The organism is Kordiimonas sp. (genome assembly GCF_048264555.1).
In the GTDB taxonomy this organism is placed as follows: domain Bacteria; phylum Pseudomonadota; class Alphaproteobacteria; order Sphingomonadales; family Kordiimonadaceae; genus Kordiimonas.
On sequence record NZ_JBLXCX010000010.1, the window covers coordinates 1 to 55,291 of the forward strand.

58 protein-coding genes (1 of these 58 cut by a window edge) are annotated in these 55,291 nt (G+C 54.8%); 11 read left to right on the forward strand and 47 right to left on the reverse strand.

Annotated features, from left to right (window positions below; translation table 11 throughout):
* Nucleotides 1-405: 405 nt before the first annotated feature.
* The 5 genes from ACN0XZ_RS17955 to ACN0XZ_RS17975 are packed head-to-tail and all read right to left on the reverse strand — an operon-like array spanning nt 406 to nt 5,739.
* Nucleotides 406-2,085, reverse strand: a complete 1,680-nt coding sequence (locus tag ACN0XZ_RS17955) for a polysaccharide biosynthesis/export family protein (RefSeq protein WP_417459192.1) — start codon at nt 2,083-2,085, stop codon at nt 406-408.
* Nucleotides 2,078-3,205, reverse strand: a complete 1,128-nt coding sequence (locus tag ACN0XZ_RS17960; protein WP_417459193.1) for a hypothetical protein — start codon at nt 3,203-3,205, stop codon at nt 2,078-2,080. Before ACN0XZ_RS17960 ends, ACN0XZ_RS17955 begins: the two co-directional genes overlap by 8 nt.
* A gap of 22 nt (nt 3,206-3,227) precedes the next feature.
* Nucleotides 3,228-3,911, reverse strand: a complete 684-nt coding sequence (locus ACN0XZ_RS17965; RefSeq protein WP_417459194.1) for an ATP-binding cassette domain-containing protein — start codon at nt 3,909-3,911, stop codon at nt 3,228-3,230.
* A complete protein-coding gene (locus ACN0XZ_RS17970) occupies nt 3,908-4,720 on the reverse strand; it encodes an ABC transporter permease (protein WP_417459195.1) in 813 nt (270 codons plus the stop codon). Before ACN0XZ_RS17970 ends, ACN0XZ_RS17965 begins: the two co-directional genes overlap by 4 nt.
* 2 nt (nt 4,721-4,722) lie before the next feature.
* Complete coding sequence (locus ACN0XZ_RS17975; RefSeq protein WP_417459196.1) at nt 4,723-5,739, reverse strand: KpsF/GutQ family sugar-phosphate isomerase; 1,017 nt, start codon at nt 5,737-5,739, stop codon at nt 4,723-4,725.
* A gap of 577 nt (nt 5,740-6,316) precedes the next feature.
* Here ACN0XZ_RS17975 and ACN0XZ_RS17980 point away from each other — a divergent pair.
* A complete protein-coding gene (locus ACN0XZ_RS17980) occupies nt 6,317-7,600 on the forward strand; it encodes a capsule biosynthesis protein (RefSeq protein WP_417459197.1) in 1,284 nt (427 codons plus the stop codon).
* 64 nt (nt 7,601-7,664) lie between these two features.
* A complete protein-coding gene (locus ACN0XZ_RS17985; RefSeq protein WP_417459198.1) occupies nt 7,665-9,245 on the forward strand; it encodes a sulfatase-like hydrolase/transferase in 1,581 nt (526 codons plus the stop codon).
* A 2-nt stretch (nt 9,246-9,247) separates the two neighbouring features.
* Here ACN0XZ_RS17985 and ACN0XZ_RS17990 read toward each other — a convergent pair whose 3' ends face one another.
* The 5 genes from ACN0XZ_RS17990 to ACN0XZ_RS18010 all read right to left on the reverse strand — a co-directional run bounded on the left by ACN0XZ_RS17990 (nt 9,248) and on the right by ACN0XZ_RS18010 (nt 16,009).
* On the reverse strand, nt 9,248-10,144 hold the full coding sequence (locus ACN0XZ_RS17990; protein ID WP_417459199.1) for an alpha/beta hydrolase: 897 nt from the start codon (nt 10,142-10,144) through the stop codon (nt 9,248-9,250).
* Between the two features lie 185 nt (nt 10,145-10,329).
* Nucleotides 10,330-10,836 (reverse strand): DinB family protein, encoded by a 507-nt coding sequence (locus ACN0XZ_RS17995; protein ID WP_417459200.1) that lies wholly within the window; start codon nt 10,834-10,836, stop codon nt 10,330-10,332.
* An 87-nt stretch (nt 10,837-10,923) separates the two neighbouring features.
* A complete protein-coding gene (cysN, locus tag ACN0XZ_RS18000; RefSeq protein WP_417459201.1) occupies nt 10,924-12,855 on the reverse strand; it encodes a sulfate adenylyltransferase subunit CysN in 1,932 nt (643 codons plus the stop codon).
* The gene (gene cysD, locus ACN0XZ_RS18005; protein WP_417459202.1) at nt 12,855-13,760 is read right to left on the reverse strand and encodes a sulfate adenylyltransferase subunit CysD; all 906 of its coding nucleotides are present in this window, start codon (nt 13,758-13,760) and stop codon (nt 12,855-12,857) included. Before cysD ends, cysN begins: the two co-directional genes overlap by 1 nt.
* Nucleotides 13,761-13,966: 206 nt before the next feature.
* Nucleotides 13,967-16,009 carry a LicD family protein gene (locus ACN0XZ_RS18010; protein WP_417459203.1) on the reverse strand — a complete coding sequence of 681 codons (2,043 nt, stop codon included), beginning with the start codon at nt 16,007-16,009 and terminating at the stop codon, nt 13,967-13,969.
* Between the two features lie 247 nt (nt 16,010-16,256).
* On the opposite strand from ACN0XZ_RS18010, the gene ACN0XZ_RS18015 reads away from it, so the two are divergent.
* A complete protein-coding gene (locus ACN0XZ_RS18015; protein WP_417459204.1) occupies nt 16,257-16,673 on the forward strand; it encodes an adenylyltransferase/cytidyltransferase family protein in 417 nt (138 codons plus the stop codon).
* A gap of 9 nt (nt 16,674-16,682) precedes the next feature.
* On the opposite strand, the gene ACN0XZ_RS18020 is transcribed toward ACN0XZ_RS18015, so the two are convergent.
* The 12 genes from ACN0XZ_RS18020 to ACN0XZ_RS18075 form a co-directional block, all read right to left on the reverse strand.
* Nucleotides 16,683-18,632 (reverse strand): polysaccharide pyruvyl transferase family protein, encoded by a 1,950-nt coding sequence (locus tag ACN0XZ_RS18020; protein ID WP_417459205.1) that lies wholly within the window; start codon nt 18,630-18,632, stop codon nt 16,683-16,685.
* A gap of 143 nt (nt 18,633-18,775) precedes the next feature.
* Nucleotides 18,776-19,936 (reverse strand): tetratricopeptide repeat protein, encoded by a 1,161-nt coding sequence (locus ACN0XZ_RS18025; protein WP_417459206.1) that lies wholly within the window; start codon nt 19,934-19,936, stop codon nt 18,776-18,778.
* Nucleotides 19,937-19,976: 40 nt separating this feature from the next.
* On the reverse strand, nt 19,977-22,052 hold the full coding sequence (locus ACN0XZ_RS18030) for a capsular polysaccharide biosynthesis protein (RefSeq protein WP_417459207.1): 2,076 nt from the start codon (nt 22,050-22,052) through the stop codon (nt 19,977-19,979).
* The gene (kdsB, locus tag ACN0XZ_RS18035) at nt 22,049-22,798 is read right to left on the reverse strand and encodes a 3-deoxy-manno-octulosonate cytidylyltransferase (protein ID WP_417459208.1); all 750 of its coding nucleotides are present in this window, start codon (nt 22,796-22,798) and stop codon (nt 22,049-22,051) included. The genes ACN0XZ_RS18030 and kdsB overlap by 4 nt, the downstream gene beginning before the upstream one ends.
* A complete protein-coding gene (locus tag ACN0XZ_RS18040; protein WP_417459209.1) occupies nt 22,795-23,310 on the reverse strand; it encodes a KdsC family phosphatase in 516 nt (171 codons plus the stop codon). The genes kdsB and ACN0XZ_RS18040 overlap by 4 nt, the downstream gene beginning before the upstream one ends.
* A gap of 4 nt (nt 23,311-23,314) precedes the next feature.
* Complete coding sequence (kdsA, locus tag ACN0XZ_RS18045; RefSeq protein ID WP_417459210.1) at nt 23,315-24,157, reverse strand: 3-deoxy-8-phosphooctulonate synthase; 843 nt, start codon at nt 24,155-24,157, stop codon at nt 23,315-23,317.
* Between the two features lie 141 nt (nt 24,158-24,298).
* On the reverse strand, nt 24,299-25,126 hold the full coding sequence (locus ACN0XZ_RS18050; RefSeq protein ID WP_417459211.1) for a flagellin: 828 nt from the start codon (nt 25,124-25,126) through the stop codon (nt 24,299-24,301).
* Nucleotides 25,127-25,243: 117 nt separating this feature from the next.
* Nucleotides 25,244-25,999: a 4'-phosphopantetheinyl transferase family protein gene (locus ACN0XZ_RS18055; RefSeq protein ID WP_417459212.1), complete on the reverse strand. Its 756-nt coding sequence runs from the start codon at nt 25,997-25,999 to the stop codon at nt 25,244-25,246.
* Nucleotides 26,000-26,136: 137 nt separating this feature from the next.
* On the reverse strand, nt 26,137-28,554 hold the full coding sequence (locus ACN0XZ_RS18060; RefSeq protein ID WP_417459213.1) for a M10 family metallopeptidase: 2,418 nt from the start codon (nt 28,552-28,554) through the stop codon (nt 26,137-26,139).
* A gap of 292 nt (nt 28,555-28,846) precedes the next feature.
* Complete coding sequence (locus ACN0XZ_RS18065) at nt 28,847-29,920, reverse strand: calcium-binding protein (RefSeq protein ID WP_417459214.1); 1,074 nt, start codon at nt 29,918-29,920, stop codon at nt 28,847-28,849.
* Between the two features lie 284 nt (nt 29,921-30,204).
* Nucleotides 30,205-30,768: a DUF6438 domain-containing protein gene (locus ACN0XZ_RS18070; protein ID WP_417459215.1), complete on the reverse strand. Its 564-nt coding sequence runs from the start codon at nt 30,766-30,768 to the stop codon at nt 30,205-30,207.
* A gap of 81 nt (nt 30,769-30,849) precedes the next feature.
* Nucleotides 30,850-31,389: a PAS domain-containing protein gene (locus tag ACN0XZ_RS18075; RefSeq protein ID WP_417459216.1), complete on the reverse strand. Its 540-nt coding sequence runs from the start codon at nt 31,387-31,389 to the stop codon at nt 30,850-30,852.
* Between the two features lie 361 nt (nt 31,390-31,750).
* Here ACN0XZ_RS18075 and ACN0XZ_RS18080 point away from each other — a divergent pair, with 361 nt between their 5' ends.
* A complete protein-coding gene (locus ACN0XZ_RS18080; RefSeq protein ID WP_417459217.1) occupies nt 31,751-32,578 on the forward strand; it encodes a response regulator in 828 nt (275 codons plus the stop codon).
* Nucleotides 32,579-33,332: 754 nt separating this feature from the next.
* Here the strand turns inward: ACN0XZ_RS18080 and ACN0XZ_RS18085 are convergent.
* The 12 genes from ACN0XZ_RS18085 to ACN0XZ_RS18140 all read right to left on the reverse strand — a co-directional run bounded on the left by ACN0XZ_RS18085 (nt 33,333) and on the right by ACN0XZ_RS18140 (nt 42,216).
* Complete coding sequence (locus ACN0XZ_RS18085; protein ID WP_417459218.1) at nt 33,333-33,746, reverse strand: 3TM-type holin; 414 nt, start codon at nt 33,744-33,746, stop codon at nt 33,333-33,335.
* 51 nt (nt 33,747-33,797) lie between these two features.
* Nucleotides 33,798-34,298 (reverse strand): hypothetical protein, encoded by a 501-nt coding sequence (locus tag ACN0XZ_RS18090; protein ID WP_417459219.1) that lies wholly within the window; start codon nt 34,296-34,298, stop codon nt 33,798-33,800.
* A 49-nt stretch (nt 34,299-34,347) separates the two neighbouring features.
* Nucleotides 34,348-34,863: a D-Ala-D-Ala carboxypeptidase family metallohydrolase gene (locus ACN0XZ_RS18095; protein WP_417459220.1), complete on the reverse strand. Its 516-nt coding sequence runs from the start codon at nt 34,861-34,863 to the stop codon at nt 34,348-34,350.
* The gene (locus ACN0XZ_RS18100; RefSeq protein WP_417459221.1) at nt 34,860-35,099 is read right to left on the reverse strand and encodes a hypothetical protein; all 240 of its coding nucleotides are present in this window, start codon (nt 35,097-35,099) and stop codon (nt 34,860-34,862) included. Before ACN0XZ_RS18100 ends, ACN0XZ_RS18095 begins: the two co-directional genes overlap by 4 nt.
* Nucleotides 35,096-35,536, reverse strand: coding sequence for a hypothetical protein (locus ACN0XZ_RS18105; protein ID WP_417459222.1), 441 nt, complete (start codon nt 35,534-35,536; stop codon nt 35,096-35,098). Before ACN0XZ_RS18105 ends, ACN0XZ_RS18100 begins: the two co-directional genes overlap by 4 nt.
* A 20-nt stretch (nt 35,537-35,556) precedes the next feature.
* Entirely contained in the window at nt 35,557-36,138 is a 582-nt protein-coding gene (locus ACN0XZ_RS18110) for a hypothetical protein (protein ID WP_417459223.1), read from the reverse strand.
* The gene (locus ACN0XZ_RS18115) at nt 36,135-39,275 is read right to left on the reverse strand and encodes a phage tail protein (RefSeq protein ID WP_417459224.1); all 3,141 of its coding nucleotides are present in this window, start codon (nt 39,273-39,275) and stop codon (nt 36,135-36,137) included. Before ACN0XZ_RS18115 ends, ACN0XZ_RS18110 begins: the two co-directional genes overlap by 4 nt.
* Entirely contained in the window at nt 39,276-39,833 is a 558-nt protein-coding gene (locus tag ACN0XZ_RS18120; protein WP_417459225.1) for a hypothetical protein, read from the reverse strand. It abuts the gene before it with no gap.
* Nucleotides 39,833-40,315: a hypothetical protein gene (locus ACN0XZ_RS18125; RefSeq protein ID WP_417459226.1), complete on the reverse strand. Its 483-nt coding sequence runs from the start codon at nt 40,313-40,315 to the stop codon at nt 39,833-39,835. The genes ACN0XZ_RS18120 and ACN0XZ_RS18125 overlap by 1 nt, the downstream gene beginning before the upstream one ends.
* Nucleotides 40,316-40,330: 15 nt before the next feature.
* Complete coding sequence (locus ACN0XZ_RS18130) at nt 40,331-41,221, reverse strand: hypothetical protein (protein ID WP_417459227.1); 891 nt, start codon at nt 41,219-41,221, stop codon at nt 40,331-40,333.
* Nucleotides 41,222-41,441: 220 nt separating this feature from the next.
* Nucleotides 41,442-41,789, reverse strand: a complete 348-nt coding sequence (locus tag ACN0XZ_RS18135) for a GTA-gp10 family protein (protein ID WP_417459228.1) — start codon at nt 41,787-41,789, stop codon at nt 41,442-41,444.
* A 10-nt stretch (nt 41,790-41,799) separates the two neighbouring features.
* On the reverse strand, nt 41,800-42,216 hold the full coding sequence (locus ACN0XZ_RS18140) for a phage major tail protein, TP901-1 family (protein WP_417459229.1): 417 nt from the start codon (nt 42,214-42,216) through the stop codon (nt 41,800-41,802).
* Nucleotides 42,217-42,318: 102 nt separating this feature from the next.
* Here ACN0XZ_RS18140 and ACN0XZ_RS18145 point away from each other — a divergent pair, with 102 nt between their 5' ends.
* Nucleotides 42,319-42,648, forward strand: a complete 330-nt coding sequence (locus ACN0XZ_RS18145; protein WP_417459230.1) for a hypothetical protein — start codon at nt 42,319-42,321, stop codon at nt 42,646-42,648.
* Here ACN0XZ_RS18145 and ACN0XZ_RS18150 read toward each other — a convergent pair.
* From ACN0XZ_RS18150 to ACN0XZ_RS18195, 10 genes are all read right to left on the reverse strand, one after another.
* Complete coding sequence (locus ACN0XZ_RS18150) at nt 42,645-43,067, reverse strand: DUF3168 domain-containing protein (protein WP_417459231.1); 423 nt, start codon at nt 43,065-43,067, stop codon at nt 42,645-42,647. The two genes, ACN0XZ_RS18145 and ACN0XZ_RS18150, sit on opposite strands and share 4 nt — an antisense overlap.
* A gap of 18 nt (nt 43,068-43,085) precedes the next feature.
* On the reverse strand, nt 43,086-43,412 hold the full coding sequence (locus ACN0XZ_RS18155) for a hypothetical protein (RefSeq protein ID WP_417459232.1): 327 nt from the start codon (nt 43,410-43,412) through the stop codon (nt 43,086-43,088).
* On the reverse strand, nt 43,409-43,969 hold the full coding sequence (locus ACN0XZ_RS18160; protein ID WP_417459233.1) for a head-tail connector protein: 561 nt from the start codon (nt 43,967-43,969) through the stop codon (nt 43,409-43,411). Before ACN0XZ_RS18160 ends, ACN0XZ_RS18155 begins: the two co-directional genes overlap by 4 nt.
* Nucleotide 43,970: 1 nt before the next feature.
* A complete protein-coding gene (locus ACN0XZ_RS18165) occupies nt 43,971-44,252 on the reverse strand; it encodes a hypothetical protein (RefSeq protein WP_417459234.1) in 282 nt (93 codons plus the stop codon).
* Between the two features lie 33 nt (nt 44,253-44,285).
* Nucleotides 44,286-44,744 (reverse strand): hypothetical protein, encoded by a 459-nt coding sequence (locus tag ACN0XZ_RS18170; protein ID WP_417459235.1) that lies wholly within the window; start codon nt 44,742-44,744, stop codon nt 44,286-44,288.
* Nucleotides 44,744-44,965, reverse strand: a complete 222-nt coding sequence (locus tag ACN0XZ_RS18175; RefSeq protein ID WP_417459236.1) for a hypothetical protein — start codon at nt 44,963-44,965, stop codon at nt 44,744-44,746. Before ACN0XZ_RS18175 ends, ACN0XZ_RS18170 begins: the two co-directional genes overlap by 1 nt.
* 70 nt (nt 44,966-45,035) lie before the next feature.
* Nucleotides 45,036-45,218, reverse strand: coding sequence for a hypothetical protein (locus ACN0XZ_RS18180; protein ID WP_417459237.1), 183 nt, complete (start codon nt 45,216-45,218; stop codon nt 45,036-45,038).
* Between the two features lie 106 nt (nt 45,219-45,324).
* Nucleotides 45,325-48,276, reverse strand: coding sequence for a hypothetical protein (locus ACN0XZ_RS18185; protein WP_417459238.1), 2,952 nt, complete (start codon nt 48,274-48,276; stop codon nt 45,325-45,327).
* Between the two features lie 87 nt (nt 48,277-48,363).
* A complete protein-coding gene (locus tag ACN0XZ_RS18190; RefSeq protein WP_417459239.1) occupies nt 48,364-49,491 on the reverse strand; it encodes a phage major capsid protein in 1,128 nt (375 codons plus the stop codon).
* Between the two features lie 181 nt (nt 49,492-49,672).
* A complete protein-coding gene (locus tag ACN0XZ_RS18195; RefSeq protein ID WP_417459240.1) occupies nt 49,673-49,993 on the reverse strand; it encodes a ubiquitin-like domain-containing protein in 321 nt (106 codons plus the stop codon).
* A 165-nt stretch (nt 49,994-50,158) separates the two neighbouring features.
* Here ACN0XZ_RS18195 and ACN0XZ_RS18200 point away from each other — a divergent pair, with 165 nt between their 5' ends.
* Both ACN0XZ_RS18200 and ACN0XZ_RS18205 read left to right on the forward strand, forming a co-directional pair.
* Nucleotides 50,159-50,515, forward strand: coding sequence for a hypothetical protein (locus ACN0XZ_RS18200; RefSeq protein WP_417459241.1), 357 nt, complete (start codon nt 50,159-50,161; stop codon nt 50,513-50,515).
* A 32-nt stretch (nt 50,516-50,547) separates the two neighbouring features.
* Nucleotides 50,548-51,273 (forward strand): hypothetical protein, encoded by a 726-nt coding sequence (locus tag ACN0XZ_RS18205; RefSeq protein WP_417459242.1) that lies wholly within the window; start codon nt 50,548-50,550, stop codon nt 51,271-51,273.
* Here the strand turns inward: ACN0XZ_RS18205 and ACN0XZ_RS18210 are convergent.
* Entirely contained in the window at nt 51,260-51,922 is a 663-nt protein-coding gene (locus tag ACN0XZ_RS18210) for a hypothetical protein (RefSeq protein ID WP_417459243.1), read from the reverse strand. The two genes, ACN0XZ_RS18205 and ACN0XZ_RS18210, sit on opposite strands and share 14 nt — an antisense overlap.
* 137 nt (nt 51,923-52,059) lie before the next feature.
* Here ACN0XZ_RS18210 and ACN0XZ_RS18215 point away from each other — a divergent pair, with 137 nt between their 5' ends.
* Nucleotides 52,060-52,833, forward strand: coding sequence for a hypothetical protein (locus ACN0XZ_RS18215; RefSeq protein ID WP_417459244.1), 774 nt, complete (start codon nt 52,060-52,062; stop codon nt 52,831-52,833).
* Nucleotide 52,834: 1 nt separating this feature from the next.
* Here ACN0XZ_RS18215 and ACN0XZ_RS18220 read toward each other — a convergent pair whose 3' ends face one another.
* A complete protein-coding gene (locus ACN0XZ_RS18220; protein WP_417459245.1) occupies nt 52,835-53,359 on the reverse strand; it encodes a hypothetical protein in 525 nt (174 codons plus the stop codon).
* A 216-nt stretch (nt 53,360-53,575) separates the two neighbouring features.
* Between ACN0XZ_RS18220 and ACN0XZ_RS18225 the strand changes: the two genes are divergently transcribed.
* The 3 genes from ACN0XZ_RS18225 (at nt 53,576) to ACN0XZ_RS18235 (ending at nt 55,210) form a co-directional block, all read left to right on the forward strand.
* A complete protein-coding gene (locus tag ACN0XZ_RS18225; RefSeq protein WP_417459246.1) occupies nt 53,576-54,235 on the forward strand; it encodes a hypothetical protein in 660 nt (219 codons plus the stop codon).
* Nucleotides 54,236-54,245: 10 nt separating this feature from the next.
* Nucleotides 54,246-54,404 (forward strand): hypothetical protein, encoded by a 159-nt coding sequence (locus ACN0XZ_RS18230; protein WP_417459247.1) that lies wholly within the window; start codon nt 54,246-54,248, stop codon nt 54,402-54,404.
* 113 nt (nt 54,405-54,517) lie between these two features.
* Nucleotides 54,518-55,210: a hypothetical protein gene (locus ACN0XZ_RS18235; RefSeq protein WP_417459248.1), complete on the forward strand. Its 693-nt coding sequence runs from the start codon at nt 54,518-54,520 to the stop codon at nt 55,208-55,210.
* Nucleotides 55,211-55,216: 6 nt separating this feature from the next.
* Here the strand turns inward: ACN0XZ_RS18235 and ACN0XZ_RS18240 are convergent, their stop codons facing one another.
* Nucleotides 55,217-55,291 carry the 3' end of an HK97 family phage prohead protease gene (locus ACN0XZ_RS18240; protein WP_417459249.1) on the reverse strand. 1,014 nt of this gene lie beyond the right edge of the window, so only the last 75 of its 1,089 coding nucleotides appear in the window; its start codon lies beyond the right edge, outside the window — the gene reads right to left on this strand; its stop codon occupies nt 55,217-55,219.

Consider the following 55,291-nt stretch of genomic DNA (forward strand, 5'->3'; position numbering starts at 1 on the left):
CCGCACCACCTGATAGCTGGTCCGCGCCTTCATCACCGTAGTAAATGTCGTCGTCCAGTGTCCCGTTGATAACATCATCGCCGAGCGTACCGAACTGTGTATTCGTAGCCATAGTGTTCCTCCTAAAAGCCGTCGAGGTCGTTCCAATGAGGTGCGGCCCCACACCTCCCCACAGACACTCGCTAAACTATATTAGTTGCATGTTGTCAACCAGATACGCATCAAATCGTGCGATTTGGTGCTTCTGGTGGCAATTTAATCAAATCATTAGGTCCATATATACATCTTCAACCATAAATCACGCCATATCCACCATCTTATTTTGACAAGCGTGTTACAAAGGATACAGATTTCGCCAATCTTTCGCCTCATTCCGTAAAAAAACCGTAGCGAGCACGCGGCTGATCAAAGCCGCAATATCACACCAGCTGAAACCGCAATCTGATAGAGAAGCCCGGTAACGTCTTTTGCCAGTTGGAAATGTTTGGTTTGCACCCGTGGCAATACAAAGATCTCATCGCCTGCTTTCAGCTTGGTCCGGCGGCTGTCGAGATCGCCTTTATCGAGCTTATCGAACGTACCATCCCTATGCAGCACCAGCACGTTTGCGCTCCCCCGTGCCTGCACGAAGCCACCAGCTAGATCGATGTAATCTTGGGGCGTGCGCCGGTCTTCAAAGGCCATGGCGCTTGGGAAAAGCACATCGCCGTGCACCATCACGAGACTGCTCCTCCGTGGGATACGGATGATATCACCTGATTCCAAGAGAAGATCATGCTGGACCTTTGCTGTGCCACCTAGCGCCACCTGCCCTCTTGGTTCGATATCCTTCGCGCGCTCAACCCACTGCATAACCAGTTCAGCCTCGCGCTGCCGAAGTGACGCCTCTTCTTGTGTGTGTGAACGCGCCGTCAGCACACTGCTTTCAAGCGCCTGCAACTGCGCCAGCAGCATTTCTTTCTGCCGTGCTTTTACACTTTTCCTGAAAAGCTGGATCGCATCGCGTTCCGCGTCCGGCGAAAATTTGATCTGTTCCAGCAGCTCTGAAAGGCGCGCACCGTAAGGCAGGATATATTCCTGCCTGCTCAGGTGTTCTCCTTCAACACGTACTGCAATAGTGCCGGGCAGCTTGTCTGAGGTTGCCTCAACAACGTCCCCTGCCTCAACAAAGAGGCCGTCAACCGCGTCGAGGGAATAATAATCCACCTCTTCTTTGCGGCGATTATTCCTGTGCACCCGGATATGCGTTGCCTTGGATGTGGGGTGCGCGAGCGCGAGCACTTCCGCCATGCTCACCCGGTCGTGGTCGAACTCAAATACAAAGGGGTTTTGCACTAACCCCAGCACGCCAACCTGCGACTGCACGCTTTTCACCAGAAGCGTATCACCATCAAACAGCTGCATTGAGGGCAAACGACCCTCAAGAATGAATTCATAGAGGTTCACGCTCTGCACAACTTCGCCCTGGCGCAAAAGCTCAAGCCCGATATAGCTACCGCGCTTGGGGTCAATCCCGCCCGCGAGATCAAGGAACCGCAGGATGCTGTCGGAAGAATGGCCCGCATAAAGCCCGGGCTGCTTCACAAAACCGGTGACAAAAATCTTGACCGGTTCAGCATCTGCGAGTGACGCATATACGCCGACGTTGGTTTTAAACACGGTCTGGACCGCTTTGGTGACGCGCTCGTTCACATCTGCGTTTCGCACACCACGGAGCGGCACCGGGCCAACTTTGGGCAGAAAGATATTACCCTGATTGTCAACAACCACGGCGCCTTGAAACTCAAACCCTCCCCAAAGCTGGATAGTGATCTGATCTCCAGTTGAGATTTTATAGTTTGGGTTAAAGCCCGTGAACTGTTGCTGCGAAAACTCGCCGTCAAATATCCACTGACCAAAAACACGGTGATTGTCTGTCGTAACCGTCGCCTCTGAGCGCGCGGGCGTTGCTTCCTGGCTTACGGCCGTCATCTGCGCCTGCACAGCCAAAGCGCCAAAGACCAACAAACCTATCGCCAAAACGGCCTTCTTTGTCACAAGCAGCATCGTCCGTATCATTTCCGTTCCGTTCAACAGGTTAGACATCGCGGTGCTCCCTCACGGTCGCGACAACAAGTGCTGCAATACCGTACCCCAGCGTCAGCACTACAAAAATCGTCAGCAGAATATACCCTCGCCTTGGGAAGGAAGCTTCCTCAGGCATTGTTGGCGCCTGCACCACAACCAGGTGCTTGAGCTTCCGGTAGGCGTCCACCTTGGTTTTTTCAAGCGTAGCAAAAGCCACTTTGTAAATCTCGGTTGCGAACTTCAACTTCAGTTCCAGCTCCTGATAATCCAAGTTCACTTCGCCGATCGTTTTTTCATCCGGCGAGTTGAGCGAGAGTTTGCCTTGCTCAGATGCCAGTTGTTCCTCAATCGCCTCAATGCGTGCCCGTACAGCGACAACCTCCGCCGCATTTTCATTGAGGTAGCTCATGAGTACTTTTTCTTCTGCACGCAACCCTACGAGGCGTGACCTCAAGGAGGTCATCACCTGCTGGAAGGCTTGTCCTTCCGCCTTTGGGCTTAAAGTCTGGTACTTTGACTGAAACGCAAGCAGTTCGCGCTGGGCAAGCTGCACATCCTTTTTTGCGCGCTCGAGCTCGTGCTCAACGAACTTGATCTCCTGCACCGCAATATCCTGCCCTACCTTGTTGATAAAGGCCTCGCCTTCCACCAGCATCTCTTTTGTAAGCTCGAGGGAAAATTCACGCGAGAAACCCTGCGCGCGCACGCTCAGGATGCCGGAAAGTGGGTCCAACTCAAGCATGATGTGCTTGCGGTAATAGTCGAGGAAATCTTCTTCCGATGCCCCATGCCAAAGACCCGACAGAAAATCGGCCATGTCAGAGCTGTAATGCCCCCTGAGGTCAAGCCGCTCATCAAGGATCATCAGGAGATCATGCGAACGCAGATAATTCTGCAAAAGCGCCATATCGGAGGTTGACGAAGACGTCCCCGTCAGCATCGACAGAGCGTTAAACTCCCCGCCTGATTGCTCTTTTACTGACTTCACATACACCTTTGCTTCAGGTGCATATCTGTCAGACGCAACCAGCATGTAATAGAGAAAGCAGATGCCCCATATCACCAAGACCCAAAAATAGGGCCTTTGTGATTTCAGAAACCCGGCTATACCGCCAACGGATGGTGCCTTTAAATTCACGAACGTTCCCTGCGCCTGTCCCTTATTCAGCTTTTTCAGCCTTTTCAGGTGCGTTTGCATTAATTTCCTTGAACGCCTCGATAGCATCTTGGCGGTCATCGTACAATCTGCCCGTGCCATTATGAAGCACCAGCACGTGAGAGAAGGAATTTTTGATCTCGGCCGGATTTTTGGTCGCCAGCACGACGGTTGACTGCTCCCTCTTCTCGAGAAAGGCGTCTTTCATCTTCTTGCGCGTTTCAAATGTGAAAAACGTCGGCATGCCGTCCAGAAGCATAATATCGAATGAAAAACAGAGGCTAAGCGCGAAACCGATCGCCCGTTTTTCATCCTGCCTCAATGTGCCGGATGGGCGCCTGAGTTGCTGGTCAAAGCCTGTAAGTTCCCGCACCCGGTTTTCAACCGCATCGAAATCCCGCTCCCCCAGAACCCGACATAAAAAACGGATGTTCTGGTGCGCAGACATCATCTTCTCATAATGCATCTGCCCAAAGGGCCAGGATGTGGTGCCTTGGCGGCGAATAGTACCGCGCGTTGGATGCGACAGGCCCCCAATCATGTTGAGAAGGCTCGAGAGCCCTGACCCCCCGGCCCCCAGAATGGCGAAATCACCGCCACCAGGGAAGTGAAATGAAAGATCTCTGATCAGCACACGCCTTGACACCTTGGTGGCATATACCTTTGTGACATTCTCGGCTGTGATCATGGCGCAGATATCCGTCGCCAGCGCAACCGGTAGCTGGACATGGCTATGGCCCAAAGCCCAATCAACCACTTGGCGTAATACTCAAGGTCGAGCACCGGGCTTGTGTAGTGGGCAAACCACATTTCCCGGATCATTTCCATCGGGTGGACAAGAGGGTTATAAGCCATCCATGTCTGGTACGGCTCAGGGATGATCGTCATCGGGAAAAACACCGCCGACAGAAACAGAAGTGGCAGGTTGATAAGCCCGGTAATTTTGTCCATTTCCTTCGCGAACGAGCCAACAACGCAAAAAATAATCCCCATACCAAACCCAAAAGCCTGAATGAGGAACAGCCCGCATATAGTTTCCAAAATCCTGTCGGGGATGGGGTCGAACCCAAACCAGGCAAGGCCACAGCCAATCACAACAAGAGCCAGAAGGGCGGTTACAGTTGTGAGAAGAATGCGCGCCAGCATCATGTCAAACAGGCTGACCTGCCGGAACAGCACAAAGGGGTTCATCGCATTCGCGGCTTTTGAACACCCCTGAAGGGTTTGGGAGAACAGCACCTTAAAGGGCAGGAAGGAGGCGAGGATAAAGAGGGGTGGATCAATAAACCCAAACTCACCACGCCCCCGCGCGCCAAACACGATCATGAAAACCATGATCATCATGATGGGTTCAAGAAGCGCCCAAACTACACCTAGCTTATAGGCCCCGTATTTACGGTACATTTCACGGACAGACAGCGCATAAACAACGCCGGACTGCACCGCGAGAGCAGACCGGGCCTTAGACCCAAACCGGCGTCGCTCTCGCGTAGTCAATCTTAGTCTCCGTGTTTGTAGATACCTGCGTAACGGCCGTCCTTATCAACAGCGACGAGGAATTTAACCTCATCCGCCCGCATGGTGCTCTCCGCCTCATCAACAATAACGGACTTCTGAATAACGGAAAATTCTTTGCTCATACACTGGTGTGCGGCAACTTCGCGCACCCGGCGGGTAACACGCAACGCAACCCCGAGCTGGCCTTTGGTAACAACGCCAATTGGTTTGCGGTCGTCATCCACCACGACAGCCACACCAGCCGGGCCACCAGCCATTTCAGCAGCCAGCTCCAGCAGAACCATGCTTGGCGGTACCGTCGGCACGCTTGATGTGAGCATCACATCTTCCACCTTCATCAACAGGCGGCGCCCAAGGGACCCGCCCGGATGATAGCGCGCGAAATCTTTCGCATGGAAGTCACGCAGCGACATCAAGGAGATCGCCAGCGCGTCACCAATGGCAACGGTCACAACAATCGAGGTGGTTGGCACCAGATTGTTGGGGCACACTTCTTCCGCAATCGGAATTTCAAGCACAACATCAGAAGCACGCCCAAGTGTGGAAGACTTGGCGCCCGTAATGCTGATGATCTTGTTACCGAAAGTTTTAAGGGAAGGAAGGAGCTGAACAATTTCCTGCGTCTCGCCGGAATAGGAGATCAGGAGCAGCGTGTCATCCGCTGTCACCATGCCCAGGTCACCATGGGAGGCCTCGGCGGGGTGCAGGAAGAATGACGGGGTGCCGGTTGATGCGAGCGTCGCGGAAATCTTGCGCGCCACATGGCCGGATTTGCCCATACCAATCACAATCAGGTGGCCGCGCGTCTGCAGCGCTATCCGGATTGCTTCCTTGTAAGAGTTTTCATCATAGCTCTGCGACAACCGCTCGAGCGCTTGTCCCTGCTTCAGGAAACCAGAAGCTATGTTGTCCAAAGTATCGCTTAAGTCCGCCTTCACACTGTTCGGAAGGTCGAAAATATTCTCTTGAGCTTTACGCTCGTCCGCCGTGCTTTTCATTAAAAATCCCCAAAGCTACGTCGCTTATTATTGATTGCCGCACTCCAAACATCTGATTAAAAACAGAAATATGGCTTTTTTTTGCGGGTATCCAGAATCACCTGTGAAAATTCGCGGAAAGCTATCACAACCGATTCACATTCACAATAAACCTCTATGGTCCAAGATAAATTATCGATGTTCTGCAATTGATAGTCACGTTACCCCCTAGCTGGCCCCAACGTTATTCAAGTCACATGAATAAGCCCAAGTATGATAGGCCCATTTGGGCTATACCACATACCTATAATTTATTTTAGTGACCCATAGGCCTTTGAATTCTCTGTTTTATGACAACAAGTTACTTGAAACAGAATTGTCGGCATAAGGTTCATGCCGATAGCACATGGGCTACATAAAAACACCTTAACGAAACATGAACGGTTGCAGCCATGGTAAAGTGCTCACCTCTCTATACACCCATTTAGGCCTTATAGTTTAAAAAGAAATTGAACCCACAAAGGGGCTTTGCTACCCCATGGCATAACAAAATCGCACCCGAGCCGAGGGTTCGAATGAATGGGGAACGCTGTATATCATGGTTGATGAACCTTCTTCCGCGCAGACCCATACCGCTACCCCTCACCCGCGCGCCATTTTGTTCCTGCAAGGTCTCGCTACCCCTTTTTTTGCAACGCTCGCGCATATTTTGGCCGAGCAAGACCACCAGATTCACCGGGTACATTTCTGTGGGGGTGACCAGCTTTTCAGCGGGCCAGCTCACAAAAACATCCATCACCACGCCTATCAGGGCACACCTGATGGCCTACCCGCTTTTTACCAGGCACTGCTGTCGGGAAAACATATCGATACTGTTTTGTTGTTTGGTGACTGCCGGCCTGTGCACACCCACATGCGCTCGCTTGCGGAAGCACATGGCGCAAAGCTTTATGTGTTTGAAGAAGGATACATTCGCCCGGGCTGGGTAACGATGGAAGCAGGCGGCACCAACGGCTTCTCGCGCATGCCACACTCGATGAAAGGTATCGCCACACTTTTTGAGGACGCGCCACACAAATCGCGCTGCACCCTGCCTGCAGTCGCAACAGATATGCGCCGCAGGGCACTTATGGACATCGCAGCACACGGCGCCAATATGCTGCACAAGTTTCGCTTCCCTCATTACCGCACGCACCGCCCCGCAACCCTTGGTGAGGAAGCGGTTGGCTGGATCAAGCGGGGCTGGAGCACGCTGCGCCATGGCGGTGAAAACAAACGAACCATCAAACGCTTCGAGCTTGGAGACGAGCCCTATTTTCTCGCCCCCCTCCAACTCAATAGCGACTATCAAATTCGCGAACACTCCCGTTTCAGCGGCATGGTGGAATTTATCGAAGAGACGCTCACGTCCTTCGCGCATCACGCCCCAAAAGACAGTGCTCTCTTTTTTAAAAACCATCCGCTTGATAACGGCATGATCAACTATCGCGGCATTATCAGCCGCATGGCGGCGCAGCTTGGCATCGCGGCGCGGGTTGGTTTTGCCGCGGGCGGCAATCTCGACCTGCTGCTACGCAAAACACGCGGCGTTGTGCTGGTCAACAGCACCGTAGGCTTTAAGGCCCTGTCGCTTTATCGCCCTATGAAAGTGCTGGGCCGCGCGGTTTATGACATTGAAGGCCTGACAGACCCGCAACCGCTCGACAGCTTCTGGCAAAAGCCCTTGCTGCCACAACAAAGGCTTGCGGATGAATTCCTCACCGTTGTAGAGAACTATACGCAAGTCAGAGGGGATCTGTTTTCAAAAGCCGGTATTGCACTTGCTGCTCAGGAGGCGGCCAGGGTTATCACCGGGGAAAAACCTCGCTTGCCTCAAAATTGACCCGGCGCCCGGCCATAGTGGGCGCTTACAACAACACCAGCTTGGATAACCGGCGCTTGCGGCAATGTTTTTAACACTTCCCACATTTATGGGCTTTTTGGCTCTCGCTGTTATCCCTTTCCTGCTTGAACGGTTTATCGTGATCGGCTTCACCAAGCCGCAGGAAAAGCGCCATGCGCTTTATTACCTCGGCACGCCTATCACCTCGCTTTTGGTTTACATCAGTTTCGCCGCGCTTCTTGGCCACCCGATGATCGCCTTTGCGGGCTGGGTGCTGGTTTATGGTGGTTTTACCGTTGTGTCGAACCTGAAAAACGGCGTGCTGGGCGAACCGCTTGTGGCTCATGATCTGGAGACAGCGCGCCACCTTTTTATCTATCCCGAATTTTATGTGGATTATGTTGGCAGCACGCGCTTGCTCACTGTTGTTGGCAGCTTTGTCGGCACCATCCTGCTCAGCTATATTTTTGAGCCATCGTTCGCCAGCATGCAGTCCACCCTTCCCACATGGGCCGCATGGGCGCTGGGGCTAATCATGTGGATTTTAGCCATTGCGATCTCAGGCAAAATTCTGGGCAGTTTCCTGCACCCCGCCCGAGCCCGGCGCATTGGCTTTACGTTTGACATCAACACAGACGTAGCGCGCTTTGGCCATTTCCCGCTCATGCTGTTTTACGCCAGCATGTTGATGAACAAGGAGCGCAGCCCCGCCCTCAGCGTGAAGCATCAACCGCTTTCGCATCCAGGCACCAAGCCAGACATCATCGCCATGCAGGCGGAGAGCTATTTTGATATCGACCGGCTCTATCATCTGATCCCCGGCCATGCAGATCATAGCTGGCAGCCTCTCAATGCTTTGCGCGCTGCGGGGGCAGCAACGGGTGCGCTCACGGTGCCTGCTTGGGGCGCCTCTACGATGCAGAGCGAGTTTGCGTTCTTAAGTGGCACAGACAACGCCGCCCTTGGTATCGACCGCATCAACCCCTATCAGCGCGCGGCTTATACTGGTGTTGAAACACTTGCCACACGGCTGAGGGCTGCGGGCTATCACACCATTTGTGTGCATCCCGCCAAAAAAGAATTTTTCCGCCGCAGCACGGTGATCCCCAAAATGGGGTTTGAAGAATTTATTGGCATTGAGGCGTTTGAAGGCGCCGCACGTTTTGGCCCTTATGTAAGCGACAAGGCACTGGGCGATGAGATGGAAGCCATCATCACGCGCCACAAGGAAACGTCTGACAAGCCGCTCTTTCTTTTTGCCATCACGATCGAGAGCCACGGCCCATGGGATGCCGGGCGGCTTGCGAACTGGCTTGATGAAAAAGCGCTTGAGGAAGCAGACCCGAGCCGTGACCGCGCCTTCGCGCTTTTCCGCAAACATATGGATAATGTGCTCAACCTGTTTACGCGCCTGGGCCCAAACGCCAGCACCAAGAGAAGCGACCGCCCGCGCGTACTGGCACTATATGGCGACCACCAGCCCGCCTGCCATGAGCTATTCGCGAAGCATGGCTTTGAAGACCGCGCTGTGGATTATATCCTGTGGTCAAGCATGGGAGATATCCAAAACCCCGGCAAACTGGCGGTGCATGAGCTGGGCAGCACCACGCTCAGAGAAGCGGGCTTTGAGGGCTTGGAAAACTAGGATCAGCTTTGCAGCAGCCCGATGATCTCCTCCCGCGCGCGGCGAGTTTCGGGCATATCCAGCATCACCCAACAGTGGAACATATCCGCGACCTGTCGGAAGCTGTGTTTCACCTCGGCGTCCGCAAGCTTGCTTGCGAACAGGCGCGCGTCAGGCAGCAGAATATCCCGCGTGCCAATCATGATATGGCAGGGCGGCAACCCTTCAAGCGTGCCGAAGGTTGGGCTTACGCGCGGGTCACGCACATCCGCCTCACCCGCGTAACATTTCCCGGCCTCCTTCAGGCCAACAGGAGTGAGCCAAGGGTCAACCTTATCCAGTTCCGGAATAGTTTCATTCTCCATCGTCACATCAACCCAAGGGGAGACAAGTATAAGCTGGCGAATACTTGTGCTGCCCTTCGCCTTCACCTGCTCTGCCGCCATGGCAACCGCAAGGCCTGCGCCCGCGCTATCGCCAATCACATGCATGCGGAAGTCGCCAAGGTTTTCCTCAATCTCGGCATAGACCTTCTGCACAAAAGGTAGCGTGGTCTCAACCGTATGCTCTGGCGCGAGCGGGTATATCGGTATGGTAACCTGTGAGTGGGTGCGGGCGGCCAAATGTGCCGCAAATTCCCACTGCTGCGGCAAAATTTCCCCCACATAGGCCCCGCCGTGCAAATAAAACAGATGCTGGCGCATGGAGGTGCTTTTTTCCTTCATGGTAAAAACCGGGAAACCATCAACCTCACGTTCCGTAATGGTGAAATGCTCATATAGTTTTTTGGGTGGCTGATAGGTATCTGAGGCGCGGCGCTTCTTGAGGTCTTTATAGAAACCCTCAACCGTAGCGCGGTTGCGTTTCTTGCCCATGAGTTTCAGCATAAAAACCCAGTATTTACTCTTGAAGCTCGCCATATATCCCCCCAGACAAGTGCTCACAATATCGCTTCTGTGTGTTTGACCACACCACAGGAATGCTAATTAAGCAATTCTAACGCCAAGTTAACGGAAGGCGTATAAAATTGCGAAAGCACCTCACAAGCAGGCTTTCGCAGCCAATGGTCAGCCTGCCTGAATTTTAAAATTTTAGCGAAAACACATCAGTTCCCACGCATATCCCGCAGGTACACCGGCAGGTCGGTGGGAATAGGCTTTATTGGGATCTGGTTCAGCATATCACCCACAAAACCCCGGTGATACTGGGTGTGGGTAGCAAGGTGCAACAGCATCTCTGCCCGTGTCATCGCACCCTGCCCGCCATCAACAAAATCAAAGGTAATCATCTCATCTAGCGCGCCTTCATCCAGCCCTTTGGCGTATTCCACATACCAAGCGTCCAACGCCTTTTGCTTTTGCCAAAGCGCCGCAACCGGTGGGCAGACGGGAGTGTTGCGACCAGTATAGCCGTGTTTGCTGCCGGTTAAGTGAGCGCGGAAGATATCGTCGATCACATAAACATGGTTGAGGGTATAGGCGATGGAGCGAAAGTGGGTTTTGCGCGCCTTGGTGATCTCACCCTCTGGCGCGCTCAAGACAACCTCATAGGTGCGTGCGTTGGCCCAGGCGCGGTAGCACGTCATCATCACCACTGTCTCTTTCATGCTCATTCTTCTCTCCTCGCTTTATGTCAGACACAAAAAAAAGGCCGGGGTGAACCCCAGCCTTTTCATGTTTTGAATATCGCACCGGCACGCTTATATGCCGCCGCCGGTGGTAAAGCCCGGCGCGCTCAAGTAGCCGTTCTTCTCGAGATAATCGATGATCTTGTCCGCGCAGTCTTCCGCGCTCATTTCATCGGTCTTCACGTGAATATCCGGTGTGCTTGGCGCCTCATAGGGGCTGTCATACCCGGTGAAGTTTTTGATCTCACCCGCCTTGGCTTTCTTATAAAGGCCTTTGGGGTCACGCGATGCGCATACCTCAATCGGGGTATCGATAAACACTTCAACAAACTCGCCCTCTTCCACGAGGCCACGCACCATGTCGCGCTCCGCCCGGAACGGCGAAATAAAGCTCGTCATCACCATCAGGCCGGCGTCGATCATCAGTTTTGACACTTCACCCACACGGCGGATGTTTTCCACCCGGTCCACGTCAGTAAACCCGAGATCGTGGTTTAGGCCGTGGCGCACATTGTCACCGTCCAGCACATAGGTGTGGCGGCCGCGCGCGAACAGGCGCTTCTCAATGATATTCGCGATGGTGGATTTGCCGGAGCCGGAAAGGCCCGTAAACCACAGGATCGCCGGGCGCTGATGTTTCATCTCGGCCCGCGCCTGTTTGTTCACGTCAAGCGCCTGCCAATGGATGTTCGAAGCACGGCGAAGTGCAAAATCGATCATGCCCACACCAACGGTGGTGTTGGTCCGCCGGTCAATGATGATAAACGCACCGGTATCCCGGTTATCAGCGTATGGGTCAAACGCGATACGACGGTCAAGCGAGATGTTACAGATACCAATCTCATTGAGGTCAAGCTGCTTGGCCGCTGTATGCTCAAGCGTGTTCACATTGACCTTATATTTTAGGTCGGTCACCTGACCCGGCACAATCTTGTTCGCGGTTTTAAAGAGGTAAGGCCGGCCTGGCAGCATCTGCTCAGCCGCCATCCAGATGATTTTGGCTTCAAACTGGTCTGCCACTTCTGGCGGGAAGTCCTTGCCCGCGATCACATCCCCGCGGGAGATATCAATCTCATCTTCAAGCGTGATGGTCACGGCTTCGCCTGCCACGCCCTCATCCAGCTCACCGTCATAAGTGACAATGGATTTCACCCGGCTGACCTCTGCACTTGGCAGCACTTTAACCTCATCACCCGGCTTGATGGTGCCGCCTGCGATGGTGCCGGAGAAACCGCGGAAATCCAGGTTCGGGCGGTTCACCCACTGTACCGGCAACCGGAACGGCGCGTCCGCGCGCGCATCATCCACCTGCACGGTTTCAAGGTGGTGCATCAGCGTTGGGCCATCATACCAGCCCGTGTTCTCTGACTTGGTGAGGATATTGTCCCCCCGAAGTGCAGAAAGCGGAATGGGGGTGATATCCGTAAAGCCAAAGTCTTTCGCGAATTCCCGGTACTCGGCTTCAATATCGTTCAGCACCTGCTCGCTATAGTCCACAAGGTCCATCTTGTTTACTGCAAGCACGATATGCTTGATACCCAAGAGCGACGCGATGAAGCTGTGGCGGCGGGTTTGCGTAAGCACACCCTTGCGCGCGTCAATCAGCAGGATCGCGAGGTCAGCCGTTGAGGCACCCGTCGCCATATTGCGGGTATATTGCTCATGCCCCGGCGTATCAGCCACAATGAACTTGCGCTTGTCGGTTGAGAAGAAGCGGTAAGCCACATCGATGGTGATGCCCTGCTCACGCTCCGCCGCCAAGCCGTCCACCAGAAGCGCGAAGTCAATCTCCTGCCCCTGTGTGCCCATCTTCTTGCTGTCATTCTCAAGCGCGGAAAGCTGGTCTTCAAAGATCAGCTTGCTATCGTATAGAAGCCGCCCAATGAGGGTAGACTTGCCATCATCAACACTGCCGCAGGTAATGAACCGCAGCATGGATTTCTCTTCCTGCGCCTTCAGGTAGGCGGTGATGTCTTCAGCAATGAGGTCTGACTGGTGCGACATTAGAAGTACCCCTCTTGCTTTTTCTTCTCCATCGACGCGGCGCTGTCATGGTCAATCACCCGGCCCTGACGTTCGCTTGATTTGGTGAGCAGCATTTCCTGAATAACGTCCTCTAGCGTGTCGGCGCTTGATTCCACGGCACCTGTCAGCGGGTAACAACCCAGGGTGCGGAAACGAACCATCTTCATCTCAGGTTCTTCACCCGGGTTGAGCGGCATGCGGTCATCATCCACCATAATGAGCTGACCATCACGCTTCACCACCGGGCGTTCTTTCGCCAGATAAAGCGGCACGATGGGGATCTGCTCCAGGTGGATATATTGCCAGATATCAAGCTCGGTCCAGTTAGAGAGCGGGAATACACGGATGCTCTCCCCCTTCGCTTTGCGGGTGTTATAAAGGCTCCACAGTTCCGGGCGCTGGTTCTTCGGGTCCCACCGGTGCTGGGCGGAACGAAACGAGAAGATACGCTCCTTCGCGCGGGATTTTTCCTCATCCCGGCGGGCACCACCAAAGGCCGCATCGAAGCCGTGCCGGTCAAGCGCCTGCTTAAGGCCCTGCGTTTTCATCACATCGGTATGATAGGCGGAGCCGTGCGTGAACGGGCCCACGCCTTCGCGCACGCCGTCTTCATTGATGTGCACAATAAGCTCAAGGCCGAGGTCTTTGGTGAGCCGGTCCCGAAACTCGATCATCTCCCGGAACTTCCATGTGGTATCCACATGCATCACGGGAAAGGGCGGCAAGCTTGGGTAAAACGCTTTCATGGCAAGATGCAGCATCACGGCGCTATCCTTGCCGATGGAATAGAGCATCACCGGGTTTTCGGCTTCCGCCGCAACCTCACGCATGATCTGAATGCTCTCCGCTTCCAGACGTTTCAAATGAGTAAGCGTTTTTGTCATGAAATCCGCACCAAACTTATAATTTTCACCGCTGTGGTCCACAGGGTTTTAAAGATGGGGCGGGTTTAGCGCAAGCGGAAGACTAAAGGGAAATTATTTTTTCTATTTAGGCCGAAAAGCGCGCCTTAGTTAGAAATATTTTCCACACTAAGGCGCGTATTTTTAGAATTATGAGTTGTCAGGCCGGGTTTCGAGACAATCAGAACCTAAATTTCGAAGCTTGGCTCTGGTGTTCGCCATCCGGCGCCATAACGTGCCTCGGACACCGCTTCGGGGTCAAACGGCGCTTTAAACCGCTCGCCCTTAAACTCAATCTCACCAAGCGGCAGAAAGATATCCGCGCGCTCAGGCACCACCACCAGCCGGGTATGCGGCCAATAAATAGTGTCATCCTTCAACCCAAGCACAAAGATATCGATGGTGAGATCACCACGCTTGCAATGAATGAGCGGCGAGCGACGCGTGGGTGCAGAGCACGGCACACCATTCTCATTGAGAAAAGCGACAATTCTGTCACGCTCATCTACCAGCGTTTCCGGGTCGTCACATTCAAGTATGATTGCGGTATCCAGGTCATCGTCATGGGGGATGAAATCCTTCTCCCGGATCGCACCCAGCAGCGTGCCATATAGCAGGAAGGGTTCAAACCCCACCTTTTCCATACTGTCGCGAAACTCCACCAAATGTTTCATGATCTTGGCTTCATTACGCTCCCTGAGCGGTATGTTCATCCCGTGTTTGGTGAATAGCATGCGTCGGGAATGATTGATCTGACCAGCCACATCCTCAGACCCTTTCAACAGGGCCGAAAGGGCGGGACGGCTGTATTTGCCAACCATTTTCGCTGTGGGGCGGGCCGAAAACTTGCACCGGTAGAGCGTGTAAAGCTTGCCAATCAAACGGCCATAACCCTTGCTCAACTGGTTCCCGATCAGCATGTCAACCAACTGCCGCGCGCCCATCACGTGACGGAAGGTTGCACCATGGTCATAAACCGTGGTCCAGTTTTGCTTATCGTTACTGAGCGCTATCTGCAAAAACATGGTGCCCCCGCCCAGAAGCTGGCTGCGGTTCCAAAACTGAAGCCGGGCAACGGATGTTTCCTGCTCCAGGTCCACAATTTTTGTGGAAACCGGCCCCTGCAGGTTAAGCCCAAATGCTTCGGCATCCACAAATGCAGCCCGGTCGTGGTGGAATTTCATGGTTTTGCCGTCAAACGCCTGTGCCAGAACCTCGGCGTCATCACCGGTATATACCCTGAGACCACCAAGCCCCTTACAGCCCAGAGCGACGGTGCGAACACGAATGTGGCGTGCTGTCGTTGGTGTGATGCGCACATCCTTTGAGGTCTCCGGCGTGCCGCCAAAATCATGTACGTTAGAAATCGCGATATCGAGCGCATCCAGCAGTTTGCGCGCAATCTCGGTACGCTCACCCTTCACGCGCTCAATCAATCGCTTATCCCGCCCCGGCATAAAACGCTTGGCCAGCTTCCACTTGAATGCGCGCCATTTCCCTTTTGGCGGATTGGCCCGGCGGAAATGCTTAACGGCCCCCACATCTTTCAAAAGGCAACTGAGCTGTCCAAACGCCGCGGAAACCAGCCCCTCATATTCCGCTTGTCTCGCTTCATCGCAGTGGTCACGAAGGGCGTCGATATCATCAATCGCGCGCTGCAGTCGTCCATCAATAAAGGAACGAAGGTGAGAGTGCGGGTGATAGAGGTCATGCTGCACGCCATTTGCATCTTCCGCAAAAATACGCAGCGAGTTTGTACGGGTGATATTGCGGTCCATGCGATGATAAAAATACACATGGTTCACCTTCACCGTGCTAGGGAACTCCGCGCGCCACCAAGGCTGCGGCTCCCGTTTGCTGTGGATATTCGGGCCAAATACACCGCCCGTAACAGCCGCGTACGGGTCATTACGCTTTTCATGGCATGTGCTTTGGGTGCACACGGCATGCTCAGAGACATCCTGCAGTTTGGGTTCCCCCTCAACCCGTCCGATGAAACGAGCTGCAGCAAAATTCAGTATCTCAGGGTTTTCGCGGCACAACTGGAACGTGAATGCCCGATACTCGCCATCCACAGGCATGGATATCGGCGTAAGTGCAGAACCTAGTGAGACAATTTCACCCGGGAACACTTCCTTGAGCTTGGGCCGTTCGCGGCGCATGGCGAAATGAGTACACACCTCACGTGTATGTTGGAGGGTGTCAGAATAGTGTTTGCCCGGTTTATTCATACTGAAAATATACTCCGCCCCACTAAGCTATCGGCCTGCCGTTGCCTTACCGGAGAACCGAGAACGGTAGTCCGCTGTTGGCGTGATGAGGGGAATAACAGGCACGTGTCGCTTGGGTATTATTGCTTTTATCAAAAGTTCGATGTTACATTTTTATTTACACAAAATTGCATTTTCTTTACAAGTCCTGATAGAAATACCTTTTAAATGTACGGCACACAATAATTATCGGACCCTTTATTCTGCTATGAAACGCATCATCACATTTGGCACCTATGATCTTTTGCATGTAGGCCACATCCGGCTTCTCAAGCGCGCGGCCGCACTTGGTGATCATCTGACAGTGGGCATCTCGAGTGATGAGCTGAACATCAGCAAAAAAGGCCGTGGGCCCGTATACACAACCGCAGAACGGCTTGAGATTATCAGCGCGCTCGACTGTGTAGATGAAGTGTTTGTTGAGCATTCTCTTGAAGCCAAGGGCGACTATATCAAGGAACATCAGGCTGATGTGCTTGTGATGGGCGACGACTGGGCGGGCAAGTTTGATATGTTCAACACCCTTTGTGATGTTGTCTACCTGCCACGCACCGAAGGTATCTCAACCACCTATCTGATCAGCAGCATCTCTGACGTTGGCAAAAAGGTCGCAAAAGCCGGCTAATAGTTTGCCTTAGGCGGCTTCCTGCTGTTCCCCAACACGCTTCTTTGTGTTTTCAAGCTTCGCTCGCACTGCAGGCTCAGGCGCGAGCGACAGGCCCTCTTCTGCATGCCTCTCTGCTGCATCCAGTTCGCCTTTCTCAAGTGCCAGTTGCGCAAGCTGCAGCTCAATGGCGGGCGACGTGCCGTCTCGTTCCCTAAGCTTGAATAAAATACGTTGGGCTTTTTCGGTTTTGCCCAAGGCCTGCAGAATGCTCGCGAACAGCCGAACGTTTCTTGGCTTCCGGTTTCCCATTTCTCGAAAATAAACCACCGCAGCCGAGCGCGCCTCTTCATGTCGCTTTTTGCCGTGAAACAGATTGGCGAGACGGAAGTAAAAATCCGGGTCCGGTGCCATCCATATTTCCTTGGGCGCACCTAGGAACCGGTGCAGACATTGCGCGGCTGCATCCAACTGATCAGCAGCAATCAACCCGCGAATGATAAGCTCAAAAGGTGCAGCGGCCCCACCTGCCTTCTCAAAGATAGCGACTGCGGCGCTGATGCGCTCACCCGGTGTGACAGTGGCCGCAACCGGCTCCTGCGCATCCCTATGCAAGAAGGCCAGCAGCTTTGGCTTCGCTGATCGGTCCTCCGTCTGTGCGGTATCAGCTATATGGGCTCTAGCGGTCGCCACAATATCCTGCACCCAATCAGGCGTCGGGCTTTGCCGTGACAAAGCAGAAACCCCGATGTTATCAATCGGTGTCAGGCCAGCGTCCCGGCACCGCTCGTAATATTCCCTCAAACGTGAGGCATAACAGGCCTTAAACTCTTCGAGACGCTCGCGAGAGAGACGTTCCTGCACGAGGGATTCCAGATCTTCATTCATGATTTCATCAAGCGCACAGTTTGGAATGCGGTAATGCTCTGTCAACTCCCGCACCCGCAGGTCATTATACACAAACAGCGAGGGCCTTGACGCCTGCAAGGCAACCACGCCGCCATGGAACCGGTCACCAAAATAAAAATCATGCTCGGCTGCGAACTGGCGCCATGCCCGCGCATCCCGAAAGTGCCAACTGCCATCAAAGGCTGGCGGCACCGCCCCATGGGCCCGCACATAGTCGTTCAGCACCCTCTGGTCGCACTGGCCTGTGGCATCATCATACAGGCCTTTGATATCCTTCAGCTCGTGATAGCTATAGATATCATTCTGGAAAACATAGCTGGTGCGGTACCGGCCCGCGAGGGAGCGCAGGAAATCCACCCGCGCATCCTGAAAGCCAAACAGGTGCCGCAGCCCCATGTAACCCGCCGTCAGAACTCTTGCATCAGGCCCCACATTCCCCGGTTTGATGCTGAGGATATTCTCCGGATAAACATAAAGGCTTGGGCAACCGAGCGCGACAGCATTACCGCAGCCAATACGGTGCAGGAAAGCCTCGGTTTCGGCGCCGCGCACCCCAACGAGGCGTGCCTTTTTATCCAGCAGCTTCAGGAACTCCACCATGGCTGGTACCAGTGTGGTTTCATCCTCAACAGGCTCCTGCATGCCCATGCCAAACACATAAAGCGGTATGGGCATTTTATCGACGATCTCGCACAGCCGTTCCATATGCTCCTGTTGCGCTTCCGCGCGTCCGGGCGGCGGCGGTGCAATCATGTTGGCGAACGAGAAAATCACCGCGTCGAAATTGTCCCTCAGGAGCGCCTGATACCTCTCAACACTGCCTTTGCATTCCTTGTAGAACACATGCTCAATACCCGACATGCAGCTTTTTGCCCGCTTCACCTCGAAGCATTTGGCCACTGCTTCGTTATGGACGATGTTGCCCACGTTCAGCGTGGTTGCCTTAACGTCATTGTGCAGCCGCTCAATGGAGGTGAAGGCCCGCAGCGGCAGGGATGCTTTATATTTCAGCGCTGCACCATTGGGGGCTACACCAAAATTGCCGGGATGAAATAGAACACGCTGTACCATGAGGATATCTGCTTCTGGCCGGGAGTGCAGCGACACTTACATCCGGCCAGCCTTGATGCGCAATGTCGCGCCTGGCCACCCGTTGGGCGGTCAGTACAGGCTTAAGCTACTCATTCTGTATGACAGTTGCGTTGCAACACCCCTCAGGAAAGAAACGCCTTCACAAAAGCCTGTGCACCTTCATTACCGGCATCAAGGGACAGGGCATGTTGCACCGCGTCCCGCGCCTGAGGCATCAGGTCAAGCCGCTTCAGCGTATGGGCAAGCCCAACATATGCATCCACATAATTGGGGTTCAACTGGATTGCCTTTTCAAAACAGGCACGTGCAAGCCTTGGATGGTTGTGTGAGGCATAAACCACCGCCTTTTCCCGCTCAGACCGGGCAACACAAAGCCGCAACTTCATCCGGTCCGGCAATGGTGCCGCGCGCATAATAGGTGCATATTTAGGGTCGGTTTTCTTCCTAAAGGCGAGGTAGAGCTGCGCGGCCTCTATGAGGTCATTATGCTGGAAAAAGCCTGCCAGCTTTTTGTAGGCCGACTGTATGTGCCGTGGCTGATCATAATCCGCACGAAGGCGCGCCATGCTTTCCTTGAAAAGCGCATCATCATAGGCAAGCTCGCCATCACCACTGTCTGGCCCTTTGCCGTTCAGCACCATCTGGTGCAGCCGCTTGTCTATCGGGCTTTTTTCGTACACGTCCTCAGGCGTCAGGCCCTCAAGGTCAGCGCTGTTTTTGGACACCCGGTACCGCCCCTCTACCGGCGGGATATCCATCAACCGCGTGATGGGCGCAGAATGCTCTGTCAGCTTCTCGGTGGCACACAGGAAACGGAACTGGCGCAGGATATGTGCAAGCTTCTCTTCAGAAAATTCAGCCTGCTGCTCAGGGTGTAAGCGACGGAAGAACTTAAAAAGCTCCTTCGAGACACTATTGGCGCGCCATGTTTCAAAATATTCACGTGCCGACGCCGTTCGCCCCTCACCCCGAATAACACTCAGGTGATATTTATACTGCGATACAAAATGCGTGTATGGGTCACGAAGCACAGTGAACAGCGCCGCGTTATCATCGGGCAAGCAGGCAAGCACCCTGTGGTTCACATGATGACCAAACACAAAGCGGTACTGGCTGCGCTCCTCAGCGCTCAACTCCTCCCAAAGCGGCTGGCCTTCAAAAAAAAGCTTCTGCGCGGGGTGGTTCCCGTACCCGAAATACACATCCTCCCCCAAATGATTGAAGATATGGTGCATCACCGTCGTGCCGCCGGTTTTTGCAACATGGTATCCAACAATCAACATAGGGAAGCTTCCTCACTTGGGTGACTGACGGGCCTTGCCGTCAGCGGAACAATGCCTCGGCCAGATAGCGGGTTTTACGAACAAAGCCAAGAGCACCTGACGGTTTTTTACCGCCGCTTTCAGCGGCTTCTTTTGCGATAGCCGCCACAATAGCCTCCGCGCTGGTGCTCTGCCCCGACGGCCAATCGACATAACGGCCATAAACACAGAGAAGCGCATATACAAGGCCGTCAAGCGGCACGTCCCGCCCGCGGCGGGGTTCCGTGACAATCATGTCTGTTGTCAGGCCCCAACCCGCATAAAACGGCATGCCATATGTGGTGACATCCACACCGCGCAGCAACGCCTCGAACCCTGTGAGGCTGGTCATGGTGTGTACGCTATCCACCGCTTCCAGGCAGTCGATAATATCCGCATCCCTGATCGTTTCGTTAAAGCAACGATCCCAGACATCCTTGGGTACAGCGCCTTCGCGGTTGCCGCTCACCACGTCCGGGTGCGGTTTATAGACAATGTAAGCCTCTGGTTCGCTGGCCCGCACAGCCTCAAGAAGCGCCGCGTTCGTGCGTATAACGGGGGAGCCAAAGTTGATGGAGGCATCTGCCTCCACCTGCCCCGGCACAAGGATAACCTTACGCCCGTCAGCGCGTGCACGGAAATCCAGGCTGCCGCGTGAACCCACATTATATTTGCTCACCCTTGAGGCCAGAATGCTCTCTGTGAGCGCCGCACCCCGCGCCAGATCGGCCCGGTCGAACTCATGTGTTTTCAGGAAATATTCAAGGTCACTGGGCGCGGAGCCGTCATAATAGATGCCGCGCCTGTCGAGCACGAGCGAGCTTGGCCGCCTGAGGTCTGACCCAAGCCCAACGGAGCGCAGGAAACCATCCTCCATGCGCCAGATCGGCACGTCATCTGGCACACTTTCAAGCACATCATCAAACTTTCGGCCCCATGCCATGACGCTGTCGCCCAGCTGAAACTCAAAGGTCTTCAACGCATTCGGCTTAATGAAGGTGACCTCACCCGCCGCCACACCAAAAAACCGGTGTACAAACTTGCGTTTCCAGAATGAAAAACCAACGGCAACGGCCCGTTTGCCGCGCGGGCGGGCAAGCTGGCGTTCCGCCACCAACAGGTCGAGAATACGTTCCATCTCAACCCGTTCCCCGGTGAAGGGGTCAAGGTACCGGCTATAGACAATGAAGGCCGCAGCAAACAGTTCCTCGAGCGTGCGGTTGGCGATGCGGGCTTCGCAAAGCTGCCGGTCATGCGTGAGGCCCCAGCCTGCATAAAACGGCAAACCAAAACAGCTTACTTTCTTGCCCGCGATCAGCCCCTCAAGGCCCATCTGGGAAGTCACGACATATACATGATCAACCCGCTCGATCAGCCCCACCGGCGCCACATCTTCCGCCACAAAAATCACGCGGTCATAAGTGCGCTCAATGTCAAAATGCCCGCGCTTGGTACCCGCCAGCACATCCGGGTGTATCTTCACAATCACCAGGGCTGTCGGGTTTTCCTCAAGCGCTGTGTTCATCATCTCGATGAACATATCGTCCGACGCCATGCCATGCATGATGGATTTGTCGCCATAGGTCTGGTCAACCACCAGCACCTTGGGGCCCTTGAAGGCGGCGAGCTTTTCTTCAAGCTCAGCAGATATATCAAACGGCGCCTGATTATATTTCGAGATGCGCCAGCGCTTCATGCGCGCCATGGCTTCCCGCGCCCGCTTGAGCAGCTCATCTGTGATCCAGTCGTCACGGTTCAACAGGGCTTCAAGGTCGCTTGGTGTATGGGCATCATAATAGATGCCGCTCCTGTCAACCACGAGCGACAGCCGCCGTTTATCGACAGATGGGTGGCTCAGGTAACCCAGGAAACCATCTTCCAGCCGCCAGTACTCCAGCCCGTTTTTCTTGGCGTAGGCCCGCGCTTTCTCCGTATTGTCCTTCTGGCCCCAGCCGACAACCACGTCCCCCTCACGCGCGCCGGACAAACCTTTTTTGACAGGCCTTCCCAGCAGGCTTTCCATCATTGGGTCTGCGGCTATCCCGGCTGAGGACGTAAGCGCGCGGACGTCTTTATGCTGTTCGGTCTCACCCGTCATGCATTTGCTCCAACAAGCTTGCGCACGGCGTTCAGGTCCGCCTCAGTGTCCACCCCATGTGGCGGTGCTTCCGATATCTCTGCCACACGAATGGTGAGGCCGTGATGCAGCGCACGCAGCTGTTCAAGCGCTTCCACCTCCTCCACCTCTGCGGGCGGCAAAGCAGTCAATGTTTTCAGGGTGCTCACCTTGTAGGCATAGATACCGATATGGCGCTGATACGCGTATTTTGTCACATCAGGCACATCCACGCCCCGCATATGCGGGATAACGCTGCGGGAGAAATACCGTGCATATCCAAAGGCGTCAGACACCACTTTCACGATGTTGGGGTTCAGCACATCTTCAGTCACCATGATGCGGGTGCTGGCTGTGGCCATGTCAGCCTTCTGGTCTGCAGCCAGCCCTTCCCCCACAAGCGCGATCAGCGCGGGCGGTATCAGGGGTTCATCACCCTGCACATTCACCACAATCTCATCGTCCGCCCAGCCAAGGGTGCTTGCCACCTCAGCGATACGGTCCGTGCCGGAGGGGTGGTCAGCACTGGTCATCACGCCCTGCCCGCCAAATGCCTGAACGGCGTCCAGGATGCGCTCATCATCCGCCGCGATATACACGTCCGCCATGGGGGTTGCTTCACACGCACGAGCCCACACATGGGCGATCATGGGCTTGCCGGCAATGTCCGCGAGCGGCTTGCCCGGCAAGCGGGTAGAAGCATACCGCGCGGGGATGACAATTTTCATTGCACCAACACCTTGGTCTCACCTTCAGCGGCAGCACGAAGGCTTGAGCCCAATTGGCCCGCCAGATGTTCGCACGCCTCGCGTACGGCGCCCATACCGCCTGCGCGGCTTGTTACAAAATGCGCGAGGGCTTTCACATCCTCAACCGCATTCGCGGGCGCGATAGCATAGCCAGATGCCGCCATGGCACCCATGTCGATCAGGTCGTCCCCCATAAAGGCAACATCGGTGAGGGGGATATCCAGCTCTGAACATAATTCCGCAAGCGCTTTGACCTTATCCGCGCACCGGAGCCTGCGGTGTGTGATGCCGAGGTCATCGAGCCGCCGCTCAAGCGGGCCGCTTGTACGGCCAGAAATAACGGCAAGTTCCACCCCCAGCTTGTGCAACAGCTTGAGGCCGAGCCCGTCATGCGCGTGGAAGGCTTTGCTCTCTTCACCGTGAGCGGTGTAATAAAGCCGCCCATCGGTCAGCACACCGTCTACATCCAGCACAAAAAGGCGGGTTGCCATCACCTTACTCCGTCACCAGCGGCGGAAAACTTTTCGCGAGGTCATCAATCGCTTTCATCTGCACAAGATAGCCTTCAAGCTTATCCAGTGGAAGGGCGCACGGCCCATCACACAGCGCTTCATCCGGGTTTGGGTGCGCCTCAATGAAAAGGCCCGCAATGCCAAGCGCCATGCCAGCACGTGCGAGGGCTGCTGCCTGTTCGCGCCTGCCGCCAGCGCTATCGGTTTGCCCACCAGGGCGCTGCAGGGCGTGGGTGGCGTCAAACACCACAGGGGCCATGGTTTTCATCAGGTCCATGCCCAGCATATCCACAATCAGGTTATTGTAGCCGAAGCTGCTGCCGCGCTCACACAGCATCACATCTGTGTTGCCGCTTTCCGCGAATTTTTTGATGATATGACGCATTTCCTCGGGCGCAAGGAATTGCGGTTTTTTCACATTGATAACAGCATTCGTTGCAGCCATGGCCCGCACGAGGTCGGTCTGACGCGCGAGAAAAGCGGGAAGCTGGATCACATCTGCAACCTCAGCCGCAGGTGCGGCCTGGTCTGGCTCATGCACATCGGTGATGATCGGCACATCAAATTTGGATTTGATATCCGCGAGCAGGCGCAAGCCCTTCTCTAGCCCGGGTCCACGGAAGCTGTGCACGCTGGAGCGGTTGGCTTTATCAAACGACGCCTTGAACACATAAGGAATGCCGAGCTTTGAGGTCACCTCCACAAAGTGGCTCGCCACCTCAAACGCCAGCGCCTCACTTTCCAGCACATTCATGCCACCAAACAGAACAAACGGAGCCTCGTTCGCGACCCGGATATTTGTGCCGATAGAGACAGAACGAACCATGCTTTCCCCCAGAAGTCTTATAGGAAATCTTTGAAATAGTGATAGCCATGGCTACCCCGCGCGGGGCTAAAGCGCAAGGTGGTTTTGCGCTTCAAATGCATTCCAGCGCGCGAACAAAAGCCGCGCCGTGGCGCTTGTGCATTACCTGAAGAGGGAAAGGATGGAAGATGGACTTTGGTTTGCGATTGAAAGCGCCTGAAGCCCGAGCTGCTGTTTCACCTGCAAAGCCTGCAGGTTTGCGGCTTCTTTGGCGAGGTCTGCATCCACAAGATTGCCGATACCAACCTCAATAGTGTCAGAAAGCTTGGCCACAAAAGATTTCTGGATTGCGATACGTTTTGCGCCCGCCCCAAATTTGGAAAGCACCGCATTCACATTATCGATCGCCGCCGTAAGCTGATCGACCGCCACAGAGGCCAGCGCCTGGGTTCCGATTGCCTGCGTGGCACTGATGGACACATTGGCACCACCAAGGGAAAGGTCCTGCGCGGCGATTGCGAGGTTTTTACCGCCGTTTGGATCGGTGATTGCGCTGATGGCACGGCCATCCGCCTTCACGGCATTGACCCCGTTAAATTCAGCGTTTTCGATAATCGATGATATCTGGTCCCGAAGCTGGGCAAAATCCTGGCTGAGCGCCGTGCGGCTCGCCGTATCAAGGCCGCTATCCTTGGCGGCTACAGCCTTCTCTTTCATCTCGATCAAGAGGTCAGACACAGCTTCAGCCGCAGCGATCGCCACATCAAGGCTTGAGCTTGCCCGCGCGAGAGAGCCTTTCACGGCACCAAGGCCGCTTACATCCGCGCGCAGGTTCTGGGCAATCGCGAAGGTCGCCGCGTCATCCTTGGCGGATGATACTTTAAGGCCTGTGTTGATACGGGTCTGCACCTCACCAAGCATCTTGTTGGTTTTATGCAGGTTCTGAAGCGCAACAAAAGCGCCCGCGTTGGTGTTTACCGAATAAGACATTCTGCCTTCTCTCAGCCCCGTGGCCCTATACCCTGAGAAAGAGTATACCACAGAAGCGAAACACACCAGAAGCGCGAAAAAGTCGCGGCTTTTCTTGCCTGACAGGCGTTTAGGCCCTTACGCGCTTTCCGCTTTATTCTCAAGCGGGTCAGGCCGCCGTTCCATCGGCTGGATATCACAGTCCAGATCAATGGTGACGTCCTCTGCAGCAACAAGCGCGATCATCAGCTGGTGCTCGGGTACAAAATGAAAGTAAATCATGGCATTTTCACGGCCCTTCGGGGTGGGAGCCGCAAGTTTTGGCGGGCGGGCGGTTAAGTCCACCTGAATATTGCGCAGGTAAGGCATCAGCTTGCCGTCTTCCATCTTCACAAAAGCCTCGCGGATAGACCACAGGGTGAAAAACAGCATACGGCCAATCTCGTCCGACATATTGGATAGAAGCGCCCAATCTTCCGGCGGGAAGCGGCGTTCCGCCACCCGGCGCCAATCCACCACCGGGTCAAGCTGCTGGATATCAATGCCAATTGGTGCGCTTTCAGACACCACGACAGCCGCAATGCCCTCCTCCGCCGCACCGGTGTGGGAAACAGAAAAAAACGGCGGCTCGTCATCCGAAAAACCTTCAATGCGCACACGGCCCGCGCCTTCCTGCACAAGCGGAATGGCGCCGGGCAACAGCCCCATATATTCACCAAGGGACGCCCTCAGCATACGCCGGGCGGTAACAAATGCGGGGCGAGCACCTTCATGCATCTTGGCCAGACGTTCATGCTCGGCTTCTGACAGGTCTTCCTGGCCTGTAAGTGCGGGGTCAGCCGCTCTTATTTTCAAGGTTACCGTCTCGCGCAATTTGTCTTGCTCGTCAGCCATTGATATCCGCTCTAATAACGCCCAAATCAGATTCTGCCATATAAAACAGGCAATTCCAACGTTTCAAGACCACCACGCAAACAAAAACGCCCCACACCATGTGCGAAGCGTTTTACTGGCTCAGCCATTATCTGCGGCTAGAACGTATAATCGACTGTTGCGAGATTTGCGGTTGTGAGGCCGATGAGGAAAATGCTGTTACCACCACCGGTGTCGATCATCACACCAGCTTCACCACTCACTGTTGTGTTGGTGGCAGCAGCCTGCACACTCGCCGCTGAAGTGAAGTTGGTGTTGGTGCCGCTCAGGTCCAAGAGGTCGTTGCTGGTACTGAAGTCAGTGACAACATCATCACCATGCCCTGAGGTGAAGATCAACTCATCACTACCGCTACCGGTGTCGATCACATCGTCCCCTGTGCCGCCTGTGATGGTATCATCACCGGCCCCACCCCAAAGCTCGTCACTGCCGGAGCCACCATCGATCACATCATCTTCCGTGCCGCCGAAGATAATGTCATCCCCCGCGTCACCCGAGACACTGTCATCACCGGTGCTGCCGTAGATGCTGTCATTGCCTGAGCCGCCAGAGAGTGTGTCCCGTGCGTCAGAGGCTGCACCCTTGCCGCCATAAACCCGGTCGTTGCCGCCGAAGCCGTACACAGCGTCATCTCCCGGCCCACCACGAACTGTATCTGCGCCGCCACCGCCATAGACAAAGTCGTCTTCGGAGCCACCCCACTGGAAGTTATCGCCATCGCTTGCAGACGTAACAATCTCACCCAGCTCAACAATACCGTCCCCGTCATCATCCCATGACGAACCGATCACGGTATCGTTGCCACTGGAGCCGTACATCACATCGGCCCCGTTCTGGCCCACGGTGTTTGACGAGAAGAAAGAAGCATCAGCCCCGTCACCAATCAGAAGATCAGCCCCGTCACCGCCACCGATATAGTCGTCACCGTCATCACCGCGCACGGTATCATCACCGTCACCGCCCGCGTAGATACGGTCATTCCCTGATCCGGCTTCAGCGATATCGTCGCCGTCATTACCGCGCAGGAAATCATCCCCCGTGCCGCCATAAAGGGTGTCATCCCCTTCGTTACCACGCAGCGTATCATCACCTGAGCCACCGCTTAGCGTGTCTTCACCTGCCTGCCCCCGCATGTTGTCATTGCCTGCACCGCCCATGAGAACGTTGGCCGCAGCATTACCTGTGATGCGGTCACTACCCGACCCGCCAATGGCATTCTCGATCGTGATCTCAGGTGGCGTGAACACTGTGTCTACTTTTGTGGAGTTCGGGCCGCCATCCCTGAAAAGGGTTATGGTGGTGCCCACATCGCTCCAACTGCCTGGGGTCAGGTCGAGATCAAGCCCCGTGGTTTGGGAGGATGCGTCATACGTATCCGTGCCGCCCGTATCCCATATGGTTTCATAATACTGGGTGCCCGCGCTGAAGGTGTAGGTAGTGTTGCCGGTCGCGCTTTCAGCCTCGCCATAAAGGTGCTGAAGCGCGAGAATATCAAGATACATATAGCTCGTGGGGTAGAAGCTGGCACCCGCGATCGCTTCATCTTCAACCGAGACATTATAGGCCATCACGGTGTATTCGAGTCCGTCATATTCTGACGATAGAATAACCCCCGAGCCGTCTTCATCGAACGGGTGCTTGAGCCCAACGGCATGTCCCAGTTCATGGGTCAGCACAAGGTGGAAGTATGAGCCCCGACCGCCAGTGCCCTGATTTTCACTTACGATCCAGATATCACCTGCCGTCACTGTTGCATAAGGCGTAAACGCATAGGCTGCCGTATCTTCGTCAGGCAGGTCTGTCCAAGCAATGCGGATAGTGCCAGCGGAGGTGGCGTTATCGTCAACCTCTTCAAATGTTACGGCGGCAAAACCCTCAATACCGGAGAGCACATCACGGAAGAGGTTTTCTTCCGTCGTCGTTAGGAAGCTGATGCCATTCCATGGCTCGCCATCGCCATCTTCAGGGCCATACCCGCCATTTGTGGATGTGGACCATTCGCTTAAGGAATTGGGGAAGCTGTATGTTATGGTGGTTGTCGCTGCTCCCAGAACATTCTGGTAACGGAACAAATCCAGAAGGCTATCCACCCGGTCATCACCGGTGATATCAACCTGATCCACAACAGCATTGGTTGTGGGTGTCGGGTCTTCCGCTTCATATTCTGCAAGCGACATGCGGAAGGTGCCGGTCTCCGTCTCCCAGCCACCAGCGGAGACATAATAGGTGCCGGTTGTCGTCGGCGTAAACACAAGCTGGCTGTTGCGGCTGCCAGCGCCGTCATCGTCAAATCGGTTCAGGGAGGTTCCGCTCGCGTCATAAAGCCCCTTGATGAAAGGGTCGACAAGCGTGCCGTGCCCTATGGTGGAGCCTGTCATCTGAATGGCGTAGGTTACCCCCGCCTCAAGCGTTACCGCAATCCAGTCTTCGTCGCCCGCCGTTTCGATCTCACCGTTATAGGTACCACCGAACGCCAGCGTTGCTGTTGTGCTTGTATTATTGGGAACATCAACCAAAACCAGACCCTCACCCTTTGGTATTGCGCCACAGCCCATAAGGCCGCGCCATCACAACTCATCATTGAATAGCAGCCAGCCAGCCTGTCAACCGCCTAATGAGAATTCACTGTACCTCCGCCACCTTCACCTTATCGTTGCCCACTTAAAAAAGCGTTGCATTTCCATATAGTTTTTAACAAAAACACGCCTTTTCCTGGGCAATAAAAACAAAAAAAGCGCCGCCCGAAGGCGGCGATATAGTTGCTCTTAAGGGGGACAAACCTGCCTCAGATAAACAGGGAGTATGATCTTAGTAGATCACGTCCAGGTCATGCAGGTCATCCCAGGATATTCCCGTCAGGAATATGCTATCGCTCGCTGTTGTTTCGATCATCACGCCCCATGTGCCGCCCACATAAGCGTCATATGAATAATATTCGAGGTCATCGAGATCGGCGATATCGTCAACACCTGTGAGCACAAGGGTGTCCTCGCCGATATAGAAGTCCTCAACAATATCGTCGCCGTCACCATCAGCGAAGATGAAATAGTCTTCACCATATCCGCCGTAAATCACGTCATTGCCGGAACCGCCGATCAGGTCATCATCTCCATCGTCACCCCATAGGGTATCGCGGCCAGCACCGCCATAGATCAGGTCATCGCCCGCATTACCGGCAGCCACATCATTGCCTGAGCCGCCATAGATCGTATCGTGGCCATAGCCGCCAAAAAGGTCATCCCAGCCAGAGCCACCGCCCATGCGGTCATTACCGTTGCCGCCGTATATATCATCATCACCAGAGCCGCCCCAGGCCGCATCATCACCGCTGCCACCGTCAACTGTGTCGTCACCGCTTCCGCCGAACAGACGATCATCGCCGCCCCAGCCGAAAAGGTCATCATCACCGGAACCGCCGCCGATGGTATCGCGGAAGTTACCGCCCACAGCAACATCATCGCCGGAGCCGCCCCAAATTTCATTCTCAGGCGCAAAGGTAAGGCCGTTTTGGATTGTCACTTCCGCAGAGACAGCTTCACCAACATCATACCGGCCGTTATCGTTAACCAGCCCGTCATCCCAGCCGCCACCGATCAGGGTATCATTACCCCAACCACCAATCAGGGTATCCCGGCCTTCATATTCTGGTCCATCCGGTACGATGGCGACAAAGAAATTGTCATCGCCGTACCAGTCGATGTCATAATAATATCCATCATCCATGCCGCCACCGATGATGAAATCGTCACCGCCTGCGCCTTTCAGGAGGTCATCACCGCTACCGCCGACAAGGAAATCATCACTCCATGAACCCCGGAAATAGCTGTGCTCGCCAGAGCCGTTAAAAACTATCCTGCCATCTACTTCATTATAAAAAGCCATTTGGGTGTCCCCCGGTTTGGTTCGCTATCGTATCATCGTTCTATTATGGAGGGGCATCTCAAGGCTCGCCCCCTTGTGTCACCCGTTATAAGAGAGCTTGCCTGAACCAAAAATGAACATGGGCATAAGGTTTTTGTTATAATCCAAAATGAAAAAGCCCCCGGAGTTTGGGGGCTTCTCAACTGGTTTTTAACACTATTTCCTCGCGGGCCATGACCGGCCTCTTGTCACCAGACGGTCACAGGCCAGGAAAGGTTCACGGTGCGCCGGATTATTTTGCCGGATTATTGTGAACGGCGCTTGTCGCGCATGGCGGCGCGCTCAGAATCTGTGCCGATAAACTCGTCTACATCCATCACACGCCTAAGCTCATCCACGAGCCGTTCCAGCTTCCTGCGATCATCAAGGCCGCGGCACCCTGTGTACCACTGCACGGTTTTATCAAGCTCTGCCGTGTGCACTTCAATCGTCACCGTCGGGTGGTCGGTCGCGGGCATCTTGCAGGACATACGGTCATACGCGCCAGAAAGCTCACCGAACTTCTGCATCTTCAGGGTTTCAACAACCTCGAGAAACTGCCCCACGCTGCGCTGCGCCAGATGCTGCCCGCTGAGTTTCGAGAACCGGTTGCCATGAAAGGTAACACGGCCGTCGCCCCTGATGGTCAGGTCATAAACCGGGCAAGCGCCAAAACATGGCCCCTCGCTCAGCTTCACATAATGCATGGGGCTGGGGTCACGGGTGACATCTGCCACATCATCCGAACCACCACCGTCTGACGTGCAGGCCACCAGCATCATTGCGGCAATAGGGGCGGAAACTATCTTGGTGAAATGTGAAAAACGCATGGCATATCCTTCCGCGCCCTATTTAACATGAGCGCGGGGTAAACCAATGCATAGTTTCATAAATTTTGTGTGCGTCGACGGTTAGGCCACGCGCTCAGCGCTGATAGCAGGCACCCCGTACCCAACGTCAACATAATAGCTGAAATGCATTTCACCGCCCACAATTGACGTTGTATCGCCAAGAAGGCCGTACATATGACGGCTTTCCGCAAAATCGGTGATGGACACCAGTTGCCGCCCCTGTTTTGAGGTCACCGGCAGGTAAAGCGTTTCATGCTTCAGCTTGTTGCCGGATGATTTCTCAAGCGTGCGACTAACGTGAATTCCCGCAGGCTGATTAAGGGCCGCAAGCGCTTCTTCGCAAGAGAGATTCGCGCCAAACTTGAGGCTCATGGTGCCACTTGATGCGCCTACCACATTGCGGCCCCATATGTGATCAATCGCGGTGCCTGACTGCACCACAACCAGCTCACCGTTTTCACCCGCGCGCAGCGCCATAAATCGCGACGTAAGCGCCCCAAGCCGCGACAAGGTAAAGTCGTTGCGGTCAGGCAAACTATCCGATGTATTAAATTCTTCCCAGATCGCGGCCAGCCGCGATGCGCCTCCCCCAAGGCTCATTTCCAACTTCAAACTCAAACTCCATACACATGCTTAACCAGCCTGCCGGACCCCCGTACGGCGCTGCGCGGCATAACCCGCAGCATCGCTGATTTGCGCGCATATTATATTTCTGGACCCATGAGTCCAGAGACAGATAAAATTTTATCTAATTTTGAGAGTCTGTTTACCATGCAGGGGCTCAGCTAACTCTTCAGCCCAATTCTTAAATAAACCTTCGCCCAAGGCGGCGACCATAACCGGGCATTAACTTTTTAACGGCATGATGCGGCGAAATGGCACCTAGAAGCATCAAGAAAACAGTGCCAGACTATTGATCCAAAATATCGGTTAAGTGTTTTCAGTTTCATGAGGATGCCAAATGGCACAAACCGCCCAACAAGATATTCCCGAGAGTGCAGAGGCAACAGGCCCACATATTCTGGTTGTGGAAGATAACCCGGTGATGGCCAGCATTCTGAGCAAGCTACTTGGCCGGTTTGAGGCAAGGTTTGATGTTGTGGCTAATGGCCTTGAGGCGATCGATGCCGCAAAGGAAGCCGAGTACGACCTCATTTTCATGGATATCCTGATGCCAACCCTCGGCGGTGTACGGTCAACCAAGGCTATCCGCAAACTCTCTGCCCACTATGAAAATATTCCGATCATCGCGGTCACCGCGCGGGTTTCTGAACGGGCAGAGGAAGAATATCTCTCTGAGGGCATGTCCGGCATGATCAAGAAGCCGATCAACCGGGTGAACCTGTCTGAAGCCCTGAGGGATCACCTAGGCCTAGAAGAACACATCCCGACACCTGCGACTGACGACACCAGCGCGGTGCATGACACGGACGACCTTGACGCCCTGAACTGGGAAGTTTTCAACGAATACCGCACCCTTCTGAGCGGCAGTTTTATGGGTTTCCTCAAGGACTATCTAACCGCCGGGCCCAATATGCTGTCTGATATCGGGGATGCCATCACTGCTGATGATGCGCCCCGCATCCAGTTCCTCGCGCACAAGCTCAAATCAACCGCGCAGGTGTTTGGCGCGGAAAGCGTGGCAGACCTCGCCGCCCAGCTTGAAATTATGGGGAAAAACAACGCAACAGCCCCCGCGCCGCAGATATTTCATGAGCTTCATATCGCTTATGAGCGCACACAGCGCGCCCTGCGGAAAAAATATATCCTGATGCAGAATATGGGCTAACCGGCAACCACCGCCAACTTAACCGTTAGCTGCATGTTAACTACCTTTGATAACCCTTCTTTTACGGCCCAGCCTTACACTGAGCGTATAAGAACATAATATTCACCACACCTTGGGTGGGGCCAGCATAACCGGTGATTGGCGTTACCTGGTCCTGATGGCCACCCCACCCGGCTTTTCACCAGCTTGCAAAACCTTCAAAAGCGGCTTTTGACCCACGATTGGGACGCTATATCCGCAGCCCACTGATTTATATAGGGCCCGGGGCGGACCACATAGACGAGAATGACCAAGCATAAAACCAGAAGCTTGATACGGGCGCTGCGCCAGATAAGGCCCAGCAATGTCAGCAAGAAAAACGGCAGCAGCAACAAAGCCATAAGAAACGACCGCACCACATATTCTTCACGTGAAGGGTAATGCATACCAACACACTCCCTATCACGCCCCCAACAGTAGATGCTTTCATCAAAATAGTTGCTGACACCCTCATGCATTGCCGCAGCTATCAAGAGCAATAGCAGGATACACAACACGAAGACGAGGCCGTTCAAAAGTTTTCGCCATATGGGACTGGCAAAAAACCCAAACATCCGCATGCTCCCGATGTCTCATTTGATCCTGTTCATTGATCCTCAGCCTGAACCCGATTTATGTCAAAATCTGGGTTTCGTACGGCCTACATGATGTTACTCCGTTCTCTCTAATAATGCCTGCACCAATAATCCGGTGATCGGTTTAGGAATATCGACCATCACTCCCTCCATTTCTCGCGGCTAACGCCCTTGAGTTTTTCAACCGTGCGCAAACCGCCAAGGCCCAGCATGGACAGAAGCACTGTCATCAGGGTTTCTGTGCCCGCCAGTTGTGGCGGCGCGGGGATGTGGGGAAAGAAGGCGAGCCGGAGCCAGTTAAACACATCATGCCCCATAAAATGCCAACCCAGCGCCATACCGCAAACCCAGCCCACAAACGGCCGCCACCCGGCAACAAAAATGCTGGTGTGCCGGGCTTCAGCCTTATTGATCTCCATCTGAGCAAGGCCCGCGCGCAGCACTTCAAGCTCGAGGTCATGCTCAAAGCGGCGGCGCTCGTTCTTATCAGGGATAAGGCGCTCAAGCGGTGCCTTCACCACATCAAGAATAGTACTTATCAGCGGCAGCCCCATAGCAGGCTCCTTTCAAAAACGGGTATGTTTTCAGGGAAATAAAGCGGCCCGTCAGGCCCAGTTTGAAGGGGCAGGGTTTGGGCCATATGTGTGGAAATCTGCCAGGTATTTCTCGGTCGTTGCTTTACCCAGCGCCGTGTTCCAGTAGCGTTTGGCATAGTCCGCGAGCGCCATATCGTCGCGCACGTCAGGGAGCGCCTCCGCCACACGGGCGTATATCATGCGCGCCGCGGCGCATGCATAGGCATCATCTGCCTCAAGGGCCTCAAGCCGCGTCATGCCACCAGGCAGGTAGGCATCCAGTTGCGCCTGCCGCCCCGGGCGGTAGGACAGATAGTTCCTGTACAGATCATCAAGCGTGTTCGGCTCTATCTGGAAGTAAGAAAGCGCCGGGCCACTCAGTTGCACCCGGTAACAAAAGCCCATGCTTTCATGGCAGGCGGTCATCATCAGGAGTTTTTCCGCCGAAGGGCTATTCATGCCAAGGCCCACCAGCACCGGCATGATCACACCACCAAGGAACTGATTGGCATCTGTTTGTGGTGTTGGCATTGTTTTCCCCTAGCAGGCTTCTTATACCACAATCCGTGCTTGATTGCGCCTATGCCGCGATTGAGGCGATAAGGCCATCGCTGAGTGTGCGCGTGCCGCCTTTTGTATACGCCGTTTGTACGATGCCCCGATTGGGGCCAAGGCGCTTGTGGCTGATGTGAAGCCAGGCTTGCAAGGCCCCTGTGGGCAGCACCCTGCGTTCAAGCACCAGCCTGTCAAATGGCAGGTCATCCATCGCGGCAATCATCAGCGCCGCATCCTCAACCACCACACCGGGCAGGAGAAAATCCACCCCTTCCCCAAACAAATTGGGTGCATCATATGCGCCGCCCAAAAGCCGGTTCAGGGTAACGGACCGGTAGCCTGACAAAAGGGTCAGGTGCCGGCCGGTGCGGGAGATGATAACCTCCAGCACCTGTGCTGACAGCGCCTTAAGGTTGGCAACAACGCTCACATCACGCGGCAGGTTATAAAGGCCGTACCGGTCCGCCACGCGGCTGGTTGTAAAATCACACAGCCGAAAGCTGGGCGAAATTTCCATCTTTGGGTGAATGCCTATGGTCATGAAAGCCACCCGAGTTTGTCTGCGATCAGGAACACCAGAAGCGCCCCAAGCTTGGTGAGCGCGAGCAGCAAAAGCCGCACCACAAGGCCCCAGCGGCGGCCGCACTCCTCCTCGTGCCGCTCGATACGGTCAAGCGCCAGAGTTGCTTTGAGAAGTGCCGCCTGCGCGGTTTCAGACCCATCCGGCATCTTTACGCTGGCGGCCTGATACTCCCGTTTTGAAGCGAGGCTGGTCATACCGGCCACCCGAAGCGAGCGGCGCACAGAAGCCCCATGAAAATGGCGCCAAGCACACCATAAAAGCGTTTTCGCTCAATCGCGTGCCACCGCCAGAAAACAAAGGCCTGCAGGGGCGGCAGGGCGAAGATGCTGTCCCAATCCGAACTGGCGCGTTCCGCCCCAAGCCCGAGGAAGAGACCGGTGAGGAACGCGCACCACATGGCCATAAAACACGTGAGCATCAGCGCAAAAAGCGCATCGCCGCCTACGGTGGCAAAAATACCAAGCGGCACAAGCACAACAAGCTGGAGTGCAAAAACAAGCCCCGCCCGCTTAAATGTAGGGTGAGCATAAAAAAAGCGGCCAACCGCCGCTTTGAGAGAGGAGAAAGGCATGGCAGCAGCACGCATCAATGTGCCCACCGCCGCGTGAAACACGGGCAGGAAAAATTTCATCATGGTTCCTATATCTGAGGTTAGGGTGTGAGCGCGGGCCAGCTTGCCCCAGCCATCGCTGCATCAATGGCTATATGGTCAGGAGCGGCATCAATGGCCTGTTTGGTGGCAAGGCGCACAGCTTCAATTTCTGCCGCAATGGCTTTCCATTCATCTGCCTTGGCAACAACGGCGGCGGCAACCTCTTCAAGGGCATCGCCTGTTATACCAACCTCTGCGGCAAGAAGGGGATACCGGGCTGGGTCTGGCACGGGGTCGGTAGCGCACGCCCGGGCTTCAATCTCTTTCGCGAGATAAACCATCTCCTGCCCGTAACCGTGGCTTCCCACCCAGGAGCGCAGCTTGGCTGCTTTCCAGTCAATATGTGCTTTTGCCTCCCGCCGCTTCACGTTCATATCAACAGGCGGGGTGTAAGGGGTCACCACAGCGGGTGTCTGGGTCACGTCCACCATATGGGTGTCCGGCGACACAAGCGCCTCCCACGCCAGAGCATCACACCCTTCAGGCGGCTGCGCAATCGCGGCTGCTTCATCAGACATAAAACGCACACCATCGGGCGGTATCGAACCGGTGGCACTATCGTAGAATACAAGTTGTTTCATCGGCTGTTCTCAATCAGGGAAAATATGGCGGGTTCAAACGTTACCGAGCCGCTGCCATCGGTGATGGAGATTTTTAGCCCTACCGCCGCCGTATCGAGGGCCTCCGCCAAAGGATCAGGTCCGTCCGGCTGGTAGTAGAAAATCATTGGCCTTGGCTCAAACTGGTTACTCACAAAGAAACTGATCGTCTCGAGCGTGAGTTCGGCATCATCGGATAACCTACGCCGATAAAATTCGGCCGAGACCTGCTCCACCGTGCCAGAATTGCATTTGGCGCGGGGGTTCCACAGCAGTTGCATGCGCTGCCCACCAGTATGCGGGCGGTCCACAGTGCCGGATATCTTCCAGGTTTCAGTATTGGTGATTGTCTTGGTGCCACTATTGCCCCCTGAATACCAGGAAGCGCTGTTCAGCGCGATTTCTGCCTGTGTGACCTCATTCAGCGTCGCTAAAACGCCCATGCTGTCGGTCGCAGCCTTGGCTTCATTCAGCTTTGTGTTTGCTGTCGCATCAAGGTCCGCGAGCGTGCTGTCGCTCGTGATGTCCGTCACATCACGTTTGCCGATCACAATGCCTTCAATCTCGATCTGCAGGTTGGCTTTATTGGCTATATCAAACCGTATGCGTTTGATGGTGCTAGCGCGCCAATCGTCACCACCGGCTGTCAGCTCGTGCATATCGAAATACAGCACCTTGGTTTTACCCGGCTCAAACGTCACGCTGCTGCCATAACTTTTGTAGTGCGATGCGTCATAACCGTGCCCGGCTGTGGTGTAATAGATTTGCGGGTTGGCGGTGAACGTGGTGGCACCTGAGTTCGCAAGCACCACCCGCACCACTGAATATTGCCTGCCGTTTGCGTTCAGGTTGTTGGGCGACTGCATCTTGGGGTCGGTGGACGAATTACCGGTGAAATAAAGAAGCCCGCCTGAGGCTGAAATACTGCCTGAGCCGTCAGGCACGCTCCAGCCCTGCACGGTGTTATCTGCAAAACCCCAACGCAGCCCCTGCACCGAGACCACATGATATGTCTCGCCTGATACACCCTGTGGGCCTTGCGGCCCTTCCGGGCCCGGGTCACCTTGCGGGCCTTCCGGCCCTGCGGCCGCAAGCAGCGTCCAGAAGGCTGTGTTATCCGGCTCCACCCCCACAGCGCCGCTCAGGCTTTTGAATACATAGCTGCTGCCCTGATAGGTCACCACATCGCCGCGGCTGTAGGTGGTGAAATCATCATAAGCGCCGCGAAACTCGTTCCGTGTTGCGCCGTCCTCAATTTCATCAAGCTTGGACGGTGTGGCGGGCAGTTCAATGGTTTGCACCGCCTCTTCCGATTCCTGCCCGCGCTGGGTCCAGTAAGTGACCCGCACATCATAACTTAAACCGTCCACAAGGCTTGCGATGCGGGTGCTGAGGGTATCGCGCGGCAGATACTGCTGGCCGCTATAGGTGGCCTCACCCGCCTTGCGCCACTTGAGCTCATACCGGTCGATACCGATGGTCTCAATGGGTGCATCCCACCCAACATCAAGCCCGCTGATAACGCTGCCGTCCGCCTTGGCTTCATGGAAGCTGACAAGCTGCAGGTCTTCAAGCGCAGGCGGGTCCAGCCACAGGTCTGGCAAATCGCCGAGACTGTTGAGCGGTTCCTGCTCGGGCGTACCGCCCTCATAGACCGAGCTTTCATAAAGCAGGAGGTCAACACTCACCTCCAGAAATGCGGTCACAGAAACCTTTTCAACGATATATTTTTTGCCGTCAAAACCGCGTTCGGGGTAATCAATCGCGATCACGTCACCGGGTTCAAGCAGCATGGCTTTGCGTGCAAGCTTCAACCCTTCAATGCGGTGCGATACACGGCTTTTGCGCACCAAAAACTCCGCATACTCGCGGGCGCGGTAATAGTCCGTGATGGTCGCAAGCTTCACGTTGGTATGATTTTCCTTGCCTTGGTCCTGCGTCAGATAGCTCGCGTACTCAGGGCTATCCAGCTTGGGCCACGAAACCGCATCTTCTTCATAATCCTTGTTGGCGTTGGGGAACTCAACCGTCACCCGGGTGAGCATTCCGTCTCGTGCGCCGTGAAACGCCTTCCAGCCGCCAGTAATGTCACCCGCATCAATGGTCATGACCGGTGTTTCCACCACGTCCTCAATCACCAGCCGGTGTTTGCCGTTTGACCACGGCATGGACCAGCCAAACCCTTCAAGCAGGGTTTTGAGGTTTTTGATCACGCCCTTCTTGGGGTCAAGCACCGCATCCGCCAGCCACCGCTTTTGGGTCGTGGCCACCTGCTCATCCCGGTAGCCGGGAAAGGTGCTGGCGGGGTTCACGAACACAAACTCACCGGCATGGCGGTCCCAATACCGGCGGGGTGTGGGATCGGTATTGGTTATCACCGCCGGGATGGTGACCATCTCGTCGCATTTATTTGCGGCGGTGATGAAACTATCCATATCAATCTCATCTTCGCTTGCATGAAAGCCATATGGCGCCATGAGATAGTTGAGGATGACAAGCGCCCGATTGTTGGAGTATTGCCATGAGCTGGGGTCGCTGAAACTTTGCCCACCCTGCCGGGGGTCATAAAGCCTGAGGCCGCGCACCAGCGCCTTCACCTCAGGCTCCGCCGTGAACTGGGGTTTCTTTTCCGAATTGAAAAAACGGACCCAACTGTAAGCCACACCACGCCCACGGTGCGCTGATGTCCACACGTCTGACGCGGCAGAAAGCGCGGTCATTGCTGTCTGGCTTTCGCTGCCGTATTTGCTGAGCGCGCGGAAATAGGGCTTCTTCTTGAAGCGCTTCACGCCCTGCAGGTCGCCATCGATCCAGAAACGGTCAATCCCGGTTATCTCGCCCTGCCCCCATACATCAATCCGGTGCAGCCAGTCATAGTCCTTGCGCACTTCCTCGTCGTCAGACGAGTCCGGCAGGTAAGTATGGTCATACTGGCTCAAACTACCCGGCGGCGCATTATGGCGGGAGACAGTTTTATAAACCTTCACCGGCGTGACGCGCTGCCTGCCATAGATGATGGGCAAGCCTGCAACCGCAGATGCCTTTGATATCTTGATGCCCTGCGAGGCAGGTTTGGTGGGTAAGCCGAGAAGGCCGCCCAGAAATGAAAACAGGCCCATTTAAGCTTCCCCTCCCCACCCGATGTTGGATTTTTCCACATGCGCAAATTCAAAGAATTTATCGCCCGCGTAGCGGTCTTCCTGCGCGTCTGTGCTTGTGAGCCTGCCGGAGGTTTGGCTTGGTTTTGACCATGGGCTTGTGATCTGGATCTCAACCGAGGCGGTATCTTCCCCCTCATCTTCAGACCATGCGTGAACGGCCCCTTTATAGAGCCTGATCGCCTCATCACCGACCACGTCACCGTCCGCGCCGATCAGTATGAGCGATATCACGCACGGAATGCCCGTAAGTGCCACAAGGCGCAGTTGGTCAGCCAGCGTACGTTCCGCCCCCGATAACCGCATGGTATAGCTCTGGAGCTTGATATCCCGCTCCCGTACGATGGGTTGCAGGCTCAGGATATTGCCGAGGGAATGATAGGTATCACCCCCTACCACAAGATCAGTGCCGTGTGTGGTCCAGCGCCAGATGCCGCTGTCCATATCAATCAGCCACGCGAAGTCGATATGGTCACCCTCAAGGGCGGCCATAAGGGTTGAAGAGACATCCAGCATCATCAAACCCTTTCTATAAGGTCAAGCTCAAGCCTGATCAGGCCATCGGTGCCGAGGGTGATTTCCTGCACGTCGCGCGTTAAGGAGCATCTCATCTCCACCCCGCTCGTGAGCAATGTGCCCCCGCTCTGGCGCGCGGCGGGTATTACCTGCACGCTCGGCAATGTTTGCGTGATGATGTGCACCTTGCTGTCGTTGTCGAACATGGCGAAGTTACCGACCTTTAACCCGGCCTGGCCGGTGAGCTGGTCAAGCGGCACACGAAAGGTGCCGGACCGCCCGCGCTGATACTGAAGGAAGGCAATGAGCGCGCCTGCGTCCTTGCGGTGCATAGGGTGGTAAACCAGTGTCATTTCAAAAAACTGGCCACCATAGGCATTGGTTAAAATGCGGCCGCTCATGGCCTGGGTTGATTTGGTGCGTTGGTGCGGCCTGACCTTCACCGAAGCGGGCGCCGGGAAGGCCGGTAAAATATCTAAACTCATGAGGCTGGGGCTTTCTTATCGGCCGAAGGGCGCTTCCATGGCGTAATCTGCAAAGATGCCGCGGATCATGCTTTCAAGCGCACCGCGATTGCTGTGAACAGCATCGGGCTGCACATCGCCATTAAGCGTGAGGTTGATGTTGGGCGAGATCACCGGCGCGTGGGTTTGGTTGGTGACGGCACCCACACCACCCCGCCCGTTTTGCACATTCAGGAAGCTTGAGAGGTCAGCGTTCAAACGCCTGTCCACCACCCGCTCCCCTTTCTCAAGAAGGTAGGTGCCGGTTGACGGTATTTTATCAAGCCCATCGTGTGCCTGACCTTTCACCGCAGCCAGTTGCGCCGCGCCGGTGGCCGTGGCAAATGCAATGGCTGGCACATTGAGCGGAAAGGGCGCGGACGCCACAGCCTTCGAGATAGCCATGGCCGTATCTTTCACCACCTCGGCAATAGCAAACGCCTTCCGGATTTTGGAGAGCGCCTTGGAGCTTTTGATCGCATTGCCCACAATGCCCGCCCATGCTTTTGCATTGGCTTTTTCCCGGTCTTCTTCGCCTTTGATGGCTTCATCTGTCACAGAGCTTTGGGCAGCGCTTATTTTCGAGGTATCTGCCTCTGCGCCGGTAGTAAGCGATGCCTCACCTTCAGCCTTACCGGTGGTTTTATTCTCGCCCGTACCGGGGAAGATTTTACCAAAAAGCCCGCCAAACTCACCGCCAAGATCACCCGCAAGCGCCTTGAGAAAACTACCGATATCGCTTGTAGCTTTCAGTTCCCCCGAAACACCAGAGGTCGCAGCGGCAATCGTCTTGCTCGCTTTATTGATGGTGTTCATGGTGTCATTGAGGTCTTTCCGAAGGGTCTCCCCGACATCTACCTCAATCTTTGGTGCCTGTATTTGCATCACCTATACCTTTCTGCCAGTTCAAGGAACCGGGCGCGGTTCATCGGTTTTTCTGCCCTGGGTGCATCGGGGTTAATGCCGTGTGCGCGTTGCCAGCCCCGCATATGGATGCGCAGCTCCGGCAGCGTGGTTTTCATCACTCTATGCGGCCCCAGGCCCATCATGGTGCCTACCTCAAGAAGCTTGTGCCACTCGATCGCATCGTCTTCCTGCCCCCGACCTTTTAGCTGCTGCTCTCGCTCGGGGGCTTCGGCTTTCCCGGCTCTTGCGGCGCGAGGGTGGCTTCAAGGCAGCGGGAGATGGCGGTCGCGGCCTCACCAAGGCCCGCTTTCAGAAGCGCTTGGCCCGCACGTTTGCGGGCGGCTTCATCTGTGAAATCGCCACCTGTCATCGCGAGGTAAAGCGCCGCCATATCGCTCAGGCGAAACTGCTGTAAGCGCTCCGTCAGAAACGGGATCAGCCCCATACCAAAATGGTCTTCAAGGTCCATCATGGTGCCAATATCAAGCCGTAGGCGCACGGTGCGCGCACCTACTTGCAAGCTGGTTTCACCAGCAATCTTGCGGGCCATGCTGGGTGCCTTAGGCAAAGGTAATCGGGCCAGCGGATTCAAAGGTCATGCTGTAGCTTACCTCGCCCTCATCCGCCCCTGTGAGCTCAAGGCTCCCGATCGCAAACTTGCCGCCATAGGTGCCGTGGCCGGGCACAATAACGCGGCATTCCGGGTGTGTGGCCGCAAGCATATGGCCGTGGCAAAGTGCAAAAGCCGCATCAGACATAAACACGCCGCTTGCTGAACTGGTGAATGACCGAACACCACCACCTTCAAGCATCTCCTTGAAGCCGCCGCTGTCTTTGGAGGTAATATCAACGCCCTGGTTGCTGATTTTCATGTCATTGCTGGTGAAACCACCCACGAGGATGAAATTCTCGTCTTCAAACGCGGCGCTGCCGTCGTGAATTTTCAAAAGCAGTTCTTTGCCAAGCTGTGCTGTCATCGCATGGTTCCTTTAGCTGATGCGTTGCTGTTAAGTTTTTTTCGCGCGCCTGACCGGGCTGGTTTTGCTATAAAACCAGCTTGGGCACGGGAGAGTGTTGGGATGGAAAAACGGATAAGACTGATAGGTGTGGCGGTCTGCTTCGCGGCCATCACCAGCTTGAGCGGCACAGCGGCACCTGCGCCGGAGGCAACCGACAAGATCGCCATCACCGCCCGGTGCATTGACCAGATGAAAGCCTACCGCCAGGCCATTGGCTTTATTGCGGATCGGCTAGAGAAAAGCCCGCCTGCCCTCACCTACATGAGTGAGAACGGTAGTGAACTGACGCTCCAGAACCGCATCCACCGCACCATGCAGTATGAGCGGCGCGTGCTGGAAGCGGGCATGCAAGCTCGAGAGCGCACTTGCGCAAAAGCGCTGGTAAGCTAAAGCGCCACAGCATCCTCATAAGCCTTGATGCGGTAAGAAAGCCGGCCACGGTAAAGCATGCGCTCAGGGGTGATCTGCCGCACGATATTGGCCCCCACAAACGTCAGGGTACCGAAGCTGATATCGAGCACATCGGGGGTAAAGCTTTTCATCACCCGCTCCACCTCCGCCATCAGTTCCTTCACTTCCATCTGCCCGTGGTCTTCTGACCACAGCATGATATCAAATGATATCTGGCTGCAGTCGCGATCCTTAAGCGCCATGCCGTCTGCCCGGGTTTCACCGAATGTCAGATACGGCAAAGCGCTGCCGGTTGGCACCTCATCATAAATGCCTGCCAGAAGGGCCATTAGCGTGCTGTCATTTGTCAGGTGCGCATAAAGCGCTTCCTGCACTTTGTGGCAAACCAGTGCGGTCATGCTCGTTATCCTTATGGGTTATCGAATGGAAACGCCGTCAAACACCATGGTGCGGCGGTCCACACCTTCAAGCCGGAAGCCTTCAAGCCTGTATCGCACACCCTGCCACTCAGCAAACCGTGCGGCCTGAAAGGCGCCTTTATAGGCTGTGCGGAAGGTTGCCTTGCCACCAAGTGCGCGGGCTTCTGCGCGCTCGGTCACATTCAGGGTTTCGGCTTCAACTTCGGCCCACACATCAGCGATAATGGGGGTGGTGCGGTTTATGCGTCCGCCTGCACCCAAGGTGGAAGCTTCCCCCATCAGGGTAATACGGTGCCGCCGGGCGCCCAGGCTTCCGCCCGTCATAGCCGTACCTGCCGATAGGTAGAAACGAGCGCAGCCGCACCACTGGCTTTAAGGGCATTGGCGCCCTCGCCCATATCGCCGCGGTGAGTATAGAGATAAGTGACAAGCTGCAGGAGCGCTTGCCGTATCACAAGCGGCACGTCATTCCAGCTTTCGCCAAACCCGGCGCGGGCGGTAATCCTGATCTGATCCGGCCCTTCTGTGCTTGGGCCTGACAGGGAAACCTCAGGCGCGAGGCCGGGCCTGAAAGAAACAGCACTTAAAGGCACCGTTTGCCAGCTACCGTCCGCATCTTTCACGTCCACCGCGTCAAGGCTCATCACGGGCCGAATGGGTAACCGCTGAGGGGTATCTCGCGTGCCCCCACCATCAAGGAAGATATGCACGTCGCGCGCTATAAACGCGGCAGAGAGGTGAGCCTCCAGGCAGGCCGTAGCCGTTGCAACCATGGCCCCAAGGCCTGCGTCATCTTCACCGCCGTCAAGGCGCAGGTGATCTTTCACTTCATCAAGAAGAATGGCATCGCTTACGGGCGGGTTTATCACTTCAAATCGCATATCAGCGCTCCATCACATAAAGGCTGAGGCTGCGCTCACCCGTGCGGCCAGCATCGGTTTCAATGGTGCAGGTGAGCCGGTAACGAGCCCCTCGCACACCGCCCGAGACATGAACGCCGCGCACGCTGCCTGCCTCAACCACCGTGCCCAGGGTTGGTGCATCACTGCCTGCAGGCTCAACCGCCCAGGTCGTGCTTGTTATCTGTTCACTGCCGGTGAGCCAGGCGGCCCAGTCGAAGCTATAGTCCACCGTTGCGGACGGATCTTTGGCATGCACCGCCATGTGCGGGCCTCCTTTCATATGTGGGGATATGGATCAGGCAGCGCTTAGCGCTGTTATTTCAAACCAGCCGCTTGCGGGCGGGGTGAGGGAGAAGCACGCGCGCTGGCTTTCCACAGCACCACCACCGGGTGCGAGGTCAACAACGCCTATAAGACTGCTTGCGGCACCAAGCGCGGTCGCCACACCTTCAACCAGCACCATATAGCGCACTGGCGGCAGGTTTACCGGCTCGCCCCAGTTGAGGGCGTCGGTCATGAACTGTGCGGCGCCCGGTGCAGCCACAACGCGCACACCTGTGACCTGCAGGCGGGTATAGTCGCCGCCTGTCACTTCATGCGGCGAGATATCAGCCAACACGGTATGGCCGGCTTGATCTGGTACGTATGTACCGTTAAGCAAAAGTGCTGTGAGCCGCAGCGCAGGGAGGCGCAAGCTGCCAGCTGCGAAGCGGTGCAACGCTGTATCATAAAGGGTAAGGGGGCCTGTGATCATCAAACTATCTCCTGCCGGATATCAGCGACCACCACCGCGCTCACCGCAGGTTTTGCGTTCTCAATCTGGCGCACCTTGGCAAGGCCAGTCACTGCTTCCGCATCCATGTTGGCATTGCCAGCGATAACGAAGGTTTTTGCTGGGGCGCCCGAGGCGTCAACCGCCTTGATATAGTCACCCGAGAGGGGAGAGGCCGCGATGGCCGATGAAGCAAGCATCATGACTGCGCTCCTGATAGCAAAATTTGATAGTGGGTGCGGCGACCAACCAGCCGCCGCACCCCGTGAGATGTTAAACGTCAGCGTCGGTGGTTTCTGCGATGGCCTCGGCCGTATCTGCTTGCGCGATCGTGCTCAGCACGTTGAATACCTCAACATAAGCTGGCATCTCCGCGCCGGTTAGCTGGGCACGCTGCAAAAACTGAAGGGTAGCGGCGGCATGTTTGGGGGTGAGGGCCTGTTGGTCCTGTTTCATGAGTATATCCTCTGCAATAGACGGTTAAAAAAAGCGCGCCTGCACATTTGGCCAGGCGACGCTTTCTGGGAGAGTGACGACAGTTCTTTGCGAAGAGTGTGCGCCCTTAGGCCGCAGCACCCAAAGCGTCCACCCACTGGCTGCCGTCAGACCAGATGGGCTTCCCTAAAGTGGTATCAAACATGGTGGCACCTGCGCCAACAGTGGCCGCAGACGGGCGATTGCCGCTGGTCTCCGCAAGGCCCTTGATGACGCCGCTGGCCGTCAGTGCCCCAACACCCGACACGTCATTGCCTTGGAAACCCCAAGCACCCGCGCTTTCGTCCCAATGAAGAATCGGATTGGTGCCCGACCGAAACAGAATATCATTCGCGCTGGTATGGGCGGAGCCATAGAAAATAACGTTGCCGCCAGCACCGGGAGCATTGCCGCCCGCCAGCCTTAAATACTGAGAGTTTCCATCACGATAAATATCCGTACCTGAGAGGGTGACATTACCAATGTTGAACAAAGGGTTGTTCTGGAAATGCCAATATCCTGCGCTGTCGTCCCATTGAGCAACAACTATCGTACCTGACCTAAATCGGATATCATTTGCATCTGTTGGGTGGCTCTCGCCATGCAGCAATATATTTCCGCCGACTGTCTCATCAGACCCGGCAGACAATTGAAGTGTGCTTGTTGCAACTCCGCGAGATATTATTGGAGTTCCGGTTAAAATGTTGCCATTATAATTCCACCGATTTGCACTATTATCCCAAAGAGCACGAACGGATGTTCCCGATCTAAATGATATATCATTCGCGTTGGAATATTCATCACCATACAAAACAATGTTGCCACCTACGCCAGTATCGTCTCCACCACTCAAAACTAAGTATGTCGCCCCGTCGTTTCTAACGATAGAGTCTCCGTGCATGACAATATCATCACCGGCATGAATATCGCCCGCAAACTTTACAGTTCCAGCTCTTGCGTCATAACTGAGCCAAGCTGTCGAGCTTGCTCTAAGCTCCAGGTCATTCGCTCTTGTTACGTGGTTCTGCCCGAAGCCAAATATATTGGCACCTAAGTTATAAGCAGTACCTGCACTCCAACTCATGTCAGAGTTATCTACAGCCCTGTGAAAATATCGGCCCCTAAAGAGGTTTCCAGACACATCCCCAGCAAAAGTCGTCGTACCGTCTATCCTTACCGCATTATAAAACCTAAACAACGAAGCACTGGCGTCGTAGAACATGATGTTCGTGGAGCCTGACCGTAAAATTGTATCACCCGCATTTGTCGGGTGCGTGCTGCCGTAGAAAAAGATGTTCCCACCGTCGTTCGCGCTAGGGCCACCCGCGATAACCATCTGATCTGATGAAACTGATCTAAGAATACGGTCAACACCAAACGTGGCGGCAGTACCAGACAGAACAAGCGCATCCGTCCAAGAAATCGTGGCATCTGCGCTACCAGACGCGGTGGTGCGGAAATAATGGTTACCGGAAGAGCTAGCTAAATATTGTGCTGCCGCGCCGTCATTTCTGAGCTTGTAGGCTCCGTCGTAATACCAATTTGGACCCAAATATAGAGCATTCCCAGATACAGGAGCCATAATGGCCGCAGTCTGCCCAAGCTCCATCACGTCGAAGGCTGTATTCCAATCTGTGCGTGGCGTTCCGCCCACCCGAAAGCGTTTAGTTGAAGCAAGACCAACGTGGCTAGAGAAGCTGCTAATGCCCAAAGCGTCGTCCAATGTAAGGGATGTTGCAGACCCCGCCCTAATAAGCAAACGCTGCGCATTGGTGTTCGTCAGAACCCTTGCTTCATCAGTATCCCAGGAAAGAACACCACCAGCCTGCGTTGGATTCCAGTATATGGCACCATCATTCCTCACATAAAAGCGCCGGGAGCCAGTACCGTGAACCTCAAAGGCATCACCTTGAGACGCCCCACCAATCGAAAGACTAGCAGCACTCGCGTCGTAGCTAAGCCACGGCGTAACATCATTTCGCATCTCGAAATCACCAGCACGACTTGCGTGGTTGTTCGCATAGCCAATCATGTTCCAGCCAAGGCCAGTGCCTGTCGAACTCCCGATGCGGATGGTGCTGTTCTCTACCGTACGCAGAATGTTGGTGTCTGCGAGGCTGATTTGGCTCGAAAACGTTGCTGTACCAGCGCTTGCATCATAACTGAGCCAGGCGGCACCGCCCGCCAGCAAATCAGTGTCATTGGCCCTCGTCGCATGGGAGCCGCCGAAGAATTTTATAGCGCCTCCGTTTACCGTTGAAGATCCACCTGAAACCTCAAGGGTGTCGGTGGCAATACCCCGAACGATGTGATTACCAGGATATATTCGCCCTTTTGTGTAAAGGTCACCAGTGTCAGCGGTGAGGGACATAAGGCACTCTTCCGAACCATTTTCCCAGATAAATCCGTTAAGATTGAAATCCGGAATGCGGTGCCGAATATGGTGTGAGGTGCGCCCATCGAGAGATGCACAGGTAGTCCCTCCCGACAACGACCGACCAGAACCCGCCGTAGCGGTGTATATTCCGTATAATGGATTATCGGTATCCCACAGGAAAATGCCCTGCCCACTGCCACCATCCACCGTGTTCTGCACACTGATTTTGGCACCACTGTTCGCCACAAATTTGCCGTCCGCGCGGATCTCACCGCTTGGGTCAATGCTCAGGTAAACGGTGTCGTTTGCCTTGAAGGTAAGCGGCTCGTTTGTGCTGGTACCGATCTCGGAGCGCGTTAAAAACTCGGCCGTGGCCGTGCAAAACACACGCGCATTGCCGGAAAGCGAGATGGGCTCGGGCGCATCGCGGTCAAGCACACCTCCCACCAGCACCTCAAGCACGGTGGTGCGCTCAAGCGTATCCGCGTCCAACATCGTGCCGGTACCAATCTCGTAATTGTCTCCGTCCTCAATCACGTAGGAGACCACATCCCCAACCCCAAACGCATCGTTAAAACGCACATGCCCCGCAAGCGCACCCCCAAGGGTGATATCACCTGCACCAGATGTCGTTGTCAGTTCGCGCACACGGTTTGCCAGCATGGTTTGTCACTTTCAAATAGGGGGGGAGGGAAAGAAAAAACCGGGCGACAGCACCGCCCGGCCTGAGCTTTTGTGGGGGCGGAAGCCTTAAGCCGCCGCAAACTTCAGAAGTTTGAGCGCATCATCGTTTACGAGCGCGCCGCCAACACGCCGCGTGGCATAAAAATGCACATAAGGCTTGTTGGTGTATGGGTCTCTGAGCACGCGGGTGCCAGAGCGTTCAACGAGCGTATAGGCACGCTCAAAATTGCCAAACGCGATGGAAAGCGAGCCGGAGGCCACATCGGGCATGTCTTCCGCTTCCACCACCGGGTAACCGAGAAGTGTATCCGGCTGGCCTTCGCTCAGCCCCGCACGCCAGATGAAGTTACCGTCCGCATCCTTGAACTTGCGCACCATGGCAAGCGTTTTGGAATTCATCACAAAACGCGCGCCTGCCCGGTACCGGGCTGAAAGCGCATGCACAAGGTCAATGAGTATATCCGCCGGGTCACTGGCCGGGAAAGCACCGTCCGCACCGGTAATCACATGCTGCACCTCACCAAAAGTGCGGGCATCGTCATCGTCAGTAGACGTTGTGTAGGTGAGGAAACCTTTTGGCTTGTTGGTGCCGTTGCCGTTCACAATGGCCGCACCCTCTTGTGCCGCGAACTCTTCCGCCACTTCTTCATTGAGCCAGGCTTCCGCATCAAACTGCATGTCGTCAAGCGCGCGCTGGGTGGCGGCCGCATTGGCGTAAATTTCGCCCGGCTCAATCTCAACCTTTTCAAGGCTCGGGGTCGCGGTCTCAGTTCGTGCGCCGGTTTCACCCACCCAGCCGGAGGCCGTGCCGCCTGTGTTCACTAGCCGGCGGTAGTTACCACCATCAACGGTTTTCACCTTCACGATAGAGCGAAGCGGTGAGAGCACCCGCAGCTGTTTCTCGATCTCGTTATCGATCACCAGCGGCACGGCAACACCGCCGTCGCTATCTGAGCTGGTGGAAAGCGCTTTGCTCTCCAGCGCTTTCAGGCCGTCCATATCGCCTTTTTTCATGAAGCCCTGCAAAAAGGCCGATTTATGCTCAGCGGAATATTCTGGCGTGATGGTGCCTGCGCTACCGGGACGGCCCAGGCGGGTTTCAAGGCCGTCAAGGCGCGAGCGCACCTCCATCAGGCCCATCTCCGCCGTGTCGGTATAATCGTCAATGGCGGCTTTCAGATCGGTCATTTCCATGCCATCTGTCCTTTCAAATGTGGGGGTCGGGGAAGCCGGGGTTCATCCCCCGGCAAAGGGTGAAAGGCCGGGCCGCCTGCCTCACGCAAGCGATGGTCTCAGCCAATGAAAAACCCGCCCGGTCCCTGCGTCACACAGGCACCCGGCGGGTTAAAATTCGGATAAGTTGTTGGGTCAGTCGTCAGTTACACTGGGATGAATAACTAACAGCCTCTACCGTCACTTCGGAGGAAGACCGCACGCCAGCACCCTTGAGGGTCTTGTCTTCATCCAGCCTGCTGCCGCTGCGAAACAAGTCAAACTTGCCTTCATCCAGCCTGTATTTCCGGGCGATCATTTGCTTCAAGCCGCAGACAGACACGATTTTCACATCTTCCACGTCAATGCTCTCTCGCTTCTTGTCTGCTACTGTCACGTAAATGGTGTCCCGCGCCATGGCAGTCGGCGCAACCACCGCCGCCAGCAACGCACCACACAGCGCTTTTTTCATCATCTTGTTCATCCTCGTCCCCCTTCAGGTAATTGAATTTCATGCAACCTTGAAGGGTTATATTTACAAAGGATCGCGACGCTGTCACCCGCAATTTTCACTTTTTGTTCTCATGCTGTTCTGATAGCGTGCAAAAAACATCATGAGCACGATCCATGTGATAGGGAGACCACACCGATGAAAAAGCTCGCCCTTATCGGGGCCATGGCCCTCACCACCGTTTCGCTTCAAAGCGCCTTAGCGGAGGACGCGGGAACTGAGGCCGCACGTATTGCGGAACTTGAGCGGCAGGTCCGTGCGCTCAGCGTTGTGGTCAATAACCTGCGCGCGGAGATCGAGCTTCTCAAATCCGGCAGGGCATCGGTTCCGCAAATACCAGCCACAGGGCCTGAAAGCTGTGAAGCCCAGCTTATCGCGCTCAAGGAGCGGCGGGAAAAACTGGGCTCACTCGGATACGCGCCCAAACACCCGGATATGATGCAGCTTGAACACCAGGTCAACACGCTGAAGGCTGGGTGCGCCGCAGCGGGTTAGGCCCGCACGCACACAAGGTTGGGGGACAAATCATGAAAGCATTTCTGGGCGGTATGGTATTGGGCGGCTTCTTAGTCGGGGCCGTAAGCTATTACGGTATCATTGCACCAAGCAGCGAGATGACCGAAAAACTCATAAACGAAACACTCACCAAAGCGTTTGTCGATGATCGCCCAAGGGATGAGAGGATAACCGAGCTGCTCATTGATTCCGCGATTCTGTTTCCCAAACTTGATACGCCATACAAACATGAAGAACTCCTTGGTGAAGGCGTTATCGCTGCCCTCTATAAGATGACCCCGATGATGTCTCTGACCGCAGACATGATTGATGATCTCTGTGTATACTATGCCGGCCACACCTCAGGTGTAGACACAATCTCCATCGCGATAGACCTTAAAGATCCGGACTATTATCAGACCATGTATGATAAAGCTGGCATCTTCAACGGCGACGATGAACCACCCTTGGGTGCCTTCATGTTCTCTGGCATACGTCCTCTTACTCTCGGTCGTTTCGCCGCAGATGGAGGATATATAAAGAACACATCATCCCTGCAGCTACAACTGACAGAAAAGGACCTTTATACTTCTTTGGCCAAACTTCGCGAGACTAACCCAACCGGCACCATCAAACAGTGCGATGGCAATCCCATCTCAGATCCAGAGATATTGAAAGAGGTGTTGGAGGTTTTGGAAAGATGGGCCATAGAGCCATCCCCTTCTAAGATCGGTGAGCAAGAGGCTATGGACGATTAAAGTGCTGCGGCATGAGGGTTGCCGGGCATTTCATCTGTTCGTAGGACCGTACTTGCTTCCAGAATGCATCTTCCAGGTATTCCGCTGTCTCGCGGAGAGCAGGAATACGAATTGCCAGGCTCTCAACTTGGCCAAGTAGTTCCTCACCCTCGGCGCTAAGCGACTGCTTTGCCAACTCGAGAATAACGGAAAGCGTATCTCCGGCAAAACGGCCTACCTTCTGATATGACGATGCTGAGGCAATTTTTCGCACCCTTAAAATACGGCTTACCGCATTCAATTCCATCGCCAGACTTGTGAGATTATCAAGTAGCTCAAGCGTCAGGTTGGTCCTGTCAATCTGTGCGAGCCTCTTGCTTTTGGCCTGAGCGACTGCGACTGCTCGATCAAGATCAGCCCATGCGTTCCATTTGGACCTGTTGCCAGCACTAATCTCCCTTAGAAGTCCTTCGCAATCAATAGGATCGTGCCAGCCCTTGGTGCATGGCGCGCAATCTGTGCAGCCGTCTTTGCAACCGCCACGCACCTTCCCTTCAAGCGCCAGTTTGCGGCGCTTCAGTTCCTGCACAAGTGCAGTGATCTCCCCCGCATGGGGCTCATGGACCTTCCCCGCAGATGCATGGGAATAGCGGTTGGACATATATGTCATGAGATAACCTCTCTGGTGTTAACCTGATATCAGGCGGGGCGCTGTTCGCGTCACCGCCACATTTTGTGCCTTGCAAACCGTTCCCCTTTTGTTCATGGTAAGACCTGAAAACACGCATCGGTGGTGGGGGACAAATCATGAAAGCATTTCTGGGCGGTATCTTGTTAGGTGGCGTCGCCGTTGGGGCGGTGAGCTACTATATTCTTGAAGTACAAAAAGAAATGGCCGCGGAAGAGCTGAAATACGCTCAAGCCCAACTCGTTATCGCTCAATCTGCCATCCAGTATTTGCAGCAACCACCGGAGATGCAGGACGACCTGCCATCCCCACCGCCGGAACCCACCATCACGGTACGCACCATAGGCAATGATCCCATCCCCAACTTTATGGAAGATGGCCCGTTCCATTTTCAAACACCAACATTCACTGTACTTACCGCCAAACCGCTGCTTGAGGTAACACAAGAGACTGTGGAGCGCTTGTGCATCTTTGGCATGCGCACAAACCCCTCAAGCAGCACTTATGGTGATGCCCGCATATACGATGTTGCCATCTATCTAAAAGACGATTTCAAGCTGGACCGCTTACATGCCGCAGCCGGTACGTTCGAGGGCGATGGCCCCACATTGGCTTTTGTCATTGAAGGCACAAACACCGACGCAGTTTGGCAAAGCGGCCGGTTTAAGAATCCGACGAAACAATACAACAGCTTCGATCGAGAACGATACCCCGAGGCACCGGCGGACATTTACTTCACGCTCACCGGTGACGACACCAGGGTAAACCTGAAAAGGCTGCAAAGCCTTACACCCAGTAGGGAAGTAACTGTATGCGAAGGCGCAGATGTTGAGATTGATAATCTAACCAGAGATCTTCTCAAATTTGACCCGTCAATGGAAAGCCAAAACTAAGTTAGCGAACAGGCGTTGCCTTCACTTTGAAGAGCGCCTCTCGCTGAGGCAGGGCATTTAGATTCATGTCCGCGTGCGGTAAATATTCAATGTCAAAATAAGTATTTCCATGAAGTACATTGACCGGGAATTTTTGTAGAAACTCTTTAACGTCCTCTAGGGTGAGATTCAGGAAGGCTGCGTTACCTAGTACGCCACGATCAATCACGCTTTCACGCTGCCCCGACGTACCGTCATAATATAAGCGTACCCGCCCTGTCCTGAATTGCGCGTTCTTACCCACACCAACCACTGTTGGCGTATATATATCGCACTTAAAGCGCGCGTACGAAGGCGCCTCTATCGAAAACTTCACCTTGCCCGGATAAACCGGAAGTAAGCGAACACCATTTCGTTTCTTTTCAGGCAGCAGCTTCACCGAACCAATCGCTGGTGTAGCGACATCCAGCACCCTTAAAATCTCCGATACACCGGGCGCTGCCCTTTTGCCCTCAAGCGCCAGCTTGCGGCGCTTCAGTTCCTGCACGAGTGCAGTGATCTCGCCCGCATGGGGCTCATGGGCCTTCCCCGCAGATGCATGGGAATACCGGTTGGGCATATATGTCATGAGATAACCTCTCTGGTGTAAACCTGATGTCAAGCGGGGCGCTGTTCACGTCACCGCCACATTTTGTGCCTTGCAAACCGTTCACCTTTTGTTCATGGTAAGGCCAGAAAACACGCATCGGTGGTGGGGGATACAATGAACAATATCAAGGTTGCGGTTCTGGCTGGCATCATTGGCGCGGTGACGCCACTGGCTCTTATTGGCCCGACGGGATATGCCATTACATCAAAAAGCTTGGTCGATGAACTTGAACAAAGAGCCTTCCAGGCACCGACCGACATTAAACTGACAGCCTTGGTTGAGCTTTATGGCGATGACCCTGTGTTCGATCGTTTCAGCCCCACGCTTTATACTATCAGTCCTGTTTTTGAATTCACGCCGGACGTTATTGAAAACATATGCGTCATCGGTGCAGGGCTCGATCAAAATGGCTCCGAATCCATGAGTTTAGCCATTAATTTGAAGGACTTGGAAAAATTCTCCATCCTTCTTGAGGATGAGGAACTGATCGGAGACGAGAACAATGCAGCAAGTCTCGGCTTCCTTCAACTCGCACATGGTTACAGCACCAGGGTTGCAAGGTTCAGGCACCCTCTTTCAGCTGGCAATGGCAATACACCCTTCTACGTTCAGGTGGCAGAACCTGACATGAGCACCTTGCTGCGTTCACTTGCTGAGTTAAACCCGGCGGATGAGATCGGCTTTTGCGATGAGGACGACCCACGCGGAGTTTCGATTTACGAACGCCGGAAACCTTTGCTGACCAAGATAAAGCTGCCACAGGATCAAAATTAAGGGACAAATCATGAAAGCATTTCTGGGTGGTGTTATACTGGGCGCAGGGGCGATTGTCCTATCCCAGGTATTTTTCCCATTTACACCCACCGCGCAAGCACAACAACTTTCTATGAAAGCTGTTGTCACAAGGATGAGTAAAGGCACAGCATATGGAACCTTGGCATAAACGTTTCAGCCCTTTCACAAGGGGCATGGCGAATGGAATTATTCTAACCATTCTGTTTTACGAGATTTTCATCCGCTAGCCGGTTGAATGGCACCAAAATTGGGGGACAAATCATGAAAGCATTTTTGGGCGGCCTTGCGGGTGTCGCAATTACCAGTATCGCCATTTGGGCAGTGGTTCCCGCACACCTGATATGGGCGGCATACTACCACCTTACCGACAATCCTGCCTCATATATGCAACATCCCGCTGTTCGAGGGCATTACACCTACGCACTTGGACAGGAATTCATCCAGGAAGGCGATACACCCTTGCAACGTGAGGAACTCCGTGTGGTGGAGCATCGTGTTGTCCAAGCTTTTGAACCCGATGACATTGCACGAGTTTGCCTGACACCTGTATGGCATCACCCCGGAAACTATCTCGCAAATTTTGAAGTTCAGGTGTTCCTGACACAGGAAGCACGCACTGAGCTTGCTGATAAGCTCACACCCTTCACTGGGCAGCATCTCTCGTTTCAGTATCGTGGCACCGACCTGGCACCCTTCATTCTTTCCGAAGAAAGACGAAAAGCTTTCCCCTCCGGCGCACACCGGATGGAGACACGGAATGATTTTGAGTTTGGTGTTTCGCCAGAGGCCAGCCTATCGGGTCTGATGTACGCTCATAACTTGGCAGGCCCCGGCAAACTGGAAATGTGCGCAGAAACGGATAGCTTCGATATGATCCCGTTCTACAACCAGTTCACAGATCAGCATGTAAAAGCATCTGTACATCGCCAGAACCAAAGTGCGGATCGAGAGTAATAAAACTTAAACCGATCGCGTGGTTACGATGCACCGCACCATCACGCCATTGCTGCCATTTGCGCCAACCCTAATCCGGGG

What these genes read in the sequence shown, in the direction of transcription:
- ACN0XZ_RS17955 (WP_417459192.1), bottom strand. Translation starts at nt 2,085, where the DNA reads ATGTCTAACCTGTTGAACGGAACGGAAATGATACGGACGATGCTGCTT.
- ACN0XZ_RS17965 (WP_417459194.1), bottom strand. Translation starts at nt 3,911, where the DNA reads ATGATCACAGCCGAGAATGTCACAAAGGTATATGCCACCAAGGTGTCA.
- ACN0XZ_RS17975 (WP_417459196.1), bottom strand. Translation starts at nt 5,739, where the DNA reads ATGAAAAGCACGGCGGACGAGCGTAAAGCTCAAGAGAATATTTTCGAC.
- ACN0XZ_RS17980 (WP_417459197.1), top strand. Translation starts at nt 6,317, where the DNA reads ATGGTTGATGAACCTTCTTCCGCGCAGACCCATACCGCTACCCCTCAC.
- ACN0XZ_RS17985 (WP_417459198.1), top strand. Translation starts at nt 7,665, where the DNA reads ATGTTTTTAACACTTCCCACATTTATGGGCTTTTTGGCTCTCGCTGTT.
- ACN0XZ_RS17990 (WP_417459199.1), bottom strand. Translation starts at nt 10,144, where the DNA reads ATGGCGAGCTTCAAGAGTAAATACTGGGTTTTTATGCTGAAACTCATG.
- ACN0XZ_RS17995 (WP_417459200.1), bottom strand. Translation starts at nt 10,836, where the DNA reads ATGAGCATGAAAGAGACAGTGGTGATGATGACGTGCTACCGCGCCTGG.
- cysN (WP_417459201.1), bottom strand. Translation starts at nt 12,855, where the DNA reads ATGTCGCACCAGTCAGACCTCATTGCTGAAGACATCACCGCCTACCTG.
- cysD (WP_417459202.1), bottom strand. Translation starts at nt 13,760, where the DNA reads ATGACAAAAACGCTTACTCATTTGAAACGTCTGGAAGCGGAGAGCATT.
- ACN0XZ_RS18010 (WP_417459203.1), bottom strand. Translation starts at nt 16,009, where the DNA reads ATGAATAAACCGGGCAAACACTATTCTGACACCCTCCAACATACACGT.
- ACN0XZ_RS18015 (WP_417459204.1), top strand. Translation starts at nt 16,257, where the DNA reads ATGAAACGCATCATCACATTTGGCACCTATGATCTTTTGCATGTAGGC.
- ACN0XZ_RS18020 (WP_417459205.1), bottom strand. Translation starts at nt 18,632, where the DNA reads ATGGTACAGCGTGTTCTATTTCATCCCGGCAATTTTGGTGTAGCCCCC.
- ACN0XZ_RS18025 (WP_417459206.1), bottom strand. Translation starts at nt 19,936, where the DNA reads ATGTTGATTGTTGGATACCATGTTGCAAAAACCGGCGGCACGACGGTG.
- ACN0XZ_RS18030 (WP_417459207.1), bottom strand. Translation starts at nt 22,052, where the DNA reads ATGACGGGTGAGACCGAACAGCATAAAGACGTCCGCGCGCTTACGTCC.
- kdsB (WP_417459208.1), bottom strand. Translation starts at nt 22,798, where the DNA reads ATGAAAATTGTCATCCCCGCGCGGTATGCTTCTACCCGCTTGCCGGGC.
- ACN0XZ_RS18040 (WP_417459209.1), bottom strand. Translation starts at nt 23,310, where the DNA reads ATGGCAACCCGCCTTTTTGTGCTGGATGTAGACGGTGTGCTGACCGAT.
- kdsA (WP_417459210.1), bottom strand. Translation starts at nt 24,157, where the DNA reads ATGGTTCGTTCTGTCTCTATCGGCACAAATATCCGGGTCGCGAACGAG.
- ACN0XZ_RS18050 (WP_417459211.1), bottom strand. Translation starts at nt 25,126, where the DNA reads ATGTCTTATTCGGTAAACACCAACGCGGGCGCTTTTGTTGCGCTTCAG.
- ACN0XZ_RS18055 (WP_417459212.1), bottom strand. Translation starts at nt 25,999, where the DNA reads ATGGCTGACGAGCAAGACAAATTGCGCGAGACGGTAACCTTGAAAATA.
- ACN0XZ_RS18065 (WP_417459214.1), bottom strand. Translation starts at nt 29,920, where the DNA reads ATGGCTTTTTATAATGAAGTAGATGGCAGGATAGTTTTTAACGGCTCT.
- ACN0XZ_RS18070 (WP_417459215.1), bottom strand. Translation starts at nt 30,768, where the DNA reads ATGCGTTTTTCACATTTCACCAAGATAGTTTCCGCCCCTATTGCCGCA.
- ACN0XZ_RS18075 (WP_417459216.1), bottom strand. Translation starts at nt 31,389, where the DNA reads ATGAGCCTTGGGGGAGGCGCATCGCGGCTGGCCGCGATCTGGGAAGAA.
- ACN0XZ_RS18080 (WP_417459217.1), top strand. Translation starts at nt 31,751, where the DNA reads ATGGCACAAACCGCCCAACAAGATATTCCCGAGAGTGCAGAGGCAACA.
- ACN0XZ_RS18085 (WP_417459218.1), bottom strand. Translation starts at nt 33,746, where the DNA reads ATGGGGCTGCCGCTGATAAGTACTATTCTTGATGTGGTGAAGGCACCG.
- ACN0XZ_RS18090 (WP_417459219.1), bottom strand. Translation starts at nt 34,298, where the DNA reads ATGCCAACACCACAAACAGATGCCAATCAGTTCCTTGGTGGTGTGATC.
- ACN0XZ_RS18095 (WP_417459220.1), bottom strand. Translation starts at nt 34,863, where the DNA reads ATGACCATAGGCATTCACCCAAAGATGGAAATTTCGCCCAGCTTTCGG.
- ACN0XZ_RS18100 (WP_417459221.1), bottom strand. Translation starts at nt 35,099, where the DNA reads ATGACCAGCCTCGCTTCAAAACGGGAGTATCAGGCCGCCAGCGTAAAG.
- ACN0XZ_RS18105 (WP_417459222.1), bottom strand. Translation starts at nt 35,536, where the DNA reads ATGAAATTTTTCCTGCCCGTGTTTCACGCGGCGGTGGGCACATTGATG.
- ACN0XZ_RS18110 (WP_417459223.1), bottom strand. Translation starts at nt 36,138, where the DNA reads ATGAAACAACTTGTATTCTACGATAGTGCCACCGGTTCGATACCGCCC.
- ACN0XZ_RS18115 (WP_417459224.1), bottom strand. Translation starts at nt 39,275, where the DNA reads ATGGGCCTGTTTTCATTTCTGGGCGGCCTTCTCGGCTTACCCACCAAA.
- ACN0XZ_RS18120 (WP_417459225.1), bottom strand. Translation starts at nt 39,833, where the DNA reads ATGATGCTGGATGTCTCTTCAACCCTTATGGCCGCCCTTGAGGGTGAC.
- ACN0XZ_RS18125 (WP_417459226.1), bottom strand. Translation starts at nt 40,315, where the DNA reads ATGAGTTTAGATATTTTACCGGCCTTCCCGGCGCCCGCTTCGGTGAAG.
- ACN0XZ_RS18135 (WP_417459228.1), bottom strand. Translation starts at nt 41,789, where the DNA reads ATGGCCCGCAAGATTGCTGGTGAAACCAGCTTGCAAGTAGGTGCGCGC.
- ACN0XZ_RS18140 (WP_417459229.1), bottom strand. Translation starts at nt 42,216, where the DNA reads ATGACAGCACAGCTTGGCAAAGAACTGCTTTTGAAAATTCACGACGGC.
- ACN0XZ_RS18145 (WP_417459230.1), top strand. Translation starts at nt 42,319, where the DNA reads ATGGAAAAACGGATAAGACTGATAGGTGTGGCGGTCTGCTTCGCGGCC.
- ACN0XZ_RS18150 (WP_417459231.1), bottom strand. Translation starts at nt 43,067, where the DNA reads ATGACCGCACTGGTTTGCCACAAAGTGCAGGAAGCGCTTTATGCGCAC.
- ACN0XZ_RS18155 (WP_417459232.1), bottom strand. Translation starts at nt 43,412, where the DNA reads ATGACGGGCGGAAGCCTGGGCGCCCGGCGGCACCGTATTACCCTGATG.
- ACN0XZ_RS18160 (WP_417459233.1), bottom strand. Translation starts at nt 43,969, where the DNA reads ATGCGATTTGAAGTGATAAACCCGCCCGTAAGCGATGCCATTCTTCTT.
- ACN0XZ_RS18165 (WP_417459234.1), bottom strand. Translation starts at nt 44,252, where the DNA reads ATGGCGGTGCATGCCAAAGATCCGTCCGCAACGGTGGACTATAGCTTC.
- ACN0XZ_RS18170 (WP_417459235.1), bottom strand. Translation starts at nt 44,744, where the DNA reads ATGATCACAGGCCCCCTTACCCTTTATGATACAGCGTTGCACCGCTTC.
- ACN0XZ_RS18175 (WP_417459236.1), bottom strand. Translation starts at nt 44,965, where the DNA reads ATGATGCTTGCTTCATCGGCCATCGCGGCCTCTCCCCTCTCGGGTGAC.
- ACN0XZ_RS18180 (WP_417459237.1), bottom strand. Translation starts at nt 45,218, where the DNA reads ATGAAACAGGACCAACAGGCCCTCACCCCCAAACATGCCGCCGCTACC.
- ACN0XZ_RS18185 (WP_417459238.1), bottom strand. Translation starts at nt 48,276, where the DNA reads ATGCTGGCAAACCGTGTGCGCGAACTGACAACGACATCTGGTGCAGGT.
- ACN0XZ_RS18190 (WP_417459239.1), bottom strand. Translation starts at nt 49,491, where the DNA reads ATGGAAATGACCGATCTGAAAGCCGCCATTGACGATTATACCGACACG.
- ACN0XZ_RS18195 (WP_417459240.1), bottom strand. Translation starts at nt 49,993, where the DNA reads ATGAACAAGATGATGAAAAAAGCGCTGTGTGGTGCGTTGCTGGCGGCG.
- ACN0XZ_RS18200 (WP_417459241.1), top strand. Translation starts at nt 50,159, where the DNA reads ATGAAAAAGCTCGCCCTTATCGGGGCCATGGCCCTCACCACCGTTTCG.
- ACN0XZ_RS18205 (WP_417459242.1), top strand. Translation starts at nt 50,548, where the DNA reads ATGAAAGCATTTCTGGGCGGTATGGTATTGGGCGGCTTCTTAGTCGGG.
- ACN0XZ_RS18210 (WP_417459243.1), bottom strand. Translation starts at nt 51,922, where the DNA reads ATGACATATATGTCCAACCGCTATTCCCATGCATCTGCGGGGAAGGTC.
- ACN0XZ_RS18215 (WP_417459244.1), top strand. Translation starts at nt 52,060, where the DNA reads ATGAAAGCATTTCTGGGCGGTATCTTGTTAGGTGGCGTCGCCGTTGGG.
- ACN0XZ_RS18225 (WP_417459246.1), top strand. Translation starts at nt 53,576, where the DNA reads ATGAACAATATCAAGGTTGCGGTTCTGGCTGGCATCATTGGCGCGGTG.
- ACN0XZ_RS18230 (WP_417459247.1), top strand. Translation starts at nt 54,246, where the DNA reads ATGAAAGCATTTCTGGGTGGTGTTATACTGGGCGCAGGGGCGATTGTC.
- ACN0XZ_RS18235 (WP_417459248.1), top strand. Translation starts at nt 54,518, where the DNA reads ATGAAAGCATTTTTGGGCGGCCTTGCGGGTGTCGCAATTACCAGTATC.